Here is a 41,899-nt window from a genome sequence, read left to right on the forward strand (position 1 = left end):
ACCGCTTACCGCTTACCGCTTACCGCTTACCGCTTACCGCTTACCGCTTACCGCTTACCGCTTATTCCCTATTCCCTATTCTTTCAATTAATGATAGCGCTGTCATTTTATCTTTTATATGATGGAGGTGAATAAATAATAATAAATAACAGATTACGTGGGGGGAAATGCGTAGTCTTAGGGTATACAACGAGGAGAGAGCAATGGATTTTAAAAAGCGAACTTTAGCAAGTTTGATCGCGATAATGCCATTAATGGCGCAGGCGCAGTTTTCGCAAAATGATGTGAATAACTTTGCCAAAGAAACCACCCTGACATTTGCTGTGGTTGATAACTTTCATAATAAAGCCGCTGGTTTTTTAGGGACAATTACACTAAACAACCAATCTGATATTGCACTTCCTGCAGGTGAAAGTGACTGGCAGTTGTATATTCACTCAGTTCGTAAGATCAGTACTGAGCTAGTTGCGGGTTTAAATATTGAACACGTAAATGGCGATTTACACCGCATTACCCCAACTAAAAACTTTACAGGGTTAGCTTCAGGTAAAAGCTTAGTACTTGAGTTTGACGCTCAAGTTTGGGTGGTTGCTTATTCTGACTTTATGCCACGTGCTTTTTTTGTCTCTGGTGATAATAAACCGGCTATTTTTGCAAATACTGACAGTGAAGATATGACCCAGTTTGTTGCACCGTTTGAGCGTGAAAATCAACTGCGCCGTTATAACGAGCCAAAAGATTTAACGGTATTAGTCACCCCACAAGTGCGTTTTGAGCGTAATCAACAAACGACAAGTCAAGTATCGCAACAAGACGCATTAAAGCGGATCATTCCAAAGCCACAAAAAGTAGAGTTTAATCGCGGCACTGCGACACTTGATAGCAGCTGGCAGATCACTTTCCAAGGTCAGTTAAAGAACGAAGTCATGGTGTTTATGCAAGATTTGCAAGATGACTATGGCCTGACCTTAAAAGCCCAGCCAGATCACATCAAACTAGCAAAAGAAAAACTGATCAGCTTAAAAGTAAATCCACAGTTGGCCGATGGTAAATCAGAAAGTTACACTCTTGAAATAGATGACGATCGTATTGAAATTGTTGGTAGTGATAATGCCGGTGTATTCTATGCCATGCAGAGCTTACTTAATCTACTCCCAGCAAATAGCCAAGGGACTGTAGACATTCCACAACTTGAGATTGAAGACAGCCCACGCTATGGCTGGCGTGGCATGCACTATGATAATGGCCGTAATTATCACGGTAAAGACGCTATGTTCAAATTGGTTGAGCAAATGGCGCGTTATAAAATGAATAAACTACATTGGCACTTTTCCGAAGATGAAGGTTGGCGCTTAGAAATTCCAGGATTACCAGAGTTAACTGATATTGGTGGTTATCGCTGTTTTGACCTTGAAGAAAGAGAATGTTTATTAACCCAGTTAGGCACCGGACCATTTAAATCCGGCTCAGGTAACGGTTACTTAACTCGTAGTGAATTTGTTGAATTATTAAAGTTTGCTAAAGATCGCCATATTCAGATTATTCCAGAAATTGAAGGGCCGGGGCATGCTCGCGCATCAATTAAAGCAATGGAAGCACGTTATCATAAGCTTGCCGATGAGGCGCAACGAGTAGCCAAAAATAAGCTTGTTAATAAAAAGAATGCGGGGAAAGAAACGCAGCAAGTCGATATCAGTGCTGCAACCCAGTATTTATTGAGTGATCCAAAAGACACCTCGGTTTATATGACGGTGCAAAACTACAAAGATAACTCGATGAACGTATGTATGGATTCAACCTACGCTTTTTTAGATAAGGTTACTTACGAATTACAACAAATGTACCGCGAAGCCGGTGTGCAATTGACTAACTTGCACTTTGGTGGTGATGAAGTAGGGGCCGGTTCATGGGTTGGCTCGCCAATATGCCAAGCAATGTTTGCCGATCCAAATAATGGTGTTGCCGGTGCCGCAGATCTTAAACCTTACTTTACACAACGTGTGGCCAAGTTACTTGAAAAACGCGGGATTTCGCCTGGCGCATGGGAAGATGGTTTAATGTATGACCAAACAAACCCATTTAAGCGCGACGAGTTTCCAAACAAAACCTTTACAGCAAACGTCTGGGACAATATTTGGGAGTGGGGTGTTGCAGACAGAGCTTATCGCCTTGCCAATGCTGGCTACCAAGTGATTCTATCGCATGGTACACACTTATACTTTGACCATCCTTATGAAGCTCACCCAGAAGAACGTGGGTATTATTGGGCAACTCGCTATACCGATACTAAAAAAGCATTTAATTATATGCCAGACGATGTGTATGCAAATGCAGATTACACCCGAACACGGGAGCCGATAGATAACCTTGAAGCTTTAGTTGGTCGTCCACTACCAAAATTAGAAAAGCCAGAAAACATCTTAGGTATGCAAGGACAAGTTTGGTCTGAAACTATTCGAACCGAAGATCAAGTATTGGCAATGATATTCCCGCGTATTCTGTCTGTTGCTGAGCGTGCATGGCATAAAGCACCATGGGAAGGCGAGCAGGTTGATCGTAAAAGCCAAGAAAAAGACTGGGCACAATTCTCTGCTGCAGTTGGTTTGAAAGAGCTTAATAAATTGGCCAATGCAGGCATAACTTTACATTTGCCGGTACCCGGTGGCGTGATTAACAATGGTCAGCTTGAGGTTAATACGCCATTTACATATTTAAATACCGAGTATAGTTTAGATAATGGCGCGAGTTGGCAGCAATATACAGCTCCGATCAGTGTTTCTGAACAGCAGTCTGTAGCATTACGTAGTAGCTTAGATAGCAAACTAAAAAGCAGAATTACTCATATAAATTAATATATTAGTAACTAATTACGTTTTGAAAGGGCCATAAAGGCCCTTTTTTGTGTCGTTGTAAAATAAATTGTTACTAGTAATATGGCTGTAATTAACGTAAAGTTTTATGGCAGCGCTGTCATTTTTGTTTCTACATTGTCATTTAAATGTCGCCAAGGTGTTATAAAATACAGCAACGCTAATCGTCGATTTAAGTTTTTTGAACTTAATTGCAATAAATAATTATAACGATAGCTCGCAATAAGAAGAAGTTTTATGGAAGCCACAGTGTCAAAAATAAATAAACAAAGTAATTTTATACCCATGGCCATTGTTGCCACTTTATTTTTTATCCTAGGTTTTGCAACCTGGTTAAATGGTTCACTAATGCCATACTTAAAACAAGTATTACAGCTGAGTCCATTTCAAGCCTCACTGATTTTATTCTCGTTTTATATAGCGGTGACGTTTACTGCTGTACCGTCGGCGATGATCATTCGTAAAGTCGGTTATAAAAATGGCATGGCACTCGGTATGGCAACCATGATGGTGGCAGGTTTATTATTTATTCCAGCTGCAAAAACTCAAGTATTTGTGCTGTTTTTATTTGCGCAGTTGGTTATGGGGGCAGGGCAAACCTTGTTGCAAACTGCAGTTAACCCGTATGTTGTTCGGATTGGGCCTGAGGAATCGGCCGCAGCACGTGTGAGCATCATGGGGATATTGAATAAAGGCGCTGGCGTGATTGCGCCAATCGTATTTACAGCATTAATTCTAAGTGATTTCACCGGCCTTGTTGGTAAAGATTTATCACAAGCTGAAATTGATTCAATGGCAAATAGTTTAATTTATCCTTATTTAGGGTTAGCGCTATTTATTGGTGCATTGGCATTTGCAGTGACAAAAATGCCATTACCAGAGCTTATTGATGATGAGGAGCTAGGTGCTAAAGGACAAGTAAAAGAAGCACTTTCTCACCCAAGCCTAGCATTAGGTGTGGTTGCATTATTCGTTTATGTAGCCGTGGAGGTGATTGCAGGCGATACCATTGGTACTTTTGCATTGTCGCTAGGTATTGAAAAATATAGTGTCATGACCTCTTATACAATGAGCTGCATGGTGTTAGGTTATATAGTTGGTATTGTGCTTATTCCGCGTGTTATTTCGCAGCAAGCAGCGCTAAGTGTGTCTGCAATTTTAGGCTGTGTATTAACACTTGCCGTGGTATTTAGCGATACTAGTTCAGTTGTGATCGCAACAGCGCTTGGTTTAGAAGTGCAATTACCAGATACACTATTGATGATAGCTGTGTTAGGATTTGCTAATGCTATTGTATGGCCTGCGGTATGGCCGTTAGCGTTGTCTGGGTTAGGTAAATTAACCAGTGTTGGTTCTGGCCTGCTTGTAATGGGCATCGCCGGTGGGGCATTTGGTCCTCTATTTTGGGGTCTAGCAAGTGGTGGTGTGGATTCTGCCGCGGCCCAGCAGGGCGCTTATATCGTAATGTTACCTTGTTATTTATTCATTCTTTTCTATGCTGTAAAAGGGCACAAGATGAAAAGCTGGAAGTAAGATTAAAGTTGAAAGGTTCAAGGTAAAAGTTTAGCTTTGTAGAACCTAGAACCTAGAACCTAGAACCTAGAACCTAGAACCTAGAACCTAGAACCTAGAACCTAGAACCTGATTTTTGAAAAGAATTTCTATAATGTAGAAATAATCCCGTGTGTAATGCCACCGAAAGGTGGCATTTTTTTGTCTGCAAGAAAGCAGCTTGCGAGCTGGCGAGAGTAAAGTTAGCGAGGGTACGCTAATCGGCGCTAAAGCGCTCTCCTACCGGATGGTGCATGTGTATATTTCTTGTAGGAACTGGTTTCAGCCGTGATTGTGTTTAGGCTTAGGTTATATGCAACAACCAATCGGCGCTAAAGCGCTCTGCTACGGGATAATGCATGTGTATGTTTCTTGTAGGAACATGCTTCAGCCGTGATTGTGCTTAGGCTTAGGTTATACGCAACAACCAATCGGCGCTAAAGCGCTCTCCTACGGGATAATGCATGTGTATATTTCTTGTAGGAACAGGTTTCAGCCGTGATTTTGCTTAGGCCTAGGCTATATGCAAAAGCCAATCGGCGTTAAAGTGCTCTCCTATGGGATAATGCATGCGTGTATTTATTGTGGGAACTGGCTTCAGCCGTGATTGTGTTTAGGCTTAGGTTATATGCAACAACCAATCGGCGCTAAAGCGCTCTCCTACGAGGTCATGTGCGTGTATTGTATGTTCCTTGTAGGAACAGGCTTCAGCCGTGATTGTGTTTAGGCTTAGATAATATGCAACAACCAATCGGCGCTAAAGCGCTCTCCTACCGGATGGTGCATGTGTATATTTCTTGTAGTAACAGGCTTTAGCCGTGATTATGTTAGTCATGTTCAGAGGGGGTTAAATAAATACAATCCCAATGGGGATAACTTCCAAGGTTGTCAACAATACCGGCTCTCATTGGGTTGGCAGCTATGTATCTTGCTTGATGTAATAAATGTTCTTCATCTCGAATTAATGAATCGTAGAAACCAGCTTGCCAAATTTGCTCATTTTTAGCTTTTTGCATGAGAAATGATGTACGCCCTTTCACTTTAGCCACCACCGAAGATAGCGAATCTTGTGTTTTCAGCTGCAATAACCAATGCATATGATCAGGCATTATTACAAAGCAAATTGTTTTAGTTAAGCCATTTAAATCAGATTGTTTTAGTGAGCGTATTAGAATTCGCGCATTACAAAAATCCTCAAATAATTTAACTCGTTGATGTGTAAATGTGGTCACAGAATAATAGTGGTTAATAATAGAGTGACGATGTTGACGTAGCTGCTGTGACCGAAGTTTCATTTTAATCCTTTAAATATAAAACGGTTTAATGAAGTATAGATTAAATTATGAAATCGGCGCTAAAGCGCTCTCCTACCGGATGGTGCATGTGTATATTTCTTGTAGGAACAGGCTTCAGCCGTGATTGTGTTTAGGCTTAGGTTATATGCAACAACCAATCGGCGCTAAAGTGCTCTCCTACGAGGTCATGTGTGTGTATTGTATGTTGCTTGTAGGAACAGGCTTCAGCCGTGATTGTGTTTAGGCTTAGGTTATATGCAACAACCAATCGGCGCTAAAGCGCTCTCATACGAGTAATGCATGTGTATATTTCTTGTAGGAACAGGCTTCAGCCATTATTTTTGGTTTGTGCTTAATATTAATTAATAAATAAAATGGAATTTTAAGAACGTATTTGATATTGAGATAAGAAGGGAAAAGATGGGGCGATTGACGGGGCTTGAACCCGCGACAACCGGAATCACAATCCGGGGCTCTACCAACTGAGCTACAACCGCCACAACACACCTTGTTTGGTGTGGCGCGGATAATACATAAAATAATAAATCTTGTGAAGGGTTAAGAGCAAAAAAAGTGAAAAAAATTTAAAATTGAATATTTTTGTTCATAAAGCAGCCAGAGAATGAATGTTTAAATCGTTTTTTATCTGGTTGGGTAAAATAAAAATTAACCCTAAAGACGTTCTTTTAAAGATAAATAGATTAATTAATTAAATAATAAATTGAAATCAGATATAATTTAACCAGCAAACTGCTTAATACTGAATATCAGGAGTGATAATGGATACAATACTTAACTGGATAAACGAAAACTCAGGTTTGATTTTGCATTATGGCATTCAAGCTGTAATTGCATTGGTGATCTTTTTACTGGGCGGTCGTGTTGCAAAATTTTGCTCTAACCTAACTGAAAAAGCATTCGATAAAAAGAAAGTAGATAAAGCTGTAGGTTCGTTCGTATCAAGCATTGTTTATGCCATCGTATTTATGGCAACAATCTTAATGGCGTTGTCACAAATAGGCATAGAAACCACTTCATTTATCGCTATTTTAGGTGCTGCAGGCTTAGCAGTTGGCTTAGCACTGCAGGGTTCATTATCTAACTTCGCATCTGGCGTACTTATTATATTACTTCGTCCTTTCAAATCGGGTGATTATGTCGAAGCTGGCGGTAAAGCTGGTACAGTGAAAAAAATCGAAATTTTCTCTACTGAACTACGCACACCAGATAACAAAGTTATCATCATGCCAAACTCTAAAATTATGTCTGACTCAATTATTAATTACTCGCGCGAATCAACTCGCCGTATCGATCTAGTTATTGGTGTTGGTTACGATGCAGACTTACGCAAAGCAAAAGAAGTACTTAAATCAGTACTAGATCAAGAGTCACGCATTCTTAAAGATCCAGCTTATAACGTATCAGTGTCTGAACTAGCAGATTCAAGCGTAAATTTCATTGTGCGTCCGTGGGTTAACTCAGGCGATTACTGGCCAACTTATTGGTCTTTAATTGAGAACATTAAAATCGCATTAGATGATGCGGATATCACTATTCCGTTTCCGCAAATGGATGTTCATTTGCACAAGCAAGATTAATCAATATACAAGTAACAAAGGTTATTTTTAATGAAATTAAAGCTTTTATCAATTTTAGTTGCAGTATCAGCTACAACTAACGCATTCGCAGAAGACGCTAGAACATGGGAAGTTACCAGTGAGCTAGGTGCAATCATAACTAGCGGTAATACTGAAACAACCACTCTTAAGGGTGGCATCAAGGCATTACATAACTTAGAAAGCTGGAATAACGAATATAAAATTAACGGTCTTTATAAAGAAGACAACGTTGAAAATGAAGCGGGTATAAAAGAAAAGCAGCGTACTAACGAAAAATATTCGTTATCAGCACAAGGTAACTATAAATTAAATGAAGATCATGCTCATTTATATATCTATGGTTCACATGTTTCAGATTACTTTGGCGCTTATCGCAGTGAGTCGGTTATCTCAGCTGGTTATGGTCAACGCTTGTTAGATCGTTCTGACATGTGGCTAAATGCTGAAATTGGTCCTGGTTATAAATATTTTCAATACCCTGATACAAGTAGTGAAGTAGATGAAAATGGCAACTCTTTAGCTGGTGAGCGTGAAGGTGAAGTTATTGCTTTAGGTAAGCTTGATTATAATTGGCAGATATCTGACAACGCTAAGTTTACTCAGTTAGTTGCAGTTGAATATGGTGATACCAACACTAAAACACGCTCAGAGACTGCACTTTTAGCTAAGATAAATGGCTCATTACAAATGAAAGTTGCTTACAACATCACCAACAACTCAGATGTTGCTGATGATAAAGAAAGTACAGACACAGAAACGTCGCTGACACTGGTTTACAGTTTTTAACAGTTTAGCTCTATTTAGTGACATTTAAGTGAAATAAAGGGACGAAAGTCTCTTTTTTATTTGTAGTGAAATAATGTAGAATAGCCAATCTTTTGGCTGTAGTTCTTGGGATAAACCTACTTGTGATGCTTTTTAAACGATTTTTAATAACTTTTTTACTGTTAACAACAGCATCTGCATTTGCATTTACACCGAGTGCAGCGCAGATTGAACAATTTAAAAAGCTGCCAAAAGCCCAGCAAGAGGCTCTGGCAAAGCAGTATGGTGTCGATCTATCCACAATTACCGGTAAATCATCATCAAGCTCAATAAAAGAGGATGAGCCTACAATTCAGCCTCGCCAATTACAAGAAGAGCCTGAGTTAACAGACGAAGAGCGCTTTAAGCCACAATTAGACGAAATAAAACCATTTGGCTACGAGTTATTTTCTGGCGAGCCAACTACATTTATGCCAAGTGAAAATGCGGCAGTACCAGAAACATATCTAATTGGCCGTGGTGATCAATTAAAAATTAATTTTTATGGCAAGGAAAGTGAAAGCTATGAAGTTAATGTGGATCGCGAAGGCCGAATTAATATCCCTAATTTAAGCCCTGTTGAAGTTGCTGGACTTACATTCGGCGAAATAAAAGAACTTATCAAAGCCAAAGTTGCACAAGAAGTTATAGGTGTAAAAGCGTTTGTATCGCTAGGAAAATTACGCAGCATGCGTATCTTAGTATTGGGTGAAGCACATAAGCCGGGTAGTTATAGCGTATCGTCGTTGACCACAGTGTCACATGCTTTGTTTATTAGCGGCGGTGTATCTGAAATTGCATCTTTGCGTAACATTCAAGTTAAACGTGCTGGTAAAGTTGTTGCAAACTTTGATCTTTATGATCTACTTATAAAAGGTGATAGCCGCAACGACATCATCTTAAAGCCAGGGGATGTAGTATTTATTCCACCAGTTGGTTCACAAGTAGCCGTTGAAGGGTTAGTGAAGCGCCCAGCTATATTTGAATTGAAGAATAATGAAAATGCCCAAGACGTATTAAAAATGGCCGGTGGCTTGAAGCCTGGAGCGTATGCACAAAAAGCAATTGTAGAGCGTTTTAATAATTACAATGCTAAAGAAATTTTATCAGTAGACTTTAGCGGCAAAGATATTGCGTATATCCCACGTGATGGCGATAGAATTCGCTTTAATCCTGTAAGCTTGCAGTATCAAAACTCAATTAGTGTAATTGGTGCTGTTGCACGACCAGGTAATTATCAATGGTATCAAGGCAAGCATATTTCGGATGTATTAACGTCTGTTCGTGGCGATTTGTTACCACAAGCTGACCTTAGTTACGCTTTATTAGTGCGTGAAATTAATATTTCAGGTGATATTGAAGTGCGTCAATTCGACATAGCGCAAGCTATTGTAAAAGCAACTGCACATGACTTTGAGTTAAAAGCAAACGATAAACTATTAGTTTTTAGTCGTTACGAAGAAAAAGAAGCTGAAGAGTTAGCTTTAAAAAATATGGCCCTCACCGAAGAACAGCAAGCGCAGCAGGTGAAAGTTCAGCAATGGCATAAATACCAAAAGAAAGAGTTTGAAAAATACATTGGTGTTGCTACAGATGATATGGAATTACAACTAAAGGATACTTCAAACTTAACTATTGCTGAAATCTCAAAACGCAAAGCTGAAGAAGAAGAGCAAAAACTAAAGCCTGAAGATTATGCTCTGTTTAGTCGTAATAACTTACTAAAGCCGGTTATCGCAAAGTTAAAACTGCAAGCAAATGTTAGACAAGCAATGCAACTGGTAGAGATCAATGGTCATGTTACTTATCCAGGGATTTATCCATTAACGATAGGTAGTGAGGTCAATGATCTTATTATTGCAGCAGGTGGTCTACTTGAATCTGCTTATACAGAGCAAGCTGAAATTACCCGTATATTAGCTGGTGATGCATCAAAAGTAGAGCATATTAAGTTTAATTTGCATAAAGCTATACTTGGAGAGTCTGATGATAATCGCATTCTTCGTAGTAAAGACAGTTTAAATGTATTCTCAATCCCTAACTGGCAAGAAAATGTAAAAGTTGAGCTAAAAGGTGAAGTTAAATTTCCTGGGTCGTATACAATTCGTCGTGGTGAAACATTAACTAACTTACTAGAGCGCGCTGGTGGTTTTTCAGAGTTTGCCGAAGAAAAAGCAGCTATTTTCACTCGAGAATCAATTCGTAAACAAGAGCAACAGCAACTCGCTAAGTTATCTGAAGAATTACGCAGAGATATAGCGCAGAAGAGTTTTGAAAATTCGGTCGGTAGCAATTCACTTTCGTATGATGAGATGAATAAGTTACTCAATGACTTAGCTAATGTAGAAGCGGTTGGTAGACTCGTTATTGATTTACCTTTAATCGTTGAAGACAAACAACGCTTAGTGCTGCAAGATGGTGACACTTTATATGTGCCAAGTAAACGCGACTCTATCAGCGTCATCGGTGAAGTAAATTACGCAACCTCACATTTATACAAAGCAGGAACCAGCTTTAAAGATTATATAGCCCTAAGTGGTGGTTTAAAAGAGCGTGCGGATGATGAACGGATTTACATTATTAAAGCAAACGGTTCAGTTAAAATTCCTGATAGTGGTAGTTGGTTTGCTGTTAATGATTCTCAGCTGATTGAAGCTGGTGACACAATAGTAGTGCCGCTTAACTCAAATTATATGGACAATCTCACGCTGTGGAGTACCGTTACACAGATCGTTTATCAACTTGGTGTAGCAGTCGCTGCGATTAGTAGTATATAGGCAACTATAGTGAAAGAAAAATATAAGCTCGAAGAGCAGGAAATAGACCTTAGAGATGTATTTAATTTTATACGCAAAGGCAAGTGGAGTATTTTTATTTCAGGAGTTGTATTTGCATTAATTGCTGTATTATTTGCTTTTACACGTGCTGATATTTATACATCATCAACAATACTAGCGCCTAACGAAAGTAAAAATAGTGGTTTGTTAGATGGATTGTCATCTCAATTAGGTGGTGTCGCATCTTTAGCCGGTATTAATTTAAATGAATCAGGGTCTGGACAAGTAAATGAAGGCCTAGAAATTTTAAGAAGCTATCAATTTATATCAAATTATATAAAGAAGTTTTCTTATGCTGATGAGTTAATGGCTCATACAGGCTGGAATAAAAAAGATAACACACCTATATTTGACTCAGACTATTTAGCTGTTGAATCAAAATGGGTTAAGAATGACGACGGTTCTTCAAAAGAGCCGTCGTTACAAGAGATTTTCAAATATTTTAAAAAAAATACGTTAAGAATTTCAACTGAAAAAACAACCGGATTTATTACAGTTTCAATAAATCATTATTCGCCTGTTGTTGCTCAAGAAATGCTAGTAAATCTGATCGCAGAGCTCAATAATCAAATGAAGATGCGCGATATAAGCGAAGCGAATAAAAATATTCAGTTTTTAGAAAAATCAATTGAAAGTACCAATATCAGTCAAGTTAAAGGCGCAATTTATAATTTAATAGAGCAACAACTACAAAAGAAAATGTTAGCTAATGCAAGAGATGAATATGTTTTAAAAACATTAGATCCACCTATAGTGGTTGAAAAGCCGAGTTCACCTAAGCGTGTTCTTATCGTTATTATAGGTATGTTTATTGGTATGTTATTTGGTTTTCTTTTTCACTCATATAAAATGTTTGCAAGGACAAAAAATTGAGTATTATCATTTATTCATCATTAGTAACACTTTTTTCGTTAATTATTATGAAAAAAGTATCTGTGAACATTGGTTTATTGGATAAGCCCAATGAAAGAAAGCTTCATGATGGCATGGTGCCATTAATAGGTGGTATTTGTGTGTTTTTCGGTGCTTTTGCAAGTTTGCTTATTGTAGGACCAGTAACCAGTGAGCTGATATCACTATTTATAGTCGCAATGGGAATTGTATTATTAGGTGCACTCGATGATAAGTATGATTTGAGTGTTACTGTTAGATTGTTTTTTCAGTCTATATTTACGGTTAGTTTAATATTTTATCAAGACCACTATATATCGCATCTAGGTGATATATTAGGTCTTGGTAATATTTCAATGGGTATATTTGGTATTTTATTTACAATCATTGCGGTTGTTGCTGCAATTAATGCGTTCAATATGTTGGATGGTATTGATGGGTTAGTTGGTGCTTCTTCAATAGTGTCATTAAGTGGGATTGCAATACTTGCATATATAAACTCACACTCAACTATTTTTACAATTTGCTTAGCAATGATCGTAGCGCTTTCCGTATATTTATTTTTTAATATTAATCCCTTCAAGTTGCTTAAAAATAAAGTGTTTATGGGCGATGCAGGCTCTATGCTTGTTGGCTTTTTAATTACTTGGCTAATAGTATTATCGTTAAAGCCAGGGGATAACGGTGAGTCACTTTTCAGGCCTGTGACGGCTTTATATTTACTTGCGCTGCCATTGATGGATATGATTGCAATTATGTATCGTAGAGTGAAAAAGAAAGAATCACCCTTCAAAGCAGATAGAGATCATATACACCATATATTTATGCGTTTAGGCTTTAGTGATAGACAGGCATTATTAGTGCTTGTGACCTTTGGCACGTTATTCATGTTACTTGGTTTAAGTTTCGAATATTTTTTAGCACCAGAGTGGTTTTCACTATTAATATTTTGTGGTTTTTTTCTATTTTATTGTCACTTTATTCAGCATGCCTGGGTGTATACAAAAAACTTGAAATTGCTTTTAGATAAGTGCTGTAGGTAAAAATGATTTTATTGCTTAGATCGGCTGACATTAAATTCGATTCAAGAATTAACAAATATATTTCTTTACTTGAACAAGAGAACATTAAATATCATGTTCTCTATTGGCCTCGTAATCGCGTTCCTGAAAAGCAAAAAAATACAACTTTTTATACAAAAAAAGCTACCTATGGCGCTAAGTTAAAAAGCCTCCTTGGCTACTTAGGATGGTTTAAATTTATATTAAATTATATACGTAATAACCGAAAGGAAATTACTATAATTCATGCTGTCGATTTAGATACAAGTATCATGGCTATGCTAGCTAAATTGTTTTTTAGATCAGAGTATATATATGAAGTGTATGATCATTTTGCCGATTCACGAAATCTGAATGGTTTTACTCGCTTGGCATCTTGTAAATTAGAATCTATAGTTGCAAAGTACGCAAATAATATTATATTAGTTGATGATAAAAGAGTACAACAGCATGATTTTTCATCTAAAAATAATGTTCACATAATTGAGAATGTTCCAAATAGTCAATTTTTGTGTAATGAAAAGCCTGCAGCAAAAAAGCCTCTAAAAATTTGCTACGTAGGTGTACTAGAATCGCACTGTCGCGGATTAGAAAATATTCTCAAAGCTATTGAGGGAAGAGGTTTAGAGCTCCATATAGCCGGTTTTGGAGGGTGTGAACAACTATTTAAAGAAACTAAAAATGATAATGTTTTTTTCTATGGTTCTGTCGATCACAAAAAAGCAATAGAGATCATGTCTAGCTGTGACATATTATTAGGTTTGTACTACTTATCGAATCCAAACCATATTTATGCTTCACCAAACAAGTATTATGAGCACCTATTTTTATCTAGGCCACTAATCACCTCAAAAGGTACACCTCCAGGTGAGAAAGTTGAATTAAATAACAGCGGTTGGGTTATCGGAGACTCATTTAATGATTTAAATGAATTACTAAACTGGTTGGAACATGATGCAACCAGTGAAAGTATTCAAAAGTTAGGTGAGAACGCTGGCGAATGTTGGAAAAACCGTTATTTAAATTATTTTGATGAATACTTAAAACCTACTTACCTTGCCTTAATTAAAAAATGAAAATATCTTATAAACAAAATGCGGTGCTTTTTTATCTGTTTATAATTAAATTTTTATTTATTTTTGTAGCAGAGTTTGGCTATTCAAAAGTTTCTCAATTAGGTGATAGTCATAGATATTTAGAATCAACAATTACCTTTGGTTCATCTTTACTCTATTCATCAACGGCATTGATGGAGCTTAGCGGAGCTATTGTCAAATACCTTCAGCCGCCACTGTACCATTTGCCTGCTATGATTTTAAGCTTTATTGGGGTTGCAGTATCTTTTAATGCGCTAAAAAAGAGAAGTGTCTTTAATAATAAATGGTTGTTGTATTTATTTATTCTTTTAAACGTAATGCCATCATATTTGATTTGGACATCAATACATTCAAAAGAAGCTGTTGCAGTTTTGTTTATGAGTTACTTTGCAGTCATAATAATTAATATGATCGATAAAAGGGATGAAATAAGCAAAATTTCATTTTTATTTTTTTGTTATCTTTTATTGATTTTCAAACCTCAGTATTTTGTTGCCATTATTAGTGTAGTTGTTTATTTATACCTGTTGATTAAGTTTAGGCTAAATGCATACCTTTCTATACTACTGTTCTTGTGTATGTTTACAGTGCAATTCATGTTGCTTGTTTCAGTTAGTGAGTATATCGATCTAGTTACACTCAATATGTATTCTCATTTTGATCCTGAAAATGCAAAATCGACTAGAGAAAATATTTACTTTGTGAACGAAGGGGACTTTTTTAGAGGTATGTTATATGGAATGTTTATTAGCTTCTGGGGGCCTACAATAAATGAAACTATTGCTAGGCCTGTATGGGCTGTGTTTTTCCTTGAAAGCCTTGTTATAATGCTCGTCTTTTCATTTTTGTACCTTGGACAAATTTATAGACTGTTATCTTATAAATTCAACTTTATTGCATTTGGAGTTCTATTTTTTAGCTTATTTTGGTTACTGCTTGTTCATTACCCATTTGGAATATTTAATCCAGGCTCAGCAATACGTTATAGGCAAAATTTTTACCCTTTTTTAGTTCCTTTACTTATATTTATGTATCATTGGGTAACAAAGCCTCCCAATGTTGACGGAGAAATTAAATGAAGATTGCTCATGTGCAATTATTACCACTAATGACTGGTGTTCAGCGAGTTAGTTTTGAAGAGTTGATTCGTTTGGACAATCAAAGTGTTGACAGGTATTTAATTTACAAAGAAAGCGGTGAGCTAACTAAGTATGCAGAGAGCGCTGGTATTAAGTCAATTTTTATAGACTCGTTAGTTCGTGAAATTAGCTTAATTAATGACTTGAAAGCGTTTTATAGATTATATCGATTATGCAGACAAGAAAAGTTCGATGTAGTGCACACCCATTCATCGAAAACAGGTGTATTGGGGCGTATTGCTGCAAAGTTAGCTGGTGTACCAATGGTAGTTCATACTGTACATGGTTTTTCATTCCCAGCAGCGCAGAGCAAATTTGCAAAGTCTCTCTACTTTATAATGGAGTATGTGGGAAGTAAGTTTAGTGATAAGGTAATTTGCTTACATCAAGATGATAAAGATATAGCAGTTAATCAATTAAAAACTAAAGAATCTAACGTGTGTGTTATCGCTAACGGGGTTAACACGGATAAGTTTTATCCTGCAGCTGGCAATGCCCAAAATAATAAAAAAGTTATTGGTATGGTGGGTCGCTTATGGCCGCAGAAAGATCCAATTACCTTGGCTAAGGCTGGAGTTAAACTATTCTCTCGTCGAAGTGATTTTGAAATTAGATTTATAGGTGGTGGTGAGCTAGAGGTTTCATTGAAAGAAATAATCAATGAAGCGAAAGCTGAACAGCATATAAGGTTGCTTGGTTGGAAGGATGACATTGCTGAGCAGTTGCGTGAGTTTGATGTATTTGTATTACCTTCATTATGGGAAGGAATGCCCTTAGCGATCCTTGAAGCACAGTCAACAAAGTTGCCATGTGTGGTTTCAAATATTCAAGGGAATAACCACCTAGTAAAAGATCAGTTTGATGGGCTATTATTTGAGCCCAAAGATGTTGACGGTCTAGTTAAATGTCTTGAAAAGCTATTAGATGATCCTGATTTCGCTGATCGTCTTGCAACAAACGCGCGGAATAAAATCGAATCTGATTTTGATATAAATGATCGAACTAAAAAGGTTTGTCAGTTATATGCAGATAAATTGGGTTTAAATGTAAATGAGATTTTTAATCCATTAATTAAAAAAGTGATTCAAAAGTGAAAGTATTAACAGTATTTGGTACTCGCCCAGAAGCCATTAAAATGGCACCTCTTGTTCATGCATTGGCTAATGATAGCCGCTTTGAAGCTAAAGTATGTGTAACGGCACAGCACCGTGAAATGCTAGATCAAGTACTTGAGCTTTTTAAAATCACCCCAGAATACGACTTAAATTTAATGAAAGCAGGGCAAACACTGCCAGAAGTAACAAGTCGTATTTTACAAGAACTGACGCCAGTTCTTAAAGAATTTAAACCAGATGTTGTACTTGTTCATGGCGACACAGCAACAACATTTGCAGCGAGTTTAGCGGCATATTATGAGCAAATTGCAGTTGGTCACGTTGAAGCGGGTTTACGTACCGGTAATATTTATTCACCATGGCCTGAAGAAGGTAATCGTAAATTAACAGGTGCATTAACAAAATTTCATTTTGCGCCAACCGACACCTCAAAAGCGAACCTTCTAAAAGAAAATTATGCAGATGAAAATATTTTTGTAACCGGTAATACGGTTATAGATGCACTTTTACTGGTTAAGCAGCAAATAGAAGGTGATGCAGGGCTAAGTAATACATTAGCGTCACAATTTCCAATGCTTGATGAAAGTAAAAAACTTATTTTGGTAACAGGCCATCGCCGAGAAAGCTTTGGTGGCGGATTTGAGCGTATTTGTGAAGCATTAGCGCAAACAGCTAAAACTCATCCAGATACGCAAATACTTTACCCAGTACATTTAAATCCAAACGTACAAGAACCGGTAAAGCGTATATTAAAAGATGTAGATAACGTACATTTAATAGAGCCGCAACAATACTTGCCATTTGTATACTTAATGAATCGCTCACACATAATTTTAACTGACTCAGGTGGTATTCAAGAAGAAGCCCCAAGCTTAGGTAAACCTGTACTTGTTATGCGGGATACCACAGAGCGCCCAGAAGCAGTAGACGCTGGTACAGTAAAATTAGTTGGTACTGATGTAACAAAAATTACTTCCGCATTGAATGAGCTGTTAACTGACGATGCAGCATATAAAGAAATGAGTCGTGCTCATAATCCATATGGTGATGGCCAAGCATGCCAACGCATCTGCGATGTTCTGTCAGGTTCAAATACGCTCTAATAAGCTAATGGTGTGAAGTGTGAATTTAAATGTAGTTTACTCAGTCGGCTATGGGGTTGTGTCGCGCGGCTCCTTATTGTTAATAAATTTTATAGCCGTAAAATTATTAACAGGGAGCGAGTTTGGTGAGTTTTCATATTTACTTAGCATCGTATCAAGCTTAGCGACATTTGTAGCGTTCGGCTGTTCCGTTACTACAAACACAGTTTTTTCAAAATATTCTGATGATGTAAACCTCAAAAGCAAAACGTTATGTGCAAGCATTAGCTTCACTTTCTTGTTGGTTTTGGGGTTGTTCTTATTGACCTTGCCTTATCTTAAAAGTGAGCTTGTTGGTATATCATCAGATAATAGTTTTTTTATACTATTTGTTGCTTTGATGGTATTGATTGGGTTTAGTGGGGTTTATGAAGGTGCTCTCTATGGTTCCTCAAAATATAAAACGCTATTTTTCTACTCAATTGCTACTTTTGTAATATTTTTGCCGCTCGCGATTTACTTAATCGATGCGTATGGAGTAATCGGTGGTTTACTTGCCGTTGCTGTATTTAGGTTACTTTTTAATGCATTCGGTACTTATGAGCTGTTTTTTAAATCTAAATTAGAGGTTAGTTGGCGGTTCTTTTTTTATATTGATAAAAGTATATTTAAAATTTTTAAAAGCTTAAGTGCGCCTTCTATCCTTGGTGCAATGATGGTTGCTCCTGCAATAACAATCACCTTAGGTTTACTCAATGAGTTTAACAGCTCTAAAGAGGAAATTGCTTACTTCTCTTGGGTTTATCAGGTCTATTTAGTGGCTATTTTTATTCCTAGTTCCTTGTCTGGTTATTACATATCAACCCTTTCTAAGAAGGGGGGGAATGTAAAGGTCATGGATATCATGGCTGCTAATCTGATTTTCTCAGTCGTGGTCGTAGCTTTTTTGTTTATATGCAAAAGCCTGATATTAAAACTTGCTGGGGAAGAGTACTTTATTAGCGCTGGAGAGATATTTAACTACTTGATACCATGCGTTATTCTATATTCTCTTAATGCCGCTTTTGGTAGTTATTGGCCTGCAAATAATAAAGCATGGTTTGGTTTTGCTTTAAATTTCTTATGGGCCATAACGGTATTAACTCTTTCATATTTACTAATACCATTAAATAATGGTGTAGGAATAGCTTTGGCGCTAAATGTTGCTTATGCCCTTCTTTTATTAGTGCAACTCATTTTGTGGTTTTATTTAGAGAAGTATCAACAAACTTCAGATTGAATGTTGGTTATTTACAGAAATGTTTTAGGCACTTTCAAAAAACAATTTTTTAGTTTTTGAAAGTGCCTTAGTGCTGATGTGCTAAAGCAATAACGTTTTTAGTGTAGAGTAAATTCTAAAACCGCCATCTATAGTGAAAATATTGACCATAACTGTTTAGGCAACTGATTAATAAAAAACAGAGGTTGAGTCTGAAAAGTTTTAATCGGTTTTTTTATAGACATCACCCTAAAGTAGCACGTATAATCCCCCGCGTCTGAAATAAGAATATGCAGTTCTTAGACGCAAAGTCACTATTTTAGGGATTGATATGGATAGTTGGTACTTATTATTTTGTAAATCAAGGCAAGAAGCTCGTGCCCAAGTTAATTTACAAAACCAAGGGATTGAAGCTTTTTTTCCTCAGCTACAAAAACAACAGCTAATTAAGGGTCGTCGTACTTTTAAGCAATTAGCTGTGTTTCCTAATTATTTATTTGTTCGCTTAAATCCCCACACCGGCAACTTTGCTGCGGTAAAAAACACCCGCGGTATTAGTGGTTTTGTGTCGTATGGTGCGTCGTATCAATTAGTACCTGCACAACTTATCAAAGAATTAAAAAATTTCGAGCTAGCCCAAGATAGTAATAATTTACCGCAACCCGGTGATTTAGTGTGCCTAAATAATGGCTCATTTAAAGACGTACAAGCAATATTTAAAGAGCCAGACGGCGACATGCGCAGCATATTGTTAGTCAACCTACTAAATAAACAAATAGAAATGAGCGTAGATAACAGCGACGTAAGAAAAGTAAGTTAAAAGTTTTAAGTTAAAGGTTAAAGGTTAAAGGCACTAGGGAAGTGACAATGACCTAATTAACACGCGTCAGCAAGCTTAACGCCTACGGTGTTAAATTTTATACTGGTGTTTAATTACGTGTAGGCGAGTGGCTTGCCACCGCGAAAGATTTACTCAGTGCTCGGTGATAAAAATGGTTTTCATATGAGCCGGCTTTGGCCCGAAAAGAATAAAGATTCACCACAGAGAACACCGAAATTACAGAGGAAGGAATAATAAGTTAACCTAAGGGCTTCATAAATGTTTTCTCGGTGTTGCGAAGCATCTCTGCGCTCTCGGTGGTAAAAACAGTTTTGTAGGCGAGTGGCTTGCTACCGCGAAAGGTCTTGTATTTTACAATTTGAATTAAACTGACCAGAACGTAGGAACTGTAACCTAGGGGCGGAAGCGTGCCTGATTAAGCTACGGGTTATGAGCATCGTGATACGAGCAGTATGGTGTTGTTTTATAGTTTGTGCCCTAGGATTGAACAGATGGGTTTTGAAACTTCAAAACATTTTTTATTGTCAAATTATTTTCAGCACGCCGCAAATCAACATGGATTGGTCATGAGATATGAAAATTTAGAAGTTTGGCAAAGGGCTTTCAGGCTTAGTTTATTAATTTATAGTACATTTGAAACTTTACGTGATTACGGTTTGAAAGATCAGATGTGCAGATGCTCTGTCTCAGTGCCAAGTAATATAGCAGAGGGTTTTGAAAGAGATTTTGAAAAAGAAAAAGCGCGGTTTTTAGGTATAGCTAAAGGCTCTATAGGTGAGTTAAAAACTCAGGTTATGATTGCATTTGAATTGGGTTATATTAGTCACACGCAGTCTGAACTTATTCTCGAAGAATGTGAAATAATTGGGAAAATGCTTGGCAAGTTAATAAAAACCATCAAAAATACTTGATAAGCCCGAAGCCCGAAGCCCGAAGCCCGAAGCCCGAAGCCCGAAGCCCGAAGCCCGAAGCCCGAAGCCCGAAGCCCGAAGCCCGAAGCCCGAAGCTTTTAACTAAATTAACAAAAAAGTTAACTGCTTGCACACTAAACGTGCAGTCAACCTTGCGAAGCAAGGGTAGCCATGCTTTAATTAGCCAGCAAAAATAACAGCAAATTATTTAAAATAAGCTGAAAGTTTTAGAATTTAATATTATTTGGGAATAAACAATGGCGCTAAGCTGTAAAACACTTGTAGCATCACTCACGTTGCTAACAATGACAGGTTGTACAATCATCCCCGGTAGCCATTTCGAAGGAATCGAATCGGGTGAACAAACAAAAAACCTTGAACAAGACCTTGAAAAAGTAAATATTCAAATTATTGACTCATCTTTAATTTATCAGCAAAAACAATCGCGCAAAAAAACTAAGCCACCTTCGAGCCTTGATGGTTTAAACGTTAGTAATTACGAATACATACTTGGTGTAGGTGATGTACTTACTATTGGTGTGTGGGATCACCCAGAATTAACCATACCAGCTGCAGTACAACGTACCGCAGAGTTTGATGGTTTTCGCGTGCAAGCAGACGGTACCATAACTTACGCTTATGCGCCGAATATTCAGGCGGCAGGTAAAACAGTACAACAAGTACACAGCGAGTTAGTTAAACGCTTAAGTCGAGTGATTGAAGACCCTCAAATTGATATTAAAGTGGTTGGTTTTCGCAGCCAAAAAACATACGTAACAGGTGAAGTGAATAAGCCTGGTATATTTCCAGTAACCGAAACTCCACTCACATTGATTGATGCCTTAAATCAAGCAGGCGGACTGACTGAGAATGCTGATTGGCGCACAGTAACGTTTACTCGTGGCGACAAAACAGAAGTAATAAAGCTTGATGATTTTTATGCGCATGGCGATATTTCACAAAACCGCTTATTACAGCATGGCGATATAGTGCATGTAAACCGTAATGACTTACAGCGTGTTTTTGTTTTAGGAGATGTTAAAAAAGCGGGTTCAGTTGATGTAAACCGTTATGGTTTAAACCTTGCTGAAGCACTAACCAACTCCGGTGGTTTAAACGAAAGCACCGCCGATGCAAATGGTGTGTTTGTGCTACGTAAACGTAACCTTGAAACCGATGGTGTTATTGCTGATGTATATCAGCTGCATGCAAAAAATGTAGCAGCGTTAGTGCTAGCTGAGCAATTTGAATTACAGCCACACGATATTGTGTATGTAACTTCTGCACCACTTGCTCGTTGGAATCGCGTAATAAGTTTATTATTACCATCAATTGCGACGGTTGAGCGTTTTGATGATTTGGGCACTAATTAGGAGATATAATGTTTGATTCTATCTTAGTGGTGTGCGCAGGCAATATATGCCGCAGCCCAACGGCTGAATACGTATTAAAAAGTAAATTAGCAGGTAAAAATATCAAAGTATCGTCTGCTGGTTTAACCGCACTTGAAGGTAAAGCCGCCGACGCGACAGCAAAGCAGATTGCTGCAACGAATGGTATAAACATGGACGAGCACCAAGGTCGGCAGTTAACATCAAGCCTAGTTGCGCAAAACAGTGTTATTTTAGTGATGGAACAACGCCACTTAACTGACCTGTGTAGTCGCTACCCCGAAGCGCGCGGCAAAACCTTTTTACTCGGTAAATGGTTGGATGATAAAGAAGTGCCAGATCCATATAGGCAGAGTCTTGAAGCGTTTGAACACGTTTATGCATTAATCGACAGCGCCTGTAGCGCTTGGCAAAAGTATTTATAAGGATAGGCTAGTACATGAATGCTCAGCCCACTGCATTAGCAGCAAACAAACAAAATCGGTTGTCTGAACAACAGGCACAAGCAAGCCAAGAAATTGACCTAATGGCACTTTTTGGAGCTTTGATCGATCGTAAATATTTTATAATCGCCTTAACAGCTCTGTTTATGGTTGTGGGTGTGGTTTATGCGGTGTTTTCGACCCCGGTATATCAAGCAACGGCGATGATTCAAGTTGAAGAAAGCGGTGGCTCAGTGCCTGGTTTTGACGATATGTCGGGTATGTTTGAAAGTACCTCAGCTGCGGTAACAGAAATTGAACTGCTAAAATCACGCTCAGTCATTGGCGAAGCGGTAGATACCTTGCACCTTGACGTAATTGCAGAGCCCAAATTATTCCCGTTTATAGGTAGCCGTGCGTTTCGTAAATTTAGCCCTATGAGCGAAGGTGAGTTAGCAGAGCCGAGTTTTGGCGCTAGCTCATATGCGTGGGGTGGTGAGAGCATTGATGTATTTAGATTCGATGTACCACCTTTAGCTGTTGGCTCTAGTTTTACCTTAGTAGCACAAGAAAATCATGCAGTCGTATTACTAAATGAAGATGGTGAACAAATATTAGCGGGTAAAGTAGGGCAAGAGCTCACTAATGGTAAATTTAACTTAACGATACGTAGTTTAAACGCCCGTGTCGGTACTGAGTTTACAATACAGCGCAAAGACCGTTTAAATACGATATTAGATTTACAGGCTGCGATTGGTGCCAGCGAAAAGGGCAAAGACTCCGGTATTATTAACTTGAGCCTACAGAGCGAACAACCACATTATGCTGAAAAAGTACTTGATAAAGTAGCGGGCATATATGTACGCCGTAACGTGGAGCGCAATTCAGCCGAAGCGCAAAAATCCCTTGAGTTTTTGGAAGTACAATTACCAGAAATTAAAAAACAGTTAGAGTTTGCTGAGCAACGTTTTAACGATTACCAAATTAAACGTCAATCAATCAATATTACCCTTGAAACGCAAGGCGTATTAGAGCAAGTAGTAAAGCTTGAAACTAAACTGCAAGAACTTGAGTTAAAGCGCCTTGAAATGAGCCGTAAGTTTAAAAAAGACCACCCAACGTACCAAGGCTTAATTGAGCAAATTAACGCTGTTAATGAGCAGAAAAAAGAATTAGTTGGCGAAGTAGGTAATTTACCAGAGACTCAACAAGAGTTATTGCGCTTAAAACGCGACGTAGAAGTAAGTAACCAAATATACACACTTTTACTTAGTAAAACCCAAGAGCTTGATATAGTGCGTGCAGGTACAGTCGGTAACGTACGTATTATTGATTTTGCAGAGGTGAATACCTCAAAACCTGTTAAGCCTAAAAAAGCCTTGATAGTAGTAATGGCTACTATGCTCGGTGGTATGTTAGCTGTTGCAATTGTGCTAGTGCAAAAAGCAATGCACAAAGGCGTTGAAGATCCAAATGAGATTGAGGCAATTGGCCTGCCAGTATATGCCAGCGTACCGTACTCAGATTATCAAGATAAACTCACTGGGTTTAGTAAATCACTTAAAAACAAAGCAAATAAACCTAAATCTATATTGGCGCTTGATAACCCTGCGGATTTATCAATTGAGGCACTGCGAAGCCTGCGTACTAGTTTACATTTTGCGATGATGGAGGCTAAAAATAACCTAATTGCTATTTCCGGCCCAAGCCCCGGTGTGGGTAAATCATTTGTATCAGTTAACTTAGCTGCTGTATTGGCTCAAAGCGGTAAAAAAGTACTGATAATCGATGCCGATATGCGTAAAGGCTACTTACAAACCCAGTTTGGCTTAAAGTGGGATGATGGCTTGAGTGATTACCTATCTGGGCGTTTAAACCTTGAGCAAGTAACCAAGCCAACCACTGTAGAAGGGTTGAGTGTTATTACTCGTGGGCAAATACCACCAAACCCATCAGAGTTACTGATGCACAGTAACTTTAGTATTTTTGTTTTCAAGCAGAAGACGGCATACGATATAGTAATTGTTGATACACCACCTATTTTAGCGGTGACCGACCCGGCAATAGTTAGCGCCCATACCGGTACTACTTTATTAGTAACACGTTTTGGACAAAACCATATTAAAGAGATCGAACTTACCCGTAATCGCTTTGAGCAAAATGGCGCTGATGTTAAAGGTGTAGTGTTCAACGGCGTACTAAAAAAAGCCAGTAATGCATACGGCTATTACGGTTACTACAATTACGAATATAAATCGGATAAGTAAAACGAAGCAGCGATTTTATATCGCGACAAAAAGGTTAAATAGGTGCAAGAGAAGTAACTAGCACCTAAAACCTTTGGCTTCAAATGTATACGGGGCTATATGCCGCGCAGTTGTAACTAAAGTAAAAGGTTCACCACAGAGAATGCGGAGGAGTCGGCTTTAGCCACGAATGGTTTTCTTTGTGTAGCAAAGCGCCTCGGTGCTCTCGGTGGTAAAAAATTAAGTAAATTCACCACAGAGGACACGGAGGTAGAGATTAGAGAGCTAATAAATTAACTTTTATCTAGCTTTTCTCGATGTAGCGAACGCCTCGGTGGTAAAAATGTTTTGTAGGTCGGGATTTATGCCGCGCAGTTGTAACTGAAGTAAAAGATTCACCACAGAGAATGCGTAGGAGTCGGCTTTAGCCACGAATGATTTTCTTTGTGTAGCGAAGCGCCTCGGTGCTCTCGGTGGTAAAAAATTAAGTAAATTCACCACAGAGGACACTGAGTTCACGGAGGTAGAGATTAGAGAGCTAATAAATTAACTTTTATCTAGCTTTTCTCGATGTAGCGAACGCCTCGGTGGTAAAAATGTTTTGTAGGTCGGGATTTATGCCGCGCAGTTGTAACTAAAGTAAAAGGCTCACCACAAAGAACACGTAGGAGTCGGCTTTAGCCACGAATGGTTTTTCGGTGCAGCAAAGCGCCTCGGTGCTCTCGGTGGTAAAAAATTAAGTAAATTCACCACAGAGGACACTGAGTTCACGGAGGTAGAGATTAGAGAGCTAATAAATTAACTTTTATCTAGCTTTTCTCGATGTAGCGAACGCCTCGGTGGTAAAAATGTTTTGTAGGTCGGGCTTTATGCCGCGCAGTTTTAATTAAGATATGTACAAATAAGTAAAGGTCATTGCTCTTAAGAAAAGTTATAAAGCATGCGTTAATCTCTTCTCATTTATTCTAGCTCCCTTATTTTTGTGTAAATGATTTTTTCGGGCTTTCGCCACGAATGGTTTTTCGGTGTAGCGAACGCCTCGGTGCTCTCGGTGGAAAAAAATTAAGTAAATTCACCACAGAGGACACTGAGTTCACGGAGGCAGAGATTAGAGAGCTAATAAATTAACTTTATCTAGCTTTTCTCGATGTAGCGAACGCCTCGGTGGTAGAACTTATTTTGTAAGTCGGGCTTTATGCCGCGCAGTTGTAACTAAAGTAAAAGGCTTACCACACAGAACACGTAGGAGTCGGCTTTAGCCACGAATGGTTTTCGGTGTAGCGAACGCCTCTGTGGTAAAATGTTTTGTAAGCAGGGCATTATGCCACGCTTTAAAGTAAAGGTTAGCCATAGAGATCCATTCAGAAAAGAAGGTATTAACTTTCATATTTGACCTGACTCTGGCTTAATTTAGGACTTGATACAGTAGCATAACTAAATTGCTATCTGATTTTTAAACTAATAAAGGATTGATTGTGAAAATTCTCGTTACAGGTGGAGCTGGTTTTATTGGTTCGGCTGTTACTCGCCACATTATTAAAAACACCAGTGACTCAGTTATTAACTTAGATAAGTTAACCTATGCTGGTAATTTACAGTCCCTAGAACATATCGAAAAGAGTGACCGCTATACATTTGAGCAAGTTGATATCTGTGACCGCGCAGAGCTTGACCGTGTTTTTAAACAGCATACCCCTGATGCTGTAATGCATTTAGCCGCAGAAAGCCATGTTGATCGCTCAATAACTGGTCCTGCTGAGTTTATACAAACTAATATTGTAGGCACTTATACCTTATTAGAGGCTGCTCGCGAGTATTGGAATACCCTTGATGATAGCGCTAAACTAGCTTTTAGGTTTCATCATATATCAACTGATGAAGTATATGGTGATTTACCACATCCAGATGAACAAGATGATAATGCGTTTGATAAAGAGCTGCCTTTATTTACAGAGCAAACCTCTTATGCCCCAAGTAGCCCATATTCAGCAAGTAAAGCATCTAGTGATCATTTAGTGCGAGCATGGTTAAGAACTTACGGCTTTCCAACTATAGTGACTAACTGTTCAAATAATTATGGGCCTTATCATTTCCCTGAAAAATTAATTCCATTAGTGATTTTAAATGCACTTGAAGGCAAAGATTTACCTGTTTATGGTAAAGGCGACCAAATTCGCGATTGGCTTTATGTTGAAGATCATGCACGTGCTTTATATAAAGTAGTGACTGAAGGCAAAGTAGGCGAAACATACAATATTGGCGGCCACAATGAAAAGCAAAATATTGAGGTTGTACAAACAATTTGCAGTATTTTAGATGAGTTGGTGCCTAAAAAACCTAAGTATGCTGAGCAAATCATGTTTGTAAATGATAGACCAGGGCATGACAGACGTTATGCAATTGATTCATCAAAAATGAGTAAAGAACTAAATTGGACGCCAATCGAAACCTTTGAAACAGGTTTACGAAAAACGGTACAATGGTATTTAGATAATCAGCAGTGGTGTCAAAACGTTCAAAGTGGTTCGTATCAACGTGAACGCCTTGGTCAAATAAACACAAAAACTCAAGGAGAGTAAAGTGAAAGGAATTATTTTAGCGGGTGGTTCTGGTACACGCCTTTACCCTATCACTATGGGTGTATCAAAGCAGTTATTACCCATTTATGATAAGCCAATGGTTTATTATCCACTTTCGGTGTTAATGTTAGCCGGTATACGCGAAGTGTTAATTATTACTACGCCTGAAGATATTGATTCATTTAAACGCTTATTAGGTGACGGCTCACAGTTTGGTATTGAGCTTAGTTATACAGTGCAACCTAGCCCCGATGGACTAGCCCAAGCATTTATTTTGGGTGAAGACTTTATTGGTAGTGATGACGTATGCTTAGTGCTTGGTGATAACATTTTTTATGGGCAAGGTTTTACCACTAAGCTTAAGCACGCTGTAGAAAATGCAAAAAACGGCCAAGGTGCAACAGTGTTTGGTTATCAGGTTAATGATCCAGAACGTTTTGGCGTGGTTGAGTTTGACCATAATAAAAAAGCGATATCAATCGAAGAAAAACCAACTAAACCAAAATCTCACTTTGCTGTAACAGGGCTTTATTTTTACGACAATTCGGTTGTTGAATTGGCGAAAAAAGTTGAACCATCTCATCGCGGTGAACTTGAGATTACCTGCTTGAACGAAATGTATTTAAAGCAAAATAAGCTTAATGTCGAAATGCTGGGCCGTGGTTTTACTTGGTTAGATACAGGCACCCATGAAAGTTTACTCGAAGCAGCACAATTTGTAGAAACAATTGAGCGATGCCAAGGCTATAAAATAGCCTGTTTAGAAGAAGTTGCATTTCATAATGGTTGGCTAACGGCTGAAGACGTGGCAGTAAAAGCTAAGCTAATGTCTAAAAATGGCTATGGCAGCTATTTAGCCGATTTATTAAAAAATATATGAAATCCACTGCCAATGGTTTGAAATGGAGTGCCATAGAACGGTTAGCTACTCAAGCTATTCAACTTATAGTTATGCTATTTTTAGCAAGGCTATTAGGACCAAATGTGTTTGGTCTAGTGGGTATGTTAGCTGTATTTATTGCAGTAAGCCAGGTATTTACAGATAGCGGTTTTACTGCTGCTCTGGTCCGTTATACTGAGCGTACAGAAAGTGATTTTTCAACAGCCTTTTACTTTAATATCTTTGTTGGTTTATTTTGTTACTTAATTCTCTTTTTTGCGGCACCTAGTGTCGCTAAATTTTATGAGCAGCCAGAATTAGTTAATTTAATGAGGGTGCTTGCATTAAATATTGTAATAAATAGTTTTGCAATTGTACAAAGAGCTAAGTTAACTATTGCTATGGATTTCAAAACACAGGCTAAAGCGTCATTACTCAGCGTTGTTATCAGTAGTGGGGTGGCCTTGTATATGGCTGAACTAGACTACGGTGTGTGGGCTTTGGTAGGCCAGGCATTATCGAATGCGCTTCTTTTGGTTATTTTATTGAATGTTTTTCATCCTTGGCTGCCAAAAACGGGGTTTAGTAAAAACTCTTTTAATTACTTATTTGGCTTTGGCTCTAAATTATTAGCTGCATCACTTATTGACACCGTATTTAAAAACATTTACCAAATTATAATTGGTAAGCAATTTAGTGCGACTCAAGTTGGTTTGTTTACTCAAGCGAATCAACTATCTCTTATGCCTGCAATGACTATGACTACAGTAATACAGCGTGTTACTTACCCCATGCTAAGTAATATTCAAAATGATGTTAATAAATTTGAAGATACTTACTTATTGACTCTACGACTTGCTGCGTTGGTCGTGTTCCCTCTAATGGCGGGGTTGAGCATTTCAGCAGAACCATTTATTAGTATTGTACTGGGGTCTGAGTGGTTACCTGCAGCTGAACTGTTATCTATATTAAGCTTGGCATTTATGCTTTACCCAATACATGCAATAAATTTAAATTTGCTGCAAGTCAAAGGCCGCTCAGATATATTTTTAAAATTAGAGATTATAAAAAAAAGCTTAATAACAGTTATGCTAGTTATTACTATACCCCTAGGGGTCAAAGCTATGTGTATTGGCTTATTGATCCATTCATTCATTGCGTTTTTTATTAATTCTTTTTATACAGGTCGGTTTAGTCGTTTAAAAACAACTAAACAACTAGCTGCATTATTACCCATCTGGGGTTGTGTGCTCTTTAGTGGGCTGCTTACTTATATTTTATCTTGGTATGTGGTAACAAACTATATCGCGAACCCAACAGTTCATTTAGCTATTAACCTAACTGTGATGCCTTTGATTTACATTGGTTTAATTCGTTGGACAGCAAACGATTTATATACACAAATTTTACATGTGATTTTTAGAAAAAAGGTTGAATTAAAAAATGGATAAAATAACAGTCACCTCACCACTGTTACCGCCTTTAGATGAATTAACCCCCTATCTTGAAGATATTTGGCAGCGTAAATGGTTAACTAATAGCGGCCATTACCATCAACAGCTTGAAGATGAGCTATGCAAGTACCTTGATGTACCCCATATAAGCTTATTTTCTAACGGGACATTAGCACTTATAACCGCTTTGCAGTCGCTAGAACTTACGGGGGAAGTAATTACTACGCCTTACACATTTGTCGCAACCGCTCATGCAATAAAGTGGAATAACCTAACCCCGGTTTTTGTTGATATTGATCCAACCACCTTTAATATAGATCCAACAAAGATTGAGGCGGCTATTACAGAACGAACATGTGCAATTTTGCCTGTTCATGTATACGGTATGCCTTGTGATAATAATGCAATTGAAACTATCGCGAAAAAGCATGATTTAAAAGTTATTTACGATGCTGCACATGCGTTTGGAGTTAAAGAGCACGAACAATCAGTTTTAAACTATGGCGATTTGTCTATTTTGAGTTTTCATGCAACCAAGGCTTACTCAACAATTGAAGGTGGGGCTGTTGTTTGCAAAACGTTAGAACAAAAAAAGAAAATTGATCAATTAAAGAATTTTGGCTTTGAGTCTGAAACGCAAATAAATGTTTGTGGAATGAATGCAAAACTTAATGAAGTGCAAGCTGCTTTTGGGCTTGTTGCATTAACCAAAATTGACGAGTCGATAACTAAACGAAAACTAATTGCCAAAAAATACGATAAAGCATTCAGAGATATAGTTGGTATTAAAGTACTTGATAGCAATCTTTCTTTAGAGCTTAACTATTCATATTATCCTGTTTTAATTGACGAAACAGAGTTTGGCTTAAGCCGTGATGAGTTACTTGAAAAGCTTCAAGAAAATAATATTCTTGCTAGACGATATTTTTACCCTTTAGTAACTCAGTTTGAACTTTATAAGGGCTATGCTAGCGATACTCCTAATGCTAAATTAATTTCTGATCAAGTGCTGTGTATACCAATTCATGATGCTTTAACCGAAGAAGAGCAAATTAAAGTTATTGAGGTTATTTGTGGTTGATTTATTAAATGAGGGCGATTTATCATCCTTTTTTAATCTTTTAAATCAAGTGGATGATGATTTTTCACCAACATTGTCATCACGAGTAGATTTAGAACAATACGCTTTAAAGTTACTTAAGGTTGCAACTGTTTTTGGAGTATATAAGAAGAACCAGTTGGTTGGTGCAATTGCTGTATATATGAATGATCTAGATAGTAAAGTAGCCTATTGCCCATTTATTGCTATATTATCAAACTCTAGAGGGCAGGGGTTTAGTCAACTATTACTTGAGATTGCTATTGCAGAATTAAAATCTAAGCAATTTAATAGCCTGTCACTAACCGTAAGAGCCGATAGCCCAGCTAGTCATTTATATAAAAAAGTAGGTTTTCTGATTGTTAATGAATTCAATTATGAAGATAGTAATGTTAAAGGCTTAAAAATGGAATTGAAATTACTATGAAGTTAACAGCAACACCAATAATGCAAATTAATTATTTAGGTGTAAATCTGTTTATAAAGCGAGATGATTTATACCCGATTTCAGGAGGAGGTAATAAAGGCCGTAAGGCTGAGTATATTTTGGCTAAATGCATGGAAGAAGGTTGCAATGCGGTAGTAACCTGTGGCGGGGCGCAATCTAATCATGTAAGAGCCACTGCTATTCGCTGCAAAGAGCTGGGAATTGAATGTACTATAGTGATCCATGACTCTGAGCCGAACGACTTTTGTGGTAACTTAAAATTATTACAGATCCTAGGTATAAAAATTGTGTATTGCGACATGAGTGAGGTTGCAAAAGTGATGGACGCTGAAATGGCGGAACATACAAGGCAAGGTTTAAAACCATTTTATATTTGGGGGGGGGGGCATTGTTTAGAAGGCACGCAAGCATTTTATGATGCCGCATTTGAAGCACACGCGCAATCTAACCTGCTGTTTGACTATGTTTTTCACGCAAGTGGCACAGGTGCTACGCAAGCTGGATTACATTTAGGTTTTAAAAAAATAAATTCAGCTACTCAAGTTATTGGTATTAGTGTTGCTCGGCAAAATCCTCGTGGGTTAGAAGCAATTAGTAATTCGATTTTAGAGTTTATTAACGCTAATAAACTAGATACTCAATTGTCAGCAGATATAGTATTTGATGATCAGTTTATTGCTGGAGGCTATGAAAAAACTAATCCTGAGCAGCTAAGTGTAATTAGAAGAGCCGCTGAACAAACAGGAATAATACTCGACCCAACTTATACGGGGAAGGCATGGTATGGTATGCAGCAGTATATTAAAAATGGAGTGGTGAAGCCGGGTAGTAATGTACTTTTCTGGCACACTGGTGGATTGTTGAACTTAATGGCGACAAAAGAAATATGAATATATTATTAACCTCTGTAGGGCGTAGAAGTTACCTAGTCAATTATTTTAAAGAAGCATTAAAATCTTTAAACGGTAAGGTTTTTGCTGCAAATAGTATTGAGACGTATGCCTTACAACAAGCAGATGCGTTTACATTAACACCACAAATATACTCTGCTGAATACATTGATTATTTAATAAACTACTGTAAAAAAAATAAAATAACGGTACTTATCTCACTTTTTGATATCGATTTACCAATACTAGCTAAAAATAAACAACGTTTTAAAGATATTGGTGTCGATGTAATTGTTTCAGATCCTGAAGTGATTGATATTTGTAATGATAAATGGAAAACCTATCAGTTTTTAATTCAGCATAATATTAAAACACCGACAACGTATATTTCATTTTCAGAAGCAGTTACAGCACTTCAAAATAAAGAGCTTGAATACCCCGTAATTATTAAGCCGCGTTGGGGAATGGGTTCTATTGGTATTTATAAGGCTGATAATTTAGAAGAGCTACAAGTACTTTACAAAAAAGTACGTAATGAAATTAATGGATCTTATTTGAAATTCGAGTCTGCCGCTGATGCTGATAACGCGATTCTTATACAGGAATGTATAGAAAGTGATGAATACGGTATTGAGGTTATAAACGACTTAAATAGGGAGTATGTTACGACCTTCTGTAAACATAAAATAGCGATGCGCTCAGGGGAAACTGACCAGGCTATAACGATAGAAAATGATAAACTATCTGAGGTTGGAAAATCGTTATCAAAAACATTGCGTCATATTGCAGTACTTGATTCTGACTGCTTAGAGAAAAATGGTGATTTTTATGTGTTGGAGTTGAACGCTCGTTTTGGTGGTCAATATCCATTCTCACACTTAGCTGGTGCAAATATACCCAAACAAATCGTTGATTGGTGTACTGGTATGAAAACTAACCAAATGCTGACAACAATCTCTGCGAATGTGTTGTGTAGTAAAGATATCAAGCCGGTAATAATAAATGATTGATAATAAACTTGTAGCTCCGGAATCAGAAATTGAGATTATGTCTCATTGGAAACATATAGATAAAGTATACGTCAGTTGTATTTGTATTACTTTTAATCATGAACTATTTATTGAAGATACTTTAAATGCAATGCTTGCGCAAAAGTCTGATTATAAATTTGAAATTATTATACATGACGATGCATCAACAGATGAAACACAAACTATTATTCAGAGGTATCGAGAAAAATATCCTTCTATAATTAGGTTAATACTTCAAAAGGAAAATCAATATTCAAAAGGAAGAAAGCCATTGGCATTAATTTTACCTATGTGTCAGGGTGATTTTATTGCCTATTGTGAAGGTGATGATTACTGGGTAGATGATAAAAAAATAACACTTCAAGCACGTTATTTGCTAGATCATAAAGAGGTTTTTATAACAAGTCATGATGCAAAGATTGTTGATGATAATGGCAATTTAATAAAGGATAGTAAACTTCCTTATATAAAAAAAAGAGACTTTAGTGCCGAAGAGCTTATATTGGGTAAAGCATGGTTATTGACTTTAAATTGGATGTTTAGGCGTTTTGATATCTCTGATATTCCTGAATGGGAAAAGGTGAAAAATGGTGATACATTTATTACATCTATCTTCGGTCTCTATGGGGGTAGTCATCATCATGTTGATATTCTGCCATCTGCCTACAGAGTCCATAGTGAAGGTGTATGGTCAATGCTTTCAGAGAATGATAAAAAAGATAACATTATTAATACATTTTTTTGGATTTACCGATATTATAACAGAATAGGAGCAGTCCGTTATGCTGATTATTATTGGTGTAGATATATTCGTTCTTTATTTTTTAAATTAAGTTATTTTGATATTTTAAAAGAGGTATTGGTAAAAGTGACCAGATTTCCTAGGTTGTTGTTGAAAAAAATTTAAGTTGAGATGGAGGGGGATGATATATCTTTCTTCAATACTGTAAGTTCCTCAACCTTCGCCTTATATAACGATTAGATTCTAGATGATGTTGAATTCCTGATAATTAGTTTTTTCATGTTAAGTTAGCTATTATCTAGTAAAAATAGTGGCTTTTTTAAATGAGTTTTTCGAAATGGATAGTAGTCTTCCTTAAGTTGTTAATATATATGCTTGGTGTTGCATTTTTTATTGAAAAAATGGTTTTGTATTTTTCTATGCCTTCAAATAGGGTGTGTTTTAATTTATGATTTTTTATCTGTCTTTGACTATATTTCTTTTCTTTACTCTTTACCTTGCAAGTAATAAAGGGAGTGAGTACCGCTTGATTTATAACTTCTTATTTTTTTCTGTTATTTTCTTGGTTGCGGGCTTGAGAGGTGATGTAGGGCAAGATACATATAATTATCAGCTTCAATATGATTCAATGGTTGGCTTGGGTAGTTTATTTGAACAATTAAATAAAGCAGAACCTATTTTATATTTAATTATGTACCCATATAAATTGCTCTTCGATGATTTTTTGGGTTTTACTGGATTTTTACTTCTCATTTCTTTAATGCAGACCGTCTTGTTATCTTATGCGACAAAAAAAATGTATCATCGCTCAACTTTTTTAGCTATTTATCTTGTGATTATTTACTTAGAGTATCATTTTAATGTATTAAGAGCATCGTTAGCCCTATTGTTTTTTTTGTGTTCTATGCGTACAGTAACAACGAGTAGAAAAAAAAGTATAGTGTTTTTTATTTTGGCTTTACTCTCACATCTTAGCGCTTTGGTTTTATTTCCTGTATTACTAGTCTCTTTGAAGTTAAAACCAAGATATTATATATTTATGGGGGGGGCGTTAGTTGGTGTTGGGGCATGTGTAACAATTTTTTTTGGTGATTACATTTATAGCAAGTTTTTAGGTTATAATTTATTTGATACAAGTAGTTTTGATTTTCCTTTTCTAGTGTCTATTTTATTGAGTTTTTTATGGCTTGCATTTTTCTTCAATAAGAAGAAGAGTTCTACTCAGTTTTTTAGTTTATTGATTTTTAGTGTTGCATTCTTCTCCTCTTCTTTTACTGCTATTGCTTATAGACTTTATTTTATGACATTTGCTGTTGTAGCTTACGTTACACTTTATGAAAAAGTCTTTAATGAAAAAGAATTTAAAAGTCAGCCTTATTTTCTATCTCTTTTTGTATTATGTCTTTGGCTTGGGTTTATTTCGATAAAACATTTAGTGCAAGAGAGGGATGATAGATTTTTGACAGGTAAAGGTAGGTATGAATTTTCTTTTTCTCCTTATAGCTTGTATTATGATAGTAAATATAGAAAAAATGAATAATAATTTATCGTATTTATATCTAGTGTTTTAAATATTACATTATCTAAATTCATATAAGTTAAGATGTTTGAATATAATAAGAGAATTTTAATGCAAAAAAAACCTTTAATCACTATATATATGGCAACATTTAATAGAGTTGAGCTTTTAAAACGGGCTGTTAATTCAGTACTTTCTCAAACATATTCAAATTTTGAGCTAATCGTTGTTGATGATTGTTCATCTGATGAAACAATAGAGTATCTGGTAGCCATTTCTGAAGCTGACCCTCGTATTCGGTTTTATCAAAATGAAAAGAACAGCGGTGCTTGTGCTTCAAGAAATAAAGCTATTGCTGAAGCAAATGGAGTATTTATAACAGGGTTAGATGATGATGATGAGTTTATGCCGCTTCATATTGAAAGTTTGCTTGCAGCCTTTGATGAAAAATATGCTTTTGTTGCCTGCAGTTTACTGGAAAATACGGGGAGCTGTGTAATTGAGCATGCGTTAGATTGTGGAATAATTAGTCTTGACAGTTTGCTTCATTACAACAAGGTAGGCAATCAAGTTTTTACATTAACATCAAGATTGCAAAGGATAAATGGTTTTGATGAATCATTTCCCGCTTTTCAAGATTATGATACATGGACTCGTCTTGTCTATGAGTTTGGTCAATGTAAAAAAATAAAACAGGCTACTTATGTGTGGCATACAGGTCATGAACAGGAGCGTATATCTAATAATAACAATAATAGGTTGATTGCTTTAGATTTATTTATAAATAAGCATAAAAGGTATATGTCAAAGAAACACAATCAGTCAATGTTCATTATGAAGAAAAAATTAGAAAAAGGACCGTTTAATTTTATTGATTTGATATTAAATGTTAATAAACTAAATTTTAAAACAGCTCTAGCTACCTATATTAATATAAATTTTTACACTTTAGGGGCGAGATGGAGAAGATATAAAAGAAAATAATTTTTTAGAACGTGTGTTAAGTGTTGTTAATGGATTCTATTGAAGGTAGTTGTGTTAATTGTTATTGAAAATAATTTAATACAGCAGAATTTATTTAATTGTGAAACTGTTTGAAACGTAAATTTAATTGAAGTTGCACAGTTGTTTTTTAATAGGTATATTTTTAAGTTAAATGATTTTTATTTAAGAGGATGAATGAGAAAATTAACAATTGCCATATCTACAGTTAAAGCTCAGCGGAATGCTGTTATAGAAAAAATAAATACTTTAAGTGATGTCACTAAAAAAAAGGTAAAGTTTTTAGTTATATCACAGTTAGAGGATGAATATGAAAATGCTTTAGTTGATGGTATTAAAATTATTAAACTTACAAGTAAAGGTTTAAGTAAAAGCAGGAATGTTGCAATTAGAGAAACTTATACTGAGTGGGTGTGGTTTCAAGACGATGATTTCTCAATAAATGAAATTCAGTTATCTTCCTTCTTAGATTCCTCTTTAACTAGTAGTATTGATATCGCGCTTATTAGAATTGGCTCTCTAGAAAACCGTGAAAAGTATTATAAAAATTATGGTGATTATTCAAAGTTCACTCGTCTGTTATCTTTAAAAGTTTCGTCAATAGAAATCATAGCAAAAGTAAACTTTATCAAAGAAAATAAAATAGAATTTGATGAAAAGCTAGGGTTGGGCACTGAGTTACCGTGTTGTGAAGAGAATAAGTTCATGTTGGATAGCTTTGATAAAGGCGCTAATATTTATTTTTGTAGCCAAACTATTTGCTATCATACCACTTTACCAGAAAACCGTAATGTAGATTACGTTAAAAATTTACAGGCAAAAGGTTATTTCCTTAAGAATTTTTCTATTCCTATAGCATTGATTTTGATTTTTAAATGGACTTTTACTATTAAAAGTGAATTTAATTTTTTGAAAAACCTCAAATTACTCACTAAGGGTTTTTTTCATAAACTAGGATAATAAAAGAATGGATATTCTATATCTTCACCAGTACTTCGCCACTCCAGAATCAAACGCGGGGACGCGCTCGTACGAAATGGCGAAACGATTAGTTAAAAATGGCCACACTGTTACTTTTGTTACTAGTTCGGCTTACTTTTCTGATAATTATAATTTACGCAATGGCTGGAACTTTATAGAAATTGACGGCATTAAATTGCATGTTTTACATCTTGATTACTCAAATAAAGATAGCTTTTTAAAGCGAATTTTGAAGTTTATAAACTTTTCGATTAGGTCTACGTTAAAGTCGCTTTCGATCAAAGCTGATGTGGTTTTTGCTACTAGCACGCCATTGACAATTGCAATCCCTGGGTTAATTTATTCTAAACTGAAAAAAGTTCCTTTAGTGTTTGAGGTGCGCGACCTTTGGCCTGAGTTACCTGTAGCAACGGGCGTTATAAAAAATAAGTGGATTATTAAAATTACTACTTGGTTAGAAAAATACACTTATAAGAACTCTAAGCGTCTTATTGGTTTATCGCCAGGCATGTGCGATGGTATTACAAGGCATGGTATTCCAGCAGAGCATGTCACGTTAGCTACTAATAGCTGTGATACTGATTTATTTGATGTTGATAAAAGTGTTGGCTGCAACTACTTAGAGACTAAATTAAAGTTTGTTAATGGTCGTAAACTTATTGCTTATACTGGTACTTTTGGCCTAATCAATAAAGTTGGCTATATCGTTGAATTAGCGAAGGCAGCGCAAACTCTTGATGCTAATTTATGCTTTGTTGCTATTGGTGATGGTATGGAAAAACAGCAAGTGATTGCTGATGCAGAAAAAGCTGGGGTTTTAAATCGTAACCTTTATATATTACCGCCAGTTCCTAAAATAGAAATAGTGGATTTATTATCTGCTGCTGACTTGTCGTTATCTTTATTTGGGCCTGTAAAGGAGATGTGGCATAACTCTGCTAATAAGCTGTTTGATGCTTTGGCATCACAAACCCCAATTGCAATTAACTACGCGGGGTGGCAAAAAGAGTTTATTGATGAGCATAATTGTGGCTTAGTTTTAGATGGTAGCGATTACGAAAAGGCATCTGCAAGTATTTCTCGGTTTTTAAATAATCAAAGTGAGTACGATAAAGCCGTTCAAAGTTGCAAACTGCTTTCGTATGAATACTTCTCAAGAGATATAATGGCCGCACGGATAGAGAAAACTTTAATGGAAGCTATTAATGATTAAACGTATTTTTGATTTTTTAGTTGCTCTATGTGCAATACTGACTTTATTGCCAGTAATTATGATTGTTGCTTTACTGATTCGTTTTAAACTGGGCTCACCTATTTTATTTACTCAAGACCGCCCAGGTTTACATGGTAAAGTATTTAAAATGATGAAGTTTAGAACCATGCTTGATGGTAAAGACAAGCAGGGGAACTTGCTGCCAGATAATGAGCGTATGACTAAATTTGGCTCATTTTTGCGATCTACAAGTTTAGATGAATTGCCCGGTTTATTTAACGTATTAAAAGGCGATATGAGCTTAGTAGGTCCAAGGCCTCTGCTTGTGCAATATTTACCGCTTTATAATAAACAACAAGCGCGTCGTCATAATGTACGCCCAGGTATTACTGGCTGGGCACAAGTGAATGGTCGTAACGCCATTAGCTGGGAAGATAAATTTAAGTTGGATGTTTGGTACGTAGATAACCAAAGTTTTTGGCTTGATATAAAAATACTGCTCCTAACGGTAAAAAAAGTATTTGTTCGTGAGGGTATTAGTGCTGATGGTGAGGCGACAATGTCTCTTTTTAAAGGGAGTGATAAAAAGTGAAAGAAATTATAGTAATTGGTGGCGGTGGATTTGCTAAAGAAGTAGTTTGGCTAGCCCATGATTGCAACCGTAAGGTAAGAGGTGTTTTAGATGATAATACTTCTACACATGGTACGGATGTCCAAGGAGCAAACGTCTTAGGTTCAGTTGACACTTGGGTAGATTACTCTCTAGATTGTGAGTTCATAATAGCTATTGGTAGTCCTAGGACGCGTAAAGCTGTTTTAAATAAAATGCAACTATTAGGAAAGCCGAGTTTTGCAACATTGATCCATCCGAGTGTTAGGTATTCGAATACTGTTAGCATTGGTAAAGGCGCTATTATTTGTGCAGGCTCCATACTAACTGCAGACATAGAGCTGGGTACTCACAACATTTTAAATCTCAATGTGACAGTTGGACATGAGTGTAAATTTGGTGATTTTATAACTATTGCACCTATGGCGGCTGTTTCTGGCAATGTATTCTTAGATGATTTAGTTGAAGTTGGTACGGGTGCTACAATTAGGCAAGGCTTAAATCTTCAGAAAGGCTCTATGCTTGGTATGGGAGGCGTTTTGACTAAAAACATTCCTGAAAGAACGATTTTTGCTGGTAACCCTGCAAAGAAATTAAAGGAGATAGCTGAGTAATGGAAGTATCAATAATTGGCTCTGGCACAATGGCTACAGGTATCGCTCAAGTGCTTTGTATGAGTAATGAAATTTCAAGAGTAAATTTAATCGCAAGAACTGATGATAAAGCGAATGCTTCAAAAGGTACCTGTGAAAAAAATATATCTAGACTTGCTCGCAAAGGGAAAATTTCAGCTGAGCAGTCAAGTATAGCAATAGAGAAAGTATTCTGTTGTACAGAGCTTGCCACAATATCTAAGTCTGATTTGGTTATAGAGGCGATTGCTGAAGATTTCGTTGCTAAAATGGATCTTTTTTCTAAGCTTGCGGAATTTGTAGATGAATCAGTGATTGTTGCTTCTAATACATCATCTCTTTCTATTACAGCTTTTGGTAGTGTATTACCTAACCCTCAAAATGTAATCGGGTTACACTTTTTCAATCCAGCCCCTATTATGGAATTAGTCGAAATAGTTGTAGGCCATGAAACTAACCCTGAAATAGTCGATAAGCTACAAGTTTTAACTAAAGCTTTAGGTAAGGCGCCTGTTGTTGTTCAAGAAGCTCCGGGCTTTGTTGTTAATCGAATGCTTATACCAATGATCAATGAAGCTGTGAGTATTTTAGCCGAAGGTATAGCAACCGCAGAAGATATTGATCGGGCGATGAAGTTTGGTGCACACCATCCGATGGGTCCTTTAGCGTTAGCAGATTTAATTGGTAATGATGTTAATTTGTCTATAATGGAAACTCTTTACAGTGAAACTGGAGATCCTAAATATAGAGCACATCCGCTTCTAAGAAAAATGGTTAGGGCTAACCATTTAGGCCGTAAAACAAAGAAAGGCTTTTTTGAGTATTAATATATGTTAAATATCCCATTTTCTCCTTGGCCTAGCTTCACTCAAGAAGAAGCTGATGCTGTAAGTCGTGTAGTTTTGTCAAACAAAGTTAACTACTGGACGGGTACTGAAGGCCGCGAATTTGAAAAAGAATTTGCTTCTTGGGCAGGTAGCGAGTATGCAATCGCACTTGGTAATGGCACTTTAGCGCTTGATATAGCGCTTAAAGCGTTAAATGTGGGTACTGGCGATGAAGTTATTACTACGCCGCGAACTTTTTTAGCGTCTGCCTCAAGTATTGTAACTGCTGGCGCAGCACCTGTATTTGCTGATGTTGATTTAAATAGCCAAGCCATTACAGCTGCAAGTATTAAAGCGGTACTTACACCAAAAACGAAAGCAGTTATTGTTGTACACTTAGCCGGTATGCCTGCTGAAATGGATGAAATAATGGCGCTGAGTAAAGAGCATGGCTTTTATGTAATTGAAGACTGTGCGCAGGCACATGGTGCTAAATATAAAGGTCGCTCAGTCGGTAGTATTGGCCATGTAGGCGCGTGGAGCTTTTGCCAAGATAAAATTATGACCACTGGCGGTGAAGGCGGCATGGTAACCACTAACTCAAAAGAGCTATGGTCAACCATGTGGAGCTATAAAGACCACGGTAAAAGCTTTGATGCAATTTATAACCGCGAACACCCACCGGGGTTTAGATGGTTACACGAAAGCTTTGGTACTAACTGGCGCATGACCGAAATGCAAGCCGTACTTGGCCGTATTCAACTAACTCGTATGACAGAGTGGACTGCAAAACGCCAAACGTATGGCGCACAACTTGACCAAGCCGCAACTGGCTTTGATTGTATCCGTTTAGTTGAGGTTCCTGAATACATTGAACACGCTGAATATAAGCATTATATGTTTATTAAGCCTGAACAATTGGCCTCTGGTTGGGATCGCGACCGTATAGTTAATGTAATTGTAGAGCGTGGTGTACCGTGTTTTCAGGGGAGCTGCTCAGAAGTGTATTTAGAAAAAGCTTTTGACAACACCCCATGGCGCCCAGAAACACGCCTACCAAATGCAGTTGAACTAGGTGAAACGTCAATCATGTTTTTAGTCCACCCAACCCTTACAGAAGATGAAATAGCTAAAACAACCCAAGTTATGAAAGAAGTGTTTGGGTTAGCGAGCAAGTAATAGGTTGCTAGGGGCTAGGCTTAACTTTACCTTCTTCGGTGTAGCGCGCAGCGCCTCGGTGGTACAAAACTAAATAACTTAATTCACCACAGAGGCCACGAAGAGTACAGAGGTAGAGATTAGAGAGCTAATATGTTTATATTTTTACTTTTACTTCTCATTCCTCTGTGTTCTCGGTGGTAAAATTTTTTTAGTGATTTATTCACCACGGAGCGCACCGAGTTCACTGAGGTAGGGATTAGAGAGTTAAAAGATTTATATTTCCTTTTTACTGGTCTTTCCTCTGTGTAGCGAAGCGCCTTTGTGCTCTCGGTGGTAAAATGTTTTTAGTGATTTATTCACCACGGAGCGCGCCGAGTTCACTGAGGTAGGGATTAGAGAGT

35 protein-coding genes and 1 tRNA gene are annotated in these 41,899 nt (G+C 37.1%); 33 read left to right on the plus strand and 3 right to left on the minus strand.

The window, feature by feature from the left end:
- Window positions 1-203 precede the first annotated feature (203 nt).
- Together FW757_RS20805 and nagP are read left to right on the plus strand one after the other, a co-directional pair.
- Window positions 204-2,852: a family 20 glycosylhydrolase gene (locus tag FW757_RS20805; protein ID WP_446441653.1), complete on the plus strand. Its 2,649-nt coding sequence runs from the start codon at window positions 204-206 to the stop codon at window positions 2,850-2,852.
- A gap of 255 nt (window positions 2,853-3,107) precedes the next feature.
- The gene (gene nagP / locus FW757_RS20810; protein WP_182794895.1) at window positions 3,108-4,403 is read left to right on the plus strand and encodes an N-acetylglucosamine MFS transporter NagP; all 1,296 of its coding nucleotides are present in this window, start codon (window positions 3,108-3,110) and stop codon (window positions 4,401-4,403) included.
- An 845-nt stretch (window positions 4,404-5,248) separates the two neighbouring features.
- Here the strand turns inward: nagP and FW757_RS20815 are convergent.
- Window positions 5,249-5,716, minus strand: a complete 468-nt coding sequence (locus tag FW757_RS20815; protein WP_446441654.1) for an REP-associated tyrosine transposase — start codon at window positions 5,714-5,716, stop codon at window positions 5,249-5,251.
- Window positions 5,717-6,137: 421 nt separating this feature from the next.
- Window positions 6,138-6,213: transfer RNA gene (locus tag FW757_RS20820), tRNA-His, on the minus strand.
- A gap of 282 nt (window positions 6,214-6,495) precedes the next feature.
- On the opposite strand from FW757_RS20820, the gene FW757_RS20825 reads away from it, so the two are divergent.
- The 15 genes from FW757_RS20825 (at window position 6,496) to FW757_RS20895 (ending at window position 24,451) form a co-directional block, all read left to right on the plus strand.
- Window positions 6,496-7,314 (plus strand): mechanosensitive ion channel family protein, encoded by an 819-nt coding sequence (locus FW757_RS20825; RefSeq protein ID WP_145236563.1) that lies wholly within the window; start codon window positions 6,496-6,498, stop codon window positions 7,312-7,314.
- A 30-nt stretch (window positions 7,315-7,344) separates the two neighbouring features.
- Window positions 7,345-8,121 carry a DUF481 domain-containing protein gene (locus FW757_RS20830; RefSeq protein WP_149980544.1) on the plus strand — a complete coding sequence of 259 codons (777 nt, stop codon included), beginning with the start codon at window positions 7,345-7,347 and terminating at the stop codon, window positions 8,119-8,121.
- Window positions 8,122-8,246: 125 nt separating this feature from the next.
- A complete protein-coding gene (locus FW757_RS20835) occupies window positions 8,247-10,916 on the plus strand; it encodes an SLBB domain-containing protein (RefSeq protein WP_182719272.1) in 2,670 nt (889 codons plus the stop codon).
- A gap of 9 nt (window positions 10,917-10,925) precedes the next feature.
- Window positions 10,926-11,849, plus strand: a complete 924-nt coding sequence (locus tag FW757_RS20840) for a Wzz/FepE/Etk N-terminal domain-containing protein (RefSeq protein ID WP_182719273.1) — start codon at window positions 10,926-10,928, stop codon at window positions 11,847-11,849.
- Complete coding sequence (wecA, locus tag FW757_RS20845) at window positions 11,846-12,910, plus strand: UDP-N-acetylglucosamine--undecaprenyl-phosphate N-acetylglucosaminephosphotransferase (RefSeq protein WP_182794893.1); 1,065 nt, start codon at window positions 11,846-11,848, stop codon at window positions 12,908-12,910. Before FW757_RS20840 ends, wecA begins: the two co-directional genes overlap by 4 nt.
- Window positions 12,911-12,912: 2 nt before the next feature.
- Window positions 12,913-14,004 carry a glycosyltransferase gene (locus tag FW757_RS20850; protein ID WP_182719275.1) on the plus strand — a complete coding sequence of 364 codons (1,092 nt, stop codon included), beginning with the start codon at window positions 12,913-12,915 and terminating at the stop codon, window positions 14,002-14,004.
- Window positions 14,001-15,104 (plus strand): hypothetical protein, encoded by a 1,104-nt coding sequence (locus FW757_RS20855; RefSeq protein WP_182719276.1) that lies wholly within the window; start codon window positions 14,001-14,003, stop codon window positions 15,102-15,104. The genes FW757_RS20850 and FW757_RS20855 overlap by 4 nt, the downstream gene beginning before the upstream one ends.
- Entirely contained in the window at window positions 15,101-16,258 is a 1,158-nt protein-coding gene (locus tag FW757_RS20860; RefSeq protein ID WP_182719277.1) for a glycosyltransferase family 4 protein, read from the plus strand. Before FW757_RS20855 ends, FW757_RS20860 begins: the two co-directional genes overlap by 4 nt.
- Entirely contained in the window at window positions 16,255-17,382 is a 1,128-nt protein-coding gene (wecB, locus tag FW757_RS20865) for a non-hydrolyzing UDP-N-acetylglucosamine 2-epimerase (protein ID WP_182719278.1), read from the plus strand. Before FW757_RS20860 ends, wecB begins: the two co-directional genes overlap by 4 nt.
- 19 nt (window positions 17,383-17,401) lie before the next feature.
- Window positions 17,402-18,640 (plus strand): hypothetical protein, encoded by a 1,239-nt coding sequence (locus tag FW757_RS20870; RefSeq protein WP_182719279.1) that lies wholly within the window; start codon window positions 17,402-17,404, stop codon window positions 18,638-18,640.
- 310 nt (window positions 18,641-18,950) lie between these two features.
- Entirely contained in the window at window positions 18,951-19,439 is a 489-nt protein-coding gene (rfaH, locus tag FW757_RS20875) for a transcription/translation regulatory transformer protein RfaH (RefSeq protein ID WP_182719280.1), read from the plus strand.
- A 587-nt stretch (window positions 19,440-20,026) separates the two neighbouring features.
- On the plus strand, window positions 20,027-20,371 hold the full coding sequence (locus FW757_RS20880) for a four helix bundle protein (protein ID WP_182719297.1): 345 nt from the start codon (window positions 20,027-20,029) through the stop codon (window positions 20,369-20,371).
- Between the two features lie 257 nt (window positions 20,372-20,628).
- Entirely contained in the window at window positions 20,629-21,744 is a 1,116-nt protein-coding gene (locus tag FW757_RS20885; RefSeq protein WP_182798193.1) for a polysaccharide export protein, read from the plus strand.
- A gap of 8 nt (window positions 21,745-21,752) precedes the next feature.
- Entirely contained in the window at window positions 21,753-22,187 is a 435-nt protein-coding gene (locus tag FW757_RS20890) for a low molecular weight protein-tyrosine-phosphatase (protein WP_149980561.1), read from the plus strand.
- A gap of 14 nt (window positions 22,188-22,201) precedes the next feature.
- The gene (locus FW757_RS20895; protein WP_446441655.1) at window positions 22,202-24,451 is read left to right on the plus strand and encodes a polysaccharide biosynthesis tyrosine autokinase; all 2,250 of its coding nucleotides are present in this window, start codon (window positions 22,202-22,204) and stop codon (window positions 24,449-24,451) included.
- A 1,234-nt stretch (window positions 24,452-25,685) separates the two neighbouring features.
- Here FW757_RS20895 and FW757_RS20900 read toward each other — a convergent pair.
- Window positions 25,686-25,817: a hypothetical protein gene (locus tag FW757_RS20900; RefSeq protein ID WP_259398552.1), complete on the minus strand. Its 132-nt coding sequence runs from the start codon at window positions 25,815-25,817 to the stop codon at window positions 25,686-25,688.
- Window positions 25,818-25,905: 88 nt separating this feature from the next.
- Between FW757_RS20900 and rfbB the strand changes: the two genes are divergently transcribed.
- From rfbB to FW757_RS20980, 16 genes are all read left to right on the plus strand, one after another.
- Entirely contained in the window at window positions 25,906-27,009 is a 1,104-nt protein-coding gene (gene rfbB, locus FW757_RS20905; RefSeq protein WP_446441656.1) for a dTDP-glucose 4,6-dehydratase, read from the plus strand.
- Window position 27,010: 1 nt separating this feature from the next.
- The gene (rfbA, locus tag FW757_RS20910; protein WP_182798190.1) at window positions 27,011-27,889 is read left to right on the plus strand and encodes a glucose-1-phosphate thymidylyltransferase RfbA; all 879 of its coding nucleotides are present in this window, start codon (window positions 27,011-27,013) and stop codon (window positions 27,887-27,889) included.
- Window positions 27,886-29,340, plus strand: a complete 1,455-nt coding sequence (locus tag FW757_RS20915) for a lipopolysaccharide biosynthesis protein (RefSeq protein WP_182798189.1) — start codon at window positions 27,886-27,888, stop codon at window positions 29,338-29,340. Before rfbA ends, FW757_RS20915 begins: the two co-directional genes overlap by 4 nt.
- The gene (locus FW757_RS20920) at window positions 29,333-30,424 is read left to right on the plus strand and encodes a DegT/DnrJ/EryC1/StrS family aminotransferase (RefSeq protein ID WP_446441657.1); all 1,092 of its coding nucleotides are present in this window, start codon (window positions 29,333-29,335) and stop codon (window positions 30,422-30,424) included. The genes FW757_RS20915 and FW757_RS20920 overlap by 8 nt, the downstream gene beginning before the upstream one ends.
- Window positions 30,417-30,869, plus strand: coding sequence for a GNAT family N-acetyltransferase (locus FW757_RS20925; RefSeq protein WP_446441658.1), 453 nt, complete (start codon window positions 30,417-30,419; stop codon window positions 30,867-30,869). Before FW757_RS20920 ends, FW757_RS20925 begins: the two co-directional genes overlap by 8 nt.
- On the plus strand, window positions 30,866-31,780 hold the full coding sequence (locus FW757_RS20930; protein ID WP_446441659.1) for a 1-aminocyclopropane-1-carboxylate deaminase/D-cysteine desulfhydrase: 915 nt from the start codon (window positions 30,866-30,868) through the stop codon (window positions 31,778-31,780). The genes FW757_RS20925 and FW757_RS20930 overlap by 4 nt, the downstream gene beginning before the upstream one ends.
- A complete protein-coding gene (locus tag FW757_RS20935) occupies window positions 31,777-32,790 on the plus strand; it encodes an ATP-grasp domain-containing protein (protein WP_446441660.1) in 1,014 nt (337 codons plus the stop codon). The genes FW757_RS20930 and FW757_RS20935 overlap by 4 nt, the downstream gene beginning before the upstream one ends.
- Complete coding sequence (locus FW757_RS20940; protein WP_446441661.1) at window positions 32,783-33,718, plus strand: glycosyltransferase; 936 nt, start codon at window positions 32,783-32,785, stop codon at window positions 33,716-33,718. Before FW757_RS20935 ends, FW757_RS20940 begins: the two co-directional genes overlap by 8 nt.
- Before the next feature lie 283 nt (window positions 33,719-34,001).
- Window positions 34,002-35,093, plus strand: coding sequence for an EpsG family protein (locus FW757_RS20945; protein WP_446441662.1), 1,092 nt, complete (start codon window positions 34,002-34,004; stop codon window positions 35,091-35,093).
- Between the two features lie 90 nt (window positions 35,094-35,183).
- The gene (locus FW757_RS20950) at window positions 35,184-36,056 is read left to right on the plus strand and encodes a glycosyltransferase (protein ID WP_446441663.1); all 873 of its coding nucleotides are present in this window, start codon (window positions 35,184-35,186) and stop codon (window positions 36,054-36,056) included.
- A 195-nt stretch (window positions 36,057-36,251) separates the two neighbouring features.
- Window positions 36,252-37,034 carry a glycosyltransferase family A protein gene (locus tag FW757_RS20955; protein ID WP_446441664.1) on the plus strand — a complete coding sequence of 261 codons (783 nt, stop codon included), beginning with the start codon at window positions 36,252-36,254 and terminating at the stop codon, window positions 37,032-37,034.
- Between the two features lie 7 nt (window positions 37,035-37,041).
- Window positions 37,042-38,268 (plus strand): glycosyltransferase family 4 protein, encoded by a 1,227-nt coding sequence (locus FW757_RS20960; RefSeq protein ID WP_182798180.1) that lies wholly within the window; start codon window positions 37,042-37,044, stop codon window positions 38,266-38,268.
- Window positions 38,261-38,860: a sugar transferase gene (locus FW757_RS20965; protein WP_182798179.1), complete on the plus strand. Its 600-nt coding sequence runs from the start codon at window positions 38,261-38,263 to the stop codon at window positions 38,858-38,860. The genes FW757_RS20960 and FW757_RS20965 overlap by 8 nt, the downstream gene beginning before the upstream one ends.
- Entirely contained in the window at window positions 38,857-39,492 is a 636-nt protein-coding gene (locus FW757_RS20970; protein WP_182798178.1) for an acetyltransferase, read from the plus strand. Before FW757_RS20965 ends, FW757_RS20970 begins: the two co-directional genes overlap by 4 nt.
- The gene (locus FW757_RS20975; protein WP_182798177.1) at window positions 39,492-40,337 is read left to right on the plus strand and encodes a 3-hydroxyacyl-CoA dehydrogenase family protein; all 846 of its coding nucleotides are present in this window, start codon (window positions 39,492-39,494) and stop codon (window positions 40,335-40,337) included. The genes FW757_RS20970 and FW757_RS20975 overlap by 1 nt, the downstream gene beginning before the upstream one ends.
- A 3-nt stretch (window positions 40,338-40,340) precedes the next feature.
- On the plus strand, window positions 40,341-41,516 hold the full coding sequence (locus tag FW757_RS20980; RefSeq protein WP_182798176.1) for a DegT/DnrJ/EryC1/StrS family aminotransferase: 1,176 nt from the start codon (window positions 40,341-40,343) through the stop codon (window positions 41,514-41,516).
- Window positions 41,517-41,899: the final 383 nt, after the last annotated feature.

It is taken from the genome of Pseudoalteromonas sp. 1181_04 (assembly GCF_052850545.1).

Excerpts from the sequence above, each read along its gene's own strand:
- FW757_RS20805 (WP_446441653.1), top strand. The coding sequence starts at position 204 with ATGGATTTTAAAAAGCGAACTTTAGCAAGTTTGATCGCGATAATGCCA.
- nagP (WP_182794895.1), top strand. The coding sequence starts at position 3,108 with ATGGAAGCCACAGTGTCAAAAATAAATAAACAAAGTAATTTTATACCC.
- FW757_RS20815 (WP_446441654.1), bottom strand. The coding sequence starts at position 5,716 with ATGAAACTTCGGTCACAGCAGCTACGTCAACATCGTCACTCTATTATT.
- FW757_RS20825 (WP_145236563.1), top strand. The coding sequence starts at position 6,496 with ATGGATACAATACTTAACTGGATAAACGAAAACTCAGGTTTGATTTTG.
- FW757_RS20830 (WP_149980544.1), top strand. The coding sequence starts at position 7,345 with ATGAAATTAAAGCTTTTATCAATTTTAGTTGCAGTATCAGCTACAACT.
- FW757_RS20835 (WP_182719272.1), top strand. The coding sequence starts at position 8,247 with ATGCTTTTTAAACGATTTTTAATAACTTTTTTACTGTTAACAACAGCA.
- FW757_RS20850 (WP_182719275.1), top strand. The coding sequence starts at position 12,913 with ATGATTTTATTGCTTAGATCGGCTGACATTAAATTCGATTCAAGAATT.
- FW757_RS20855 (WP_182719276.1), top strand. The coding sequence starts at position 14,001 with ATGAAAATATCTTATAAACAAAATGCGGTGCTTTTTTATCTGTTTATA.
- FW757_RS20860 (WP_182719277.1), top strand. The coding sequence starts at position 15,101 with ATGAAGATTGCTCATGTGCAATTATTACCACTAATGACTGGTGTTCAG.
- rfaH (WP_182719280.1), top strand. The coding sequence starts at position 18,951 with ATGGATAGTTGGTACTTATTATTTTGTAAATCAAGGCAAGAAGCTCGT.
- FW757_RS20880 (WP_182719297.1), top strand. The coding sequence starts at position 20,027 with ATGAGATATGAAAATTTAGAAGTTTGGCAAAGGGCTTTCAGGCTTAGT.
- FW757_RS20885 (WP_182798193.1), top strand. The coding sequence starts at position 20,629 with ATGGCGCTAAGCTGTAAAACACTTGTAGCATCACTCACGTTGCTAACA.
- FW757_RS20890 (WP_149980561.1), top strand. The coding sequence starts at position 21,753 with ATGTTTGATTCTATCTTAGTGGTGTGCGCAGGCAATATATGCCGCAGC.
- FW757_RS20895 (WP_446441655.1), top strand. The coding sequence starts at position 22,202 with ATGAATGCTCAGCCCACTGCATTAGCAGCAAACAAACAAAATCGGTTG.
- FW757_RS20900 (WP_259398552.1), bottom strand. The coding sequence starts at position 25,817 with ATGAAAGTTAATACCTTCTTTTCTGAATGGATCTCTATGGCTAACCTT.
- FW757_RS20915 (WP_182798189.1), top strand. The coding sequence starts at position 27,886 with ATGAAATCCACTGCCAATGGTTTGAAATGGAGTGCCATAGAACGGTTA.
- FW757_RS20920 (WP_446441657.1), top strand. The coding sequence starts at position 29,333 with ATGGATAAAATAACAGTCACCTCACCACTGTTACCGCCTTTAGATGAA.
- FW757_RS20930 (WP_446441659.1), top strand. The coding sequence starts at position 30,866 with ATGAAGTTAACAGCAACACCAATAATGCAAATTAATTATTTAGGTGTA.
- FW757_RS20935 (WP_446441660.1), top strand. The coding sequence starts at position 31,777 with ATGAATATATTATTAACCTCTGTAGGGCGTAGAAGTTACCTAGTCAAT.
- FW757_RS20940 (WP_446441661.1), top strand. The coding sequence starts at position 32,783 with ATGATTGATAATAAACTTGTAGCTCCGGAATCAGAAATTGAGATTATG.
- FW757_RS20945 (WP_446441662.1), top strand. The coding sequence starts at position 34,002 with ATGATTTTTTATCTGTCTTTGACTATATTTCTTTTCTTTACTCTTTAC.
- FW757_RS20950 (WP_446441663.1), top strand. The coding sequence starts at position 35,184 with ATGCAAAAAAAACCTTTAATCACTATATATATGGCAACATTTAATAGA.
- FW757_RS20955 (WP_446441664.1), top strand. The coding sequence starts at position 36,252 with ATGAGAAAATTAACAATTGCCATATCTACAGTTAAAGCTCAGCGGAAT.
- FW757_RS20960 (WP_182798180.1), top strand. The coding sequence starts at position 37,042 with ATGGATATTCTATATCTTCACCAGTACTTCGCCACTCCAGAATCAAAC.
- FW757_RS20965 (WP_182798179.1), top strand. The coding sequence starts at position 38,261 with ATGATTAAACGTATTTTTGATTTTTTAGTTGCTCTATGTGCAATACTG.
- FW757_RS20975 (WP_182798177.1), top strand. The coding sequence starts at position 39,492 with ATGGAAGTATCAATAATTGGCTCTGGCACAATGGCTACAGGTATCGCT.
- FW757_RS20980 (WP_182798176.1), top strand. The coding sequence starts at position 40,341 with ATGTTAAATATCCCATTTTCTCCTTGGCCTAGCTTCACTCAAGAAGAA.